The 57,671-nt window shown below is 43.4% G+C and carries 35 protein-coding genes, 2 tRNA genes and 1 pseudogene (1 of these 38 running past the window's edge); 12 read left to right on the top strand and 26 right to left on the bottom strand.

Annotated elements, in window-relative coordinates:
• Nucleotides 1–111: transposase (locus tag VHE99_02140; protein HVV67826.1), on the top strand; the 111-nt coding region annotated here is incomplete at its 5' end.
• 50 nt (nt 112–161) lie between these two features.
• Here VHE99_02140 and VHE99_02145 read toward each other — a convergent pair.
• The 5 genes from VHE99_02145 to VHE99_02165 form a co-directional block, all read right to left on the bottom strand.
• Nucleotides 162–237, bottom strand: a tRNA-Gly gene (locus tag VHE99_02145).
• 62 nt (nt 238–299) lie between these two features.
• Entirely contained in the window at nt 300–863 is a 564-nt protein-coding gene (gene pgsA, locus VHE99_02150; GenBank protein ID HVV67827.1) for a CDP-diacylglycerol--glycerol-3-phosphate 3-phosphatidyltransferase, read from the bottom strand.
• Nucleotides 864–1,003: 140 nt separating this feature from the next.
• Complete coding sequence (gene uvrC, locus VHE99_02155; protein ID HVV67828.1) at nt 1,004–2,830, bottom strand: excinuclease ABC subunit UvrC; 1,827 nt, start codon at nt 2,828–2,830, stop codon at nt 1,004–1,006.
• A 10-nt stretch (nt 2,831–2,840) separates the two neighbouring features.
• Nucleotides 2,841–3,494, bottom strand: coding sequence for a response regulator (locus VHE99_02160; GenBank protein HVV67829.1), 654 nt, complete (start codon nt 3,492–3,494; stop codon nt 2,841–2,843).
• 177 nt (nt 3,495–3,671) lie between these two features.
• Nucleotides 3,672–3,762, bottom strand: a tRNA-Ser gene (locus VHE99_02165).
• A gap of 145 nt (nt 3,763–3,907) precedes the next feature.
• Here VHE99_02165 and VHE99_02170 point away from each other — a divergent pair.
• Nucleotides 3,908–4,582 (top strand): Bax inhibitor-1/YccA family protein, encoded by a 675-nt coding sequence (locus tag VHE99_02170; protein ID HVV67830.1) that lies wholly within the window; start codon nt 3,908–3,910, stop codon nt 4,580–4,582.
• Nucleotides 4,583–4,641: 59 nt separating this feature from the next.
• On the opposite strand, the gene VHE99_02175 is transcribed toward VHE99_02170, so the two are convergent.
• Nucleotides 4,642–5,970, bottom strand: coding sequence for a TraI domain-containing protein (locus tag VHE99_02175; protein ID HVV67831.1), 1,329 nt, complete (start codon nt 5,968–5,970; stop codon nt 4,642–4,644).
• A gap of 178 nt (nt 5,971–6,148) precedes the next feature.
• Between VHE99_02175 and leuS the strand changes: the two genes are divergently transcribed.
• Together leuS and VHE99_02185 are read left to right on the top strand one after the other, a co-directional pair.
• Nucleotides 6,149–8,599, top strand: a complete 2,451-nt coding sequence (leuS, locus tag VHE99_02180) for a leucine--tRNA ligase (GenBank protein HVV67832.1) — start codon at nt 6,149–6,151, stop codon at nt 8,597–8,599.
• 239 nt (nt 8,600–8,838) lie between these two features.
• Nucleotides 8,839–10,350 (top strand): hypothetical protein, encoded by a 1,512-nt coding sequence (locus tag VHE99_02185; GenBank protein ID HVV67833.1) that lies wholly within the window; start codon nt 8,839–8,841, stop codon nt 10,348–10,350.
• Nucleotides 10,351–10,354: 4 nt separating this feature from the next.
• On the opposite strand, the gene VHE99_02190 is transcribed toward VHE99_02185, so the two are convergent.
• The 5 genes from VHE99_02190 to VHE99_02210 form a co-directional block, all read right to left on the bottom strand.
• The gene (locus VHE99_02190) at nt 10,355–11,212 is read right to left on the bottom strand and encodes a HEPN domain-containing protein (protein ID HVV67834.1); all 858 of its coding nucleotides are present in this window, start codon (nt 11,210–11,212) and stop codon (nt 10,355–10,357) included.
• 66 nt (nt 11,213–11,278) lie between these two features.
• Nucleotides 11,279–11,605: a hypothetical protein gene (locus tag VHE99_02195; protein HVV67835.1), complete on the bottom strand. Its 327-nt coding sequence runs from the start codon at nt 11,603–11,605 to the stop codon at nt 11,279–11,281.
• 7 nt (nt 11,606–11,612) lie between these two features.
• Nucleotides 11,613–12,221, bottom strand: a complete 609-nt coding sequence (locus VHE99_02200) for a hypothetical protein (protein HVV67836.1) — start codon at nt 12,219–12,221, stop codon at nt 11,613–11,615.
• On the bottom strand, nt 12,218–13,183 hold the full coding sequence (locus tag VHE99_02205) for a site-specific DNA-methyltransferase (GenBank protein HVV67837.1): 966 nt from the start codon (nt 13,181–13,183) through the stop codon (nt 12,218–12,220). Before VHE99_02205 ends, VHE99_02200 begins: the two co-directional genes overlap by 4 nt.
• Nucleotides 13,184–13,232: 49 nt before the next feature.
• Entirely contained in the window at nt 13,233–14,210 is a 978-nt protein-coding gene (locus VHE99_02210) for a beta-ketoacyl-ACP synthase III (protein ID HVV67838.1), read from the bottom strand.
• A 128-nt stretch (nt 14,211–14,338) separates the two neighbouring features.
• Between VHE99_02210 and VHE99_02215 the strand changes: the two genes are divergently transcribed.
• From VHE99_02215 to VHE99_02235, 5 genes are all read left to right on the top strand, one after another.
• On the top strand, nt 14,339–14,947 hold the full coding sequence (locus VHE99_02215; GenBank protein HVV67839.1) for an OsmC family protein: 609 nt from the start codon (nt 14,339–14,341) through the stop codon (nt 14,945–14,947).
• 35 nt (nt 14,948–14,982) lie between these two features.
• The gene (gene acnA / locus VHE99_02220) at nt 14,983–17,658 is read left to right on the top strand and encodes an aconitate hydratase AcnA (protein ID HVV67840.1); all 2,676 of its coding nucleotides are present in this window, start codon (nt 14,983–14,985) and stop codon (nt 17,656–17,658) included.
• Between the two features lie 121 nt (nt 17,659–17,779).
• Nucleotides 17,780–17,938 (top strand): hypothetical protein, encoded by a 159-nt coding sequence (locus VHE99_02225; protein HVV67841.1) that lies wholly within the window; start codon nt 17,780–17,782, stop codon nt 17,936–17,938.
• Nucleotides 17,939–18,060: 122 nt separating this feature from the next.
• Entirely contained in the window at nt 18,061–19,488 is a 1,428-nt protein-coding gene (locus VHE99_02230) for a bifunctional 2-methylcitrate dehydratase/aconitate hydratase (protein HVV67842.1), read from the top strand.
• A gap of 94 nt (nt 19,489–19,582) precedes the next feature.
• Nucleotides 19,583–20,014 (top strand): hypothetical protein, encoded by a 432-nt coding sequence (locus tag VHE99_02235; protein HVV67843.1) that lies wholly within the window; start codon nt 19,583–19,585, stop codon nt 20,012–20,014.
• Nucleotides 20,015–20,129: 115 nt separating this feature from the next.
• Here the strand turns inward: VHE99_02235 and VHE99_02240 are convergent, their stop codons facing one another.
• The 4 genes from VHE99_02240 to guaB all read right to left on the bottom strand — a co-directional run bounded on the left by VHE99_02240 (nt 20,130) and on the right by guaB (nt 28,288).
• Entirely contained in the window at nt 20,130–21,299 is a 1,170-nt protein-coding gene (locus tag VHE99_02240) for a fatty acid desaturase (protein HVV67844.1), read from the bottom strand.
• Nucleotides 21,300–21,417: 118 nt separating this feature from the next.
• Nucleotides 21,418–22,422, bottom strand: a complete 1,005-nt coding sequence (hemB, locus tag VHE99_02245) for a porphobilinogen synthase (protein ID HVV67845.1) — start codon at nt 22,420–22,422, stop codon at nt 21,418–21,420.
• 224 nt (nt 22,423–22,646) lie between these two features.
• A complete protein-coding gene (purL, locus tag VHE99_02250; GenBank protein ID HVV67846.1) occupies nt 22,647–26,660 on the bottom strand; it encodes a phosphoribosylformylglycinamidine synthase in 4,014 nt (1,337 codons plus the stop codon).
• A gap of 149 nt (nt 26,661–26,809) precedes the next feature.
• A complete protein-coding gene (gene guaB / locus VHE99_02255) occupies nt 26,810–28,288 on the bottom strand; it encodes an IMP dehydrogenase (GenBank protein HVV67847.1) in 1,479 nt (492 codons plus the stop codon).
• A gap of 187 nt (nt 28,289–28,475) precedes the next feature.
• Between guaB and rnr the strand changes: the two genes are divergently transcribed.
• Nucleotides 28,476–30,638 (top strand): ribonuclease R, encoded by a 2,163-nt coding sequence (gene rnr / locus VHE99_02260; GenBank protein HVV67848.1) that lies wholly within the window; start codon nt 28,476–28,478, stop codon nt 30,636–30,638.
• A gap of 57 nt (nt 30,639–30,695) precedes the next feature.
• On the opposite strand, the gene VHE99_02265 is transcribed toward rnr, so the two are convergent.
• Entirely contained in the window at nt 30,696–32,681 is a 1,986-nt protein-coding gene (locus VHE99_02265) for a hypothetical protein (GenBank protein HVV67849.1), read from the bottom strand.
• A 134-nt stretch (nt 32,682–32,815) separates the two neighbouring features.
• Here VHE99_02265 and VHE99_02270 point away from each other — a divergent pair, with 134 nt between their 5' ends.
• Nucleotides 32,816–33,352: a hypothetical protein gene (locus VHE99_02270; GenBank protein HVV67850.1), complete on the top strand. Its 537-nt coding sequence runs from the start codon at nt 32,816–32,818 to the stop codon at nt 33,350–33,352.
• Between the two features lie 127 nt (nt 33,353–33,479).
• Here the strand turns inward: VHE99_02270 and aroD are convergent, their stop codons facing one another.
• From aroD to trpR, 5 genes are all read right to left on the bottom strand, one after another.
• Nucleotides 33,480–34,940, bottom strand: coding sequence for a type I 3-dehydroquinate dehydratase (aroD, locus tag VHE99_02275; GenBank protein HVV67851.1), 1,461 nt, complete (start codon nt 34,938–34,940; stop codon nt 33,480–33,482).
• 158 nt (nt 34,941–35,098) lie between these two features.
• Complete coding sequence (gene aroF, locus VHE99_02280) at nt 35,099–36,124, bottom strand: 3-deoxy-7-phosphoheptulonate synthase (protein ID HVV67852.1); 1,026 nt, start codon at nt 36,122–36,124, stop codon at nt 35,099–35,101.
• A gap of 57 nt (nt 36,125–36,181) precedes the next feature.
• Nucleotides 36,182–36,748 (bottom strand): aminodeoxychorismate/anthranilate synthase component II, encoded by a 567-nt coding sequence (locus VHE99_02285; GenBank protein HVV67853.1) that lies wholly within the window; start codon nt 36,746–36,748, stop codon nt 36,182–36,184.
• Entirely contained in the window at nt 36,745–38,226 is a 1,482-nt protein-coding gene (locus VHE99_02290) for an anthranilate synthase component I family protein (protein ID HVV67854.1), read from the bottom strand. The genes VHE99_02285 and VHE99_02290 overlap by 4 nt, the downstream gene beginning before the upstream one ends.
• Before the next feature lie 21 nt (nt 38,227–38,247).
• Complete coding sequence (trpR, locus tag VHE99_02295) at nt 38,248–38,586, bottom strand: trp operon repressor (protein ID HVV67855.1); 339 nt, start codon at nt 38,584–38,586, stop codon at nt 38,248–38,250.
• Nucleotides 38,587–38,727: 141 nt separating this feature from the next.
• Between trpR and VHE99_02300 the strand changes: the two are divergent.
• A pseudogene (locus VHE99_02300) lies at nt 38,728–39,201 on the top strand (DUF4143 domain-containing protein).
• Nucleotides 39,202–39,393: 192 nt separating this feature from the next.
• Here the strand turns inward: VHE99_02300 and pnp are convergent.
• From pnp to VHE99_02325, 5 genes are all read right to left on the bottom strand, one after another.
• Nucleotides 39,394–41,493, bottom strand: a complete 2,100-nt coding sequence (gene pnp / locus VHE99_02305; GenBank protein HVV67856.1) for a polyribonucleotide nucleotidyltransferase — start codon at nt 41,491–41,493, stop codon at nt 39,394–39,396.
• A 33-nt stretch (nt 41,494–41,526) separates the two neighbouring features.
• Entirely contained in the window at nt 41,527–41,796 is a 270-nt protein-coding gene (gene rpsO, locus VHE99_02310) for a 30S ribosomal protein S15 (GenBank protein ID HVV67857.1), read from the bottom strand.
• A gap of 162 nt (nt 41,797–41,958) precedes the next feature.
• Entirely contained in the window at nt 41,959–44,787 is a 2,829-nt protein-coding gene (locus VHE99_02315) for a hypothetical protein (GenBank protein HVV67858.1), read from the bottom strand.
• A 115-nt stretch (nt 44,788–44,902) separates the two neighbouring features.
• A complete protein-coding gene (locus VHE99_02320) occupies nt 44,903–55,198 on the bottom strand; it encodes a hypothetical protein (protein HVV67859.1) in 10,296 nt (3,431 codons plus the stop codon).
• 377 nt (nt 55,199–55,575) lie between these two features.
• Nucleotides 55,576–57,671, bottom strand: the 3' portion of a protein-coding gene (locus VHE99_02325) for a putative Ig domain-containing protein (GenBank protein HVV67860.1). It continues 10,498 nt past the right edge of the window; only the last 2,096 of its 12,594 coding nucleotides appear in the window; its start codon lies off the right edge, out of view; the stop codon is at nt 55,576–55,578.

Raw genomic sequence — 57,671 nt, forward strand, 5'->3', positions numbered from 1 at the left:
AATGGAATAACAGAAGGGTTCCATCGCAAGATGAAGTTGATTCAAAGACGTGCGTATGGATTTAAAAATTTTGAAAACTACCGATTACGAGTTAGAGTGTTATGTGGTTGATGAAGTGCCCCCTAAATTGGGAAAGACCCAAAGCATTTTGAAAAAGATACTGGAGCGGGAAACGAGACTCGAACTCGCGACCCCAACCTTGGCAAGGTTGTGCTCTACCAACTGAGCTATTCCCGCTTTTAGATTTATAGGTATTGTAGAATCTTTGACTCCAGTCAATCTCATCTGGAGGATGTGTATTATTCTTTATTTGTAGATAAAGTCAAGTCTGTCCATGCAGCTTTTAGATACATTATCATTGACCATAGGGTTAATAGCACTGCTATATATAATAAAACCAAGCCTATAACCTTCACTAACAGCAAACCGCTGGGCTTGTACAACACCAATATAATCAGCGATAACATCTGCACGACTGTTTTGAATTTCCCGATTGAACTGACTTTTACGCTGGTACGTTTACCAATTTCTGCCATCCATTCTCGTAAACCGGAGATAACAATCTCGCGCCCCACGATGATTGCGGCAGGAATAGCGACATAAGCTGATCCCATTTCACCTGCGATCAGCACTAAAGCTACAGCTACTGCCAGTTTATCAGCCACTGGGTCTAAAAAAGTGCCAAAGCGGCTGCCTTGCTTTAAATATCGCGCCAAATAGCCATCCAGCCAGTCTGTGATGGCTGCGATAGCGAATAGAATAGCGGCTACGGTATGCCCCCAAGGAACAGGCAAATAGAAAAATACCACGAAGATGGGAATGATGAGGATACGGATGAATGTGAGGATATTGGGTATAGTCATGGGACTATTCTACCAATGACTTAAGTGGATTTAAAAGCTTTAGATGTAGGCATTTTTGCAATTGATTGGCTAGGAGTTTATGAATAGCTGCTCTTCTTCCCTTAATAAGCATAGAAATCAAGCTAAGCACTATAACCCCCCTACTCCCCATGCAAACTATCATACAACCGCTGGGCTAAATCCAAACTAATACCCGGAACTTTAGCCAATTCCGCAACACTACTGCGCATCACACCCTGCAAACCGCCAAAATGTTTCAATATTTCACGCCGACGAGTGGGACCGATTCCTGGCACAGCTTCCAAGGGTGAAGTGGTACGCGCTTTCGCACGTTGCTGACGGTGGCCCGTAATGGCAAACCGATGCGCTTCATCGCGAATGCGTTGTATCAAATGCAAAACTACAGAATCAGGTTCAAAGTGCCAAGGTTGTGTATGGCCGGATAGAAAAATAGTCTCTAACCCTGGCTTACGCGTAGGTCCTTTGGCGACAGCCAACAGTGTCACTCCAACCACTTGCAGTTCTTCCAATACCTGTTCAGCTACAGATAGCTGGCCTTTACCACCATCAATAATAAGAATATCCGGCACCTCACCCCCCGTCGCTTTTATGCGGGTATAACGCCGCTCCAACGCCTGCTGCATGGCTGCATAATCATCACCTGGCTGAATATCCCGGATATTAAAGCGGCGGTAATCATCTTTAATGGGACCTTCCGTTCCAAAGACCACACAAGAGGCGACGGTAGCCTCTCCCATTGTATGGCTGATATCAAAACATTCTAAACGCTGCGGCAGACCTGGCAATTTGAAGGCTTTTTGTAAAGCTTCCAGCCATTGATAATAATTGAGCTGGCTAGACAGATGATTGACTAAAGAGTGGCGGGCATTCAGCAATGCCATATTGATCCATTGTTTTGGGAATCCGCGTGTTGGCACGGTCATGACTACTTTGCGTTGCCATTGTTCACTCAATGCTTCTATTATCCACTGGCCATCCGCCAAAGGCAGGTTGACATAAATACGATCGGGAAAAGACTCACCGCGTTGTGCGCTTAAGTAATATTGTGGCAGAAAAGAAGTTAGAACTTCTTCCTCTCTTGCTTCTTTCGGAGCCTTAGGAAAAAAAGATTTATTACCCAACAACCGGCCATTGCGAATATAGAGCACTTCTATACAGACCGCCCCTTCACGGCTAGTCACAGCAATCACATCTACATCGCCCTCATCCGTGCTAATCGCCTGCCGCGCTTGCATTTGACGCATGATATTGATCGTATCGCGTAAATGTGCCGCAGCCTCAAATTCTAAACGTGAAGCGGCTTGCTCCATTTTGTTTATCAGCTCTTGCATAACCGCTTCATTTTTGCCCCGCAAAAATAGGCGAGTACGCTGTACATCCTCCTGATAGGCAGCCACATCGACATAACCGACACAAGGCGCAGTACAGCGTTTAATTTGATATTGCAGACAGGGGCGGGTACGACTCTTGAAAAAAGGATCGCTACATTGGCGAATTTTGAACAATTTTTGTAGCACATCTAAAGTTTCATGCACTGCAGCCGCACTGGGATAGGGTCCAAAATACTCACCCTTCTCACGTTCGGGTCCGCGATGGAATGTCAAGCGCGGAAAATCACGATGTGCTGAAAGAAATAAATAGGGATAAGATTTGTCATCACGGAGCAGGATGTTATAACGCGGGCGTAATTTCTTGATGAGATTACTTTCTAACAGTAACGCTTCGTTCTCACTATGCGTTACCGTTACGGTCATATGATCTATTTTCTGTACTAGGGCTATGGTTTTGGTATCCAATGCACCTGCACGAAAATAGCTGCTGACCCTGTCTTTAAGATTTCGTGCCTTGCCTACATATAATACCTGGCCTTGCGCATTCATCATTTGATAAATGCCAGGACGGGTGGGCAGTGTTTCTATAAATGCCTTAGGATCAAAAGCACTCATTTTGCAGGATTTATTGGTTGGAATTTTCTATTAATCCTTGCCGCGCTGCCAGCAAGGTTAACTCAACATCATTTTTAACATTGAGTTTTTGAAAAGATCGGCTGCGGTAACTGTTGATCGTTTTGCGATTGATCCCTAATTTATCAGAAATTTCATGAATAGTCAGACCGTCGACAATCATCAAAACCACCTGCAATTCCCGCTCAGACAATACATCAAAAATAAACAAATCACCTGAATCTAGGCTTTTTAAGCCCAATTGCTGGGTCAAAGCTGGGCTAATATAACGCTGGCCTTCATGTACCACCTTAATGGCTTTTATCATTTCCTCAACGCTGCAATTTTTACTGAAGTAGCCAGCCACACCTTCTTTAAATAATTTAGGCAGTAATAATTCATCAAGACAAACACTGACCATTAATATCTTAAGATTAGGATCTATCGCTAATAGCGCATGCGTCGTTTCCAGCCCATCCATTTTAGGCATTTTAAAATCAAGTAACACCACTTCCGGTTTCAGTTCGGGCGCAACACGCACAGCTTCTTCACCGGAATTAACTTCGCCGACGACTTTAATGTAAGGAACATCCGTTAAAACACGTTTGATTCCAGCACGCACCAGGTCGTGGTCGTCTACTAAAAGGACACGGATATCAGGTTGCAAGTTAGTTTCCTTATCTATAGATAAAACCAAGGTGATAATTGCAATCTTTACAAAACTGCAACGACTCGCCAATTACGCAAAATCATCAAAACATTGCAATTATTTTATATTAATTTACCAAAACACTCAACCAAATCCCGAATTTTTCGCGTTGTTATCCTGGTTCTAATTTTTACTTGGCGGAGAGGCAGGGATTCGAACCCTGGGAGGGGGGTTGCCCCTCAACGGTTTTCAAGACCGCCGCTTTCGACCGCTCAGCCACCTCTCCGACTGGTGGGTAAAGAGTATACAATACATCAGGCACAACGCAACCTCCTTGGCATTTTTACACAGAAATTGGCCAATTCAGTTAACAACCAAAGCTTTATTTATGGTATAATGCAATCTGGTACAACCATTGGAGTTAACGACAAATGCAATCTAAAAATACTGCCGTCACTCGATCGCAGCAATCTATTTTAGCTACCAACTCAGTCTTAAGAAATACTTATTTTCTCCTTAGCTTGACGCTACTCTTTAGTGCAGCCACCGCAGCTTTTGCTATGGCTAGCAACACCAGAGGCCCAGGCTTAATCGTCACATTAGTCGGCATGTTCGGCTTACTCTACTTAGTCACGGCATTACGCAATAGTGTCTGGGGTATCGTCGCCGCTTTTGCTTTCACCGGTTTTATGGGATATACCCTAGGGCCTTTATTAAACAGCTTCTTACATACATTTGCCAACGGCGGCCAAATCATCATGACAGCCCTTGGCGCGACAGGTGTCATATTCCTGGCGCTTTCAGCTTATGTTTTAACTTCGCGCAAAGACTTTAGCTATTTGGGCGGATTTTTATTCGCAGCTATTTTGGTGGCTTTCATAGCAGGTATCGCTGGCGCCATATTCAGCATGCCGATATTGTCATTAGTGGTATCTGCGGCTTTTGCCCTATTGAGTTCTGGCTTGATTTTATTTCATACCAGTCAAATCATGAATGGCGGTGAACAGAACTATATTATGGCAACTATTTCCATCTATATTGCGCTTTTCAACTTATTCACCAGTCTGCTCAACATTCTTGGCGCCTTTTCCGGCAATCGTGATTAATTAAATTTAACCTTCCCTTGTGGCCAGCAAGGGGAGGATTTTTCGCAATCAATCTATATTTATGAAGTCCTACTCTGCGTAAAATTTTTAATCGCATCATGCTGCTGCTGCAACAAAGTCAAATCATGTTGTGCTAATTGCTGATTGGTAATTGATTCAACCGGTTGCAACTCAACCACTTGTTGCAATTCAGCAATATTCCCATAAATTAAACCGGTATTTTCTGGTGGAATAACCAAACCTTCACGAATCATAGGCTGACGGACTTTGGGCTTAGCTGCGATTTGAAATGCCGAACGCTGCTTATTCTGGTTTTGAAAAATATAAGCCATCTGACTCGGCTCAGGAGGTTTTTTGGTATATTTAAAATAAAATTGCGTAAACTGCAAAGTGCCTACTGTTGTGGTAGTCAACCCCAAAGCGATGAACTGTTTACAAGGCACAATCCAATCAATACGTTCACCGTAAGCATCACAAAAATACTTAAAAATTCTAGGGCATTCTAAAAATATCCCACCATTATTCAGTTTATACACACAGGCTTCAGGTGTGTCGACTAATATAGAGCCATTCTGCAAGCCTTGGTTTAACCATCCTAAAAAAGCTTCGCCAATTTCAGTTTCCTGTGGGGTAATGCTATCGACACGCAAGGGCGGCAAATGCTCTTTGGGTGGACGGTTTTGCCAACGTTTATTGACTAATTGCAGCCAATTAAAAATATCACCACCGCCGCTCTTCTCACCATTTAATGCACATAACAGTGACTGCAGCACGCGATTATCCTGTCCCAGCCAAATAAGACCAATCGCTGGAATAATCTGACGCGCCAAAAGTGTCGTCACTTCTTTAGCCAAAGTGACCCATTGATTTTCAAAAAAACGTACTCGGTAAAAATCACCCTTGCCGACGAGAGAACCTTCAAAAGGTGTCCAATAAGCGATGAAATTACCCCCGCGATCAGAAATAATCACTTTCTGGTTACTGGTAATTCGACCTACATCTTGCAACAGCGCAGCAATAATCACGGCATAAGCATGTTTGGCATCAAATTTATTGCCTGCTTCTTCTTTATAGGTTTGTACCATTAATTCCGCTCGTTCCAAACCATAATCCATTAACGTCCCAGGACCGCCGTTAATCTGAAATGGCAAGGCTTGCACTAATTCTAAAAAGTGCAAAATAAGCGGCTCATAGCACATTTGGTAATAACGCAGCTCTAAGCCGCAGTCTTTTTTGATTTTTTCTAAGACTAAACGCCGCTTGGGATGGGCTAGTAAGGCTTCTGCTGTGAGTACTGGATATAGGGTAGCTTTAGATTGTTGAGACATAGGCAGATTAATTTGCTGACCATTTAAGGTATTGGCAAGCTCCATTTTAAGAAAGGACATGGCTCATTCCATTGATTGAGCAAGTTATTGCAGGCGCACGGATTGATATGCTGACAAATTTATCGTTTGGGGAGTATACTATAAAATTGGCTTGCACCATAGTACTGTGCGCCCTCAATAGCACTGTATTGCCCCAATAGGCCTGACTCTTAAAAAAACTAACTCTTAAAGACCCCCCATGGAAAAAACCTACCAACCCAACATAATTGAACAAGCGGCTCAAGATTACTGGGCTAAACATAGCGTCTTTAATGCCAAAGAAGATAAAAATAAAGAAAAATTCTACTGCCTTTCCATGCTACCCTACCCCAGCGGCGAACTGCATATGGGGCATGTGCGCAATTACACCATAGGGGACGCCATTGCCCGCTATCAACGTTTGCGCGGTAAAAATGTGCTGCAACCCATGGGCTGGGATGCATTTGGCTTACCGGCGGAAAATGCCGCTTTAAAGCATAAAGTCGCCCCTTCCCAATGGACTTACCAAAATATCGGTGAAATGCGGGCGCAATTACAACAGTTGGGCTTCGCCATCGATTGGCAACGGGAATTAACGACTGCCAGTCCTGATTATTATCGTTGGGAGCAATGGTTATTTACCCGTTTGTACAAAAAAGGTTTGGCTTATCGCAAACTTTCTGTGGTCAACTGGGATCCGGTGGATAACACCGTGCTAGCCAATGAACAAGTCATCGATGGTCGTGGCTGGCGATCGGGGGCATTGGTAGAGCGACGCGAAATACCGCAGTGGTTCCTCAAAATCACCCATTATGCTGAAGAATTACTTAGCGAATTAAAGCATTTGCCCGGATGGCCTCTGCAAGTACGCACCATGCAGGAGAATTGGATCGGACGCTCTGAAGGTATAGCGATTCGTTTTGATGTTAAGAATTCCGATCAACTGGTACAAGTTTATACCACTCGGCCTGATACTTTGCTCGGCGTGACTTATCTGGCAGTGGCGCCAGAGCATCCCTTAGCGCTGGCAGCTGCTGAAAAAAATCCAGCCATCAAACAATTTTTATCTGAACACCAACATACCAAAACCGCTGAATCCGAACTGGCTACACTACCCAAACAAGGCTTAGATACCCTATTCCGTGCCATTCACCCCATTACCGGTCAGGAAATTCCCATTTGGGTGGCTAACTATGTGCTGATGGAATACGGCACCGGTGCAGTGATGGCCGTGCCAGCGCATGATGAACGCGATTTTGAATTTGCCAAACTTTATGACTTACCTGTTAAGCAGGTGATCAAACCGCAAAATGCTGTCTGGGATTTTACCCAAAGCGCATTCACGCAATCGGGGATTTTATTTAACTCTGGCACATTTGATGGCCTGACGACGGAAGAAGGCTTTAAAGCCATTATTGACCATTTGACGCAGCATGGCCACGGCCAACGCCAAGTGCACTACCGGCTACGTGACTGGGGTATCTCAAGGCAACGTTACTGGGGTACACCTATCCCCATTATTTACTGTCAACACTGCGGTATAGTGCCAGTCCCTGATAAAGATTTACCCGTAGTACTGCCTGATAACATTACCCTGGATGCCCCAGTTTCACCCTTAAAATCGCTGCCGGAATTTTACGAAACAACCTGCCCCCACTGTGGTTCGCACGCCACACGTGAAACCGATACCTTTGATACTTTTATGGAATCTTCCTGGTATTACGCGCGCTATACCTGCCCTGACCAACCCAAAGCCATGCTGGATGAGCGTGCCAACTATTGGTTGCCTGTAGATCAATATATCGGCGGTATTGAACACGCCGTATTACATCTGTTGTATTCGCGGTTTATTTACAAAGTGCTGCGCGATGAAGGCTTGATTAAGGGCAATGAACCGTTTACGCATCTCTTGACCCAAGGTATGGTGCTGAAAAATGGCGCGAAAATGTCTAAGTCTAAAGGTAATACCGTATCACCGCGGGATTTAATAGCGCAATACGGCGCAGATACGGTGCGGTTATTCACTATTTTTGCTTCTCCGCCTGAACAGTCACTTGAATGGTCAGACAGTGGGGTGGAAGGTTCTTATCGCTACTTAAAACGTCTTTGGGCTTATGCACAACAAGTGGGAGAATTTATCCGTTCTCAACCCGCACAGCCACTGTTAGATAAAACGCTCACTGAAGAACACAAAAGCTGGCGCAAGGCTATCCATGCAATCTTGCAACAAGCCAGTCAAGATATGGAGCGTTTACAACTGAATACGGTAGTTTCTGCGGCGATGAAATTACTGAATATATTGACTGATATTCCTGCTAATGTTGAAAACTTCGGCGTGATTCATGAAGGGCTTGGCATTCTGCTTTCTATCCTAGCGCCGATCACACCACATATCAGTCATCATCTGTGGCAAAGTTTAGGTTATGGCGAAGATATTCTGCAATCCAGCTGGCCGGTTGTGGATACTAGCGCCTTACAAACTGACACTATCAATCTGGTGGTGCAAGTGAATGGAAAATTACGTTGTAGTATCAATGTTCCCGCTGCCGCTAATGAAGAGTTGATTCAATCTTTGGCACTGGCAGACCCGCGTATTCAACAGCATCTTGCTGATAAGGTGCCTAAAAGGATTATTGTGGTACCAAAGAAATTGGTGAATATTGTGGTTTAAATAAAAAAACTAATACTTCCCTTCTCCCCTTGTGGGAGAAGGTGCCCGCTAGGGCGGATGAGAGGGTGAGTTTGGATTGGCTTTTAGTAAGAGCTACTGCACGCACACCCCTCATCCGCCCTTCGGGCACCTTCTCCCACAAGGGGAGAAGGATTGAGCCACTAGTTATTTGTGTGCATACCCTAGCCCACAAGGGGAGAAGGAGATGCTAACTAATATCTCTTTAACAGGCCATTTATATGCAGTTATTTTCATGGATGATCGGAAAAAAACTCTCTGCTGCTAAATCCCTACTCTTGTCATTGCTCATTCTGTTAACCTCCTCCGCCATCTTACACGCTAACATCACCCCCAACAAAGTCACCTTAATTTATGCAAATACGCTGTACCAACTATCCGCCGCCATCAATGCCAACCTCTGTCATACTCAGCACTTTATTGATCCGAATATCAGAAAATTGGCAGGAAAACCACTGGATCTCAATATACGACTCTTCGATATACCTAAACTGACTAACCCCGCATTACCTGATTACTGCGGGCATAATATTTTAGATATCGCCTCTGCAGTAAAAACCCTCAACAATCATGAAGTGGAAGAAGGCTTGCCATTATATTGGCTTGACCGCACAGCCATGCTTTTATTTGGCAACATTACACTCAAACAACTGTGGATGTTCTGCGTCGTATTACAAATTGCATTGATTGGGGTATTTAGTTTTTATTTACTCAGCATCGGCATTCGTTGGCCTAGCGTCTGGGTCGTGACGTTTCTAGCCATTCTCATTAACGTCAATACTTTAATGCTGGCAATTGACGTACACGGTTTTGTGCTACCTTGCATACTGGCAATTCTAGCACTTTATGGATTATCAGCACGCTTTGGCTTTTATCAAAAATTTCTTCCCCATATTTTATTCCTAATCGCCGTCACCAGCCTCGAATTCTGGTTATATTACGCCCGCTCGTCAGAATTATTTGCTCTGCTTTTTATCATGATTCTTTACTGCATTTTTTTAATACGCAAAGCGAAATCGAAAAGTGCAATCATCACTTTGCTCGTAGCTAAATGCATCATTATCCTGGTATTTACTTGGCTAACCGCGATTGAATTGGGCCCGCATGCCACGAATAAAACTCACCCCGTCGTGCATATGTTGGTCTTAGGCCTGAATGATCCACCCAACGCTTTTGCCAAACAGCTGGGAATTAGATGGAACGATAAAAATAATCTGAAATTTGCACAAGAAATCAATCCCCAAGTCCATATCCTTTACACCAACGCCTACGACCAAGCGATCTCAAAATATTATTTTCTTTTATGGAAAAACAACACCAAGGAGATGCTGGCTGTTTATCATTTAAAAATTTATACCATCACCAGCGGCATCATTAAAGGTCTAGTCGCGCATTTTCAATCTAACTACGGCATCAATGTGGGCTTTTTATTTTATCCCTTCCTGATAATGAATGGTTATGTTTTTGTAGCCTTGCTGATGTTAGGTATTCTTTTTCTGCTACCTGATGTTTGGCGCGCCTTCTCAAATACCAATTACTTAGTCTTGGCATTAACGATGTTAGCCTTACTGAACTTACTAGAAGGAATATTAATTATTACCGCACTTCGCTACTTAACCACATTTTCATTTTATTTTTTGGTTTTGGTTTATGTGTTTTGGGGTACGGTTGTGTATGCAATATGGACTTGGGGTAAAAAATTGAAAATGCCTAGGAATGATGCCAACGACTAGGTACTCACACAAAACTATCAATTTTTTCTTGGCAAATTAACTCGCCAAGCTTTTTTAATTCTTCAACTTGTTGATACAATTGCACTAACTCTTCATGAGTAATGAGATAATTAGGTTTATAACGTGCTTCTACATACGCTTTTTTAAGTAATTTAAATAGTCTTTTACTTTCTGTATTATCTAATTGAAAAATGTGTGTCAACCGATAATCAACTGAATTAGCTAACTTTCTTAAAATTGCTAAATCATGGGTATTAGGTTTATAACGAGTAAAAACTAACAGAATTCCTGAATATAAACGTTCTACTGCTTGATGCAATTCAAACGCAGCATCCGCATAATATTTTTTAAGCAATTTTATTTGAAAAGTTTCAAGCAGTCTACTTGCACTTGAAAACCAATAATCAAAATCTTCTCGTGCAAATTTTTTTCTTTCACTGGGCGACAACTCCTTGGCTTCCTTCAATTGAAACTGACCAGAATCATATAACAGAACCCCTTCTTTTTTTATATCAGTAAAAAAAAATTGCGCTTTACTTAAACGTCTATTGACAAAGTCAATATCATGCACAATAACAGATACCGGTGTTTTAATATCCTCATTTTTCTCAATTTTATCTTCTATATCACGCTCCAGCTTGGCTTGAGCCGACTCGCTGCGTGTGTTAACAATAACCAAAATATCAAAGTCACTTTGATAGCGATAGTGGTCTTCGTCGTACTTATCTTCTATCCATTTATCCCGCGCGTAACTACCAAACAAAACTATCATCTCCGGTATAAAAATTTCCCTGATAGTTCTCACTATATCCGCAAGTTCTTTTTGCTTATTAGAGGGCAAATAATTTACGTTGGTCTTCATTAAATACCTCTTAAGTTTAACTACCCAGTAAATTCTGAGCGTCAGCAAACAACTATTTTTTATTTTTCAAATACTCGATTTTTCAACTACAATTTCTTTTAATTCTCTTTTGTGCAACAATGACCATAGATCATCATAAAAAAATTTATCTATTGTAGAAATATACTTTGCAAGAAAATGGTCTTCAACCATATTTGGACGAATATCACAGTAATAAACGCCATCTAATGCATTTAATTTTACAGTATAGGCTTTAAAATGACCCGGAAGGAAAGTTGCATTTATTCCATATCTATTAGATTTGTTGGATTTTTTCCTTTGTACATCATTTAAAAAAATAGCGATATGGGGAAGCGCTGTACCAGTTAATTTACTATAGAGAAGTTTGTCCAAAAAGATTTTATCTAGGATCTTTGCTAGATGTTTTGACAGAACCTATTACCTTTAATTTCCCTTCTTTTCTCATTAACAAATCATGTTGATAACTAGTTGGAAACAAAACAACTCCATTATCATCTTTAACCTTAACCTGAAATGTTCCTGATACACAATCAACTTTTAAATAAGTTATTAGCAGACGTATTAACATCTCAAACAAATCACCATTCACTTTGCGTGCTTGATTAGATTTTCCAGATGGCAAAGCATCTAATGTCGCGCCAATTGATTGCAGAATTGTGTAAATAGTGCGTATTAAATGTATGCGAAAATCTTCATTTGCATTTTGTTCTTCTCGCAACTGGTGTAGTGCTTCTAAAGCTTTACTTGAATTTACAAGAAATTCTTCTGCTTTATACATTAAGTTAGAATTAATTGGCCTTGTTATATTATAATTTCCATCTTTCTTGTATTGATAAAAGCAATAGTGGTTTTCATTTTGCGAAATTATTTCTGCTTGAAAGCCATCTTTAATAAAACACAAATATTTGTAATAAAAATCAATATAATCATGAATAGATAGAAAATTTTTCTTATTTATTGCAAATTGTACCAATTCTTCCAATTTCATCGTATTGATTCCCTGCGTTCGGCAGTCTTGCGATCAAACTCTATCCACTCCTCTTTGGTTAGATTCCGACAATTTTTTATTCTCCTGATTGCCCATTTATTATAATCTTCATTAAGGTCACATCCCAGCCAATATCTATTGAGTTGTTCAGAAACAACTAATGTTGTACCAGAACCAGAAAATGGATCAATGACTAGGTCACCTTCATTTGAGGAAGATAAAACAAATTTTCTAATTAATTCTTCTGGCTTCTGAGTAGGATGCGGCGTTTTTTCTTCCATGCCATTGCAGGTTGTTGGTATATCTATTACATCTTTTGGCTTTGCTCCTTTGGGGTTAGGGGACCAAACATTTTGTTTTTTCGTAGCCCCTCCTTTTCCATACATACTGCTTTTTGCTTGAGGATGAGAGGGATATTTAAGAGTATGTGCGCTATAGGGGATTCTTACATCATCAATATTGAGTTTAAATTTTTTTGATTTACGCAAATGAATAATGCTTTCATGTGATCTTCCCCAATCATTACCCAGGTTGGCTTTATTTTTATAATGCCAAATAAGCCAACGACATCCCTCAAAATACTTTGATGCCGGATACTTTAAATCAGCTAATATTTCAGAAAATCCACAAATATATAATGATCCCGTAGATTTTAGCACTCTGGAAGCTTCTCTAATCCACTGGATAGACCAATTTAGATATTCATCTTGACTGTCGAAGCTATCCCAATCTGCTTTTTTAATATTATATGGTGGGTCTGCAAAAACTAAATCAACGCTTTCCGACCGTAAAGATGAGAGCCATTCTATGGAATCACCCAAATATAACTTACCCAAGTTATTTTCATACTGTAATTTAAAATTTCTATGATATAACTCGTTTAAGTCTTTATTTCTTAGCAGATGCTTATCCTGATGTTGAGCATTCCTTGAATTGATTATTTCCACTCTAGGTTGTGCCATTCAAATTCTCCCATGATTCATTTTTAAAGGAATTTCCTTTAAAAAGTTCCTAAACAGAAATCAACGCCGTTCCCCAAGTATAACCTGCGCCAAATCCAACCAATAAAACTAAGTCCCCCGCCGAAATTTTGTTAGATTTAACCGCTGAATCAAACGCCAATGGAATCGAAGCGGCTGAAGTATTACCATGCTGCTGCAAAGTGATGACAAAACGCTCATGAGGAATATTCATGCGCTCTGCAACCGCATGGATAATACGTATGTTCGCCTGATGCGGAATTACCCAAGCTATGTCGTGTTCTTGTAAATTGTTTTCCGCCAAAGTGTCTTTAATCAATGACACAAAATAATTCACTGAATTTTTATAGACTTCGCGGCCATTCATTAACATATGGCGATTGGCCGTTTCCAGCTCGGCATAACCCCGTCCTATGCCCCAAGGTACCTCCAAGTCTTGGCGACCTGCACCATCACAGCTGATGGTGCAGTGCAGTATCCCCTTGCCATCTTCTGCATCATCACGTTCTAATACCAATGCACCAAAACCATCACCAAATAGAACACAAGTGGTTCGATCGCGCCAATCAATGACTTTTGACAGCGCCTCACACCCCATCACCAAAGTACGGCGAATTTTTTTATCCGCCTGCATAAAACACCAGGCATTGTATAAGGCATACATAAAACCACCGCAAGCGGCTTGCAAGTCAAAAGCAATGCACTGCGTAATCCCCAATAATCCTTGCACAATCGCCGCAGTACTCGGCATGATTTGCCAAGGCGTGCTGGTGCTGATGACAATGGCATCTATGTCTTCAGGTGAAAGTTTGGCTTTCTCTATAGCCAATCGCGCAGCTTCCACCGTACAGTCCAAAAACGTCTCATCTTCACTCAAGATATGACGTTGCCTGATCCCCGTCATTTTTTGAATCCATTCATCCGAAGTATCGACTTGTTTAGCTAAATCAAAGTTAGTGACAATCCGCTTGGGAAGCACACTACTGCTGGATAGAATTTTTATAGTCATGAAGTTTCTCGAGCATAGAACACAGGCCACCCTAATCTTGGTGGCTAAATTTTTATATGCTATTCTAGACAATACGTAGTAATAATCTAGTAGTAAGTCGAAGTGCTACCTTATAAGGAAGTAACACCATGAATCACCCCCAAAAACCATCCAGTGACGATTCCGTCTGGCAAAAAAAAGTCGCCTCCACGCAAAAATCCATTGATGAAGCCATTGAAGAATCATTTCCAGCCAGCGATCCGCCCGCCTGGACGACCACCATCAGTCACGCCCATCCCCAAGAAAACTTAACCAAAACCACCCTAGCATGGCAAAGAACGACAACAGATTTCATCTATGAAACCTATAACCGCGATGCCACTTTAACTTTTAGTGGCGGTGAAACCCTCCTAGTTTCCAATCCTTCCCTTTATTATGGCGATTCCCGCTTTACCAATTCAGAAGAGTTATTCGTCGCCGCCCTGTCCTTTTGTTACATGCATACCCTTCTCGCCATTGCCAGCAAACAGCGCTACAAAATCAAAAGTTACACCGACAAAGCCATAGGAAAAATCGGCAATAATGCGCAAGGTGCTATGTGTGTCGTTGAAATCCAATTGCATCCAGAAATCTTATTTGAAGAACAACCCGATAATAACCAAATACAAAAATTGCAAGAAAGCGCTCATAAACATTGTTTTATCGCTAACTCTATTAGCTCAAAAATCAATATCCATATCACCGCACTTACAGCCTGATACTTTCTCGGCATTTAATAAGGAGAACATCTGACATGTCAAAAGATTCTTTTAATACCCGCCGTACCTTGAAAGTAAACGCCACGGAATATGAATACTTTAGCTTAGCCGCTGCGGAAGCCGAAGGCCTCCACGGTGCATCCAGATTACCTTTTACCTTAAAAATTTTACTGGAAAACTTACTGCGTTTTGAAGATGACGAAAGCGTCACCCGCCAGGATATCCATGCCATGGCACAATGGCTCAACGAAAAATATTCCGATCATGAAATCGCCTACCGTCCAACGCGAGTGTTAATGCAAGATTTTACCGGAGTCCCCGCTATTGTCGATCTAGCCGCCATGCGCGATGCGATCAAAAATCTAGGCGGGGACCCAGAACGTATTAATCCTTTATCCCCTGTCGATTTGGTCATCGATCATTCAATACAGGTGGATGCGTTTAACAGCAAAGACGCCATGAAAATAAATGCCGAATTGGAAATGCAACGTAATTTTGAACGTTACGAATTTCTACGCTGGGGACAAAAAGCTTTCAATAATTTCAACGTCGTGCCGCCAGATACCGGCATCTGCCATCAAGTCAATCTGGAATATTTGGCCAAAGGCATCTGGTCAACTCAAAACGCCAACGGCCGATTCCTCGCTTTCCCCGATACTTTAGTCGGCACCGACAGCCATACCACCATGATTAACGGCTTAGGAGTGCTAGGCTGGGGTGTAGGCGGCATTGAAGCAGAAGCTGCCATGCTGGGACAACCCATTTCCATGGTGATCCCGGAAGTCATCGGTGTTAAATTATCTGGCAAACTGCGCGAAGGTATAACCGCCACCGATCTCGTGCTTTATTTAACACAAATGCTGCGTAAACAAGGCGTTGTCGGCAAATTTGTAGAATATTTCGGCCCTGGATTGACTGACCTGCCTCTGGCAGATCGCGCTACGATAGGCAATATGGCGCCTGAATATGGCGCAACCTGCGGCTTTTTTCCCATCGATCGCATTACTATCAACTACATGCGACTCACCGGCCGTGATGAACAAACCCTGGCACTGGTTGAAGCCTATGCCAAAATACAGGGATTATGGCATGATGAAAATGTCCATGATCCTATGTTTACCGAAGTGCTGGAATTGGATTTGGGTAAAGTTATACCCAGTGTGGCCGGTCCAAAACGCCCGCAAGACCGTGTTGCCTTATCTGAAATCAATACAGCTTTCGATAAATTATTAGCAGACGCACAACTTACTTCAGAAAAACAAGATAAATTTTCAACAGGTGCAGGTTTCGATCTCGGCCACGGCGATGTCGTGATTGCCGCCATTACCAGTTGCACCAACACTTCCAACCCCAGCATTTTGATGGCAGCAGGTTTGCTAGCTAAAAAAGCGGTAGAACAGGGCTTAAAAACTAAACCTTGGGTCAAAACTTCACTGGCACCGGGTTCACGAGTCGTCACACGTTATCTAAATGAATCCGGCCTGCAAACCTGGCTGGATCAGCTAGGATTTTCGCTGGTTGCTTATGGTTGTACCACTTGCATTGGCAATTCGGGCCCATTACCAGAACCGGTAGCTGAAACCATCAATGAATTCGATTTAGTCGTCTCCGCTGTATTATCTGGGAATCGTAATTTTGAAGGCCGCATCCATCCGCAGGTAAAAGCCAATTGGCTAGCTTCCCCACCCTTGGTAGTAGCCTTTGCCTTAGCCGGCACCACACGAATCGACCTAACAACTGAGCCGCTAGGCCACAACCCGCAAGGCCAACCGGTATTTCTGAAAGATATCTGGCCAACTAGCAATGAAATCGCCAATGCTGTCAATGTGCTCAATGAAAAAATGTTTCGCGAACAATATGCTGATGTTTTCACGGGTGACAATGCTTGGCAGGCGATTAAAGTATCAGAAAGCCAAACTTTTTCCTGGCGTAACGGTTCAACCTATATTCAACAGCCGACATTTTTTTCTTCCATGACCCGTTACCCCGAAGCCGTGCAAGATATAAAAGGTGCACGCCTACTTGCGTTACTTGGCGATAGCGTGACGACAGACCATATCTCTCCTGCTGGCTCGATAAAACCCGATAGCCCAGCTGGGAAATACTTATTATCCAACGGGGTAACCGTTGCTGATTTCAATTCCTATGGCGCAAGACGTGGTAATCATGAGGTGATGGTCAGAGGTACCTTTGCCAATATCCGCATCCGCAATGAAATAATTCCTGGTATCGAAGGTGGATTTACCAGACATTTTGGAAGCGGAGAAATTCTGCCTATCTATGATGCGGCCATGCGCTATCAGGAAGAGCATACCCCCTTAATCGTGGTCGCCGGTGCTGAATACGGCACAGGTTCCTCACGCGACTGGGCAGCCAAGGGCTCTAAACTGTTAGGTGTCGTTGCAATTATCGCGGAAAGTTTTGAACGTATTCACCGCTCCAATTTGATTGGCATGGGGGTACTGCCTTTAGAATTTGCGCATGGCACCAACCGCCATACTTTGGGCTTAACCGGTGCAGAAGTCATTGATATCAGCGGCCTAAGCGAAAGCCTTAAACCCAATATGAAAGTTAAAGCAGTTATTCACTATCCGTCTGGAGAAACTATCGAAACCAGTCTAGTTTGCTGCTTGAGCACTTTGAATGAGGTGGCGTATTATAAACACGGGGGTATATTACAGTATGTGATGCGGGCAATGTTGTCGCATTAAAATCCGAAAGAAGCTGATTAATATCCTTCTCCCCTTGTGGGCTAGGGTATGCACACATGTTTCCTTAGCTTAGAAGCTAAAGAAACATGTGTGCATACCCTACCCTTGTGGGAGAAGGAGTGTGCATATGGTTTATTTGACTCAGGATATCTGTAATGCGTATAAAGATTCAGGGCAAAGAATTGATCTCAGCAAAGAAGCTGGACAATGTGCACGTTTATTTAAGAGTATTTCTAATTCTTATAATAAAATAGCTGATGGTTTAATAAAGTTGTTGTAGCTCTAGCTGTCATTCATACCATAGTGACGGCCTATCATCCTTCGCTTCGCTCCATAAGCGAAGGATGACAGACCAGACACCCCCAATACAGGAAACCCTCCGTGACCCATTTCACCCCCGACATGAACTTACGCCCTGATTTCGATCAGGAAATCCAAGCGATTGCACATTATGTTAGCGATTACTCAATCAATAGCCAAGAGGCCTACCGCACCGCGAAATTCTGTCTGATGGACAGTCTGGGTTGCGCTTTATTGGCGCTGCGTTATCCAGAATGTACTAAATTGTTAGGACCTATAGTCCCGGGTGCGACTCTAGCCAATGGCGCAAGGGTTCCAGGCACGCAATTTGAACTAGATCCAGTCCAAGCTGCATTTAATATCGGCACCCTCATTCGCTGGCTGGATTACAATGACACTTGGTTGGCTAAAGAATGGGCGCATCCTTCAGATAATTTAGGTGGCATATTAGCCGTTGCTGATTACTTGAACCGACAAGCTTTACTCACTCAGCATAAGTTGCTGACCCTGCACGATGTGCTAACAGCCATGATTAAAGCCCATGAAATCCAAGGCATACTGGCCTTGGAAAATAGCTTTAACCAAGTTGGATTAGATCATGTGGTTTATGTCAAAGTTGCAACCACAGCCGTGGTGACCCAATGGTTGGGCGGCCAACATCAAGAGCTATGTGCTGCCATATCACAAGCTTTTATAGACGGCCAGAGCCTGCGTACTTATCGCCATGCACCGAATACTGGTTCGCGTAAATCTTGGGCGGCAGGTGATGCAACTTCCCGCGGCGTGCGCTTAGCACTCATGACCTTGCGTGGCGAGGCCGGTTATCCAAGCGCGTTATCCGCCAAACGTTGGGGATTATATGATGTCTACTTCCAAGGCAAACCTTTTCAGTTTCAGCGCCCCTTTGGCAGTTATGTGATGGAAAATGTATTATTCAAAATCTCTTACCCTGCAGAATTCCATTCACAAACTGCAGTAGAAGCAGCCATTCAACTGCATCCAAAAGTCAAAGACCGCTTGCCAGATATTCAGCGCATTACTATCCGCACCCAAGAAGCCGCTATGCGCATTCTGAACAAAAAAGGACCGCTATATAATCCTGCAGATCGTGACCATAGCCTGCAATATATCACGGCAATTGGGTTGATTTTTGGCACTTTAACGGCCGATGATTATGAAGATAAAGTAGCCGCTGATGCTCGCATTGACGAGCTGCGCGATAAAATGGAGTTAACTGAAGATGCAAATTTCTCGCGTGATTACCTTGACCCAGACAAACGCTCGATTGGTAATGCCATTCAAATATTTTTTAAAGATGGCACAGCGACGGATGAAATTGCTGTCGAATATCCTGTAGGTCATCAAAGACGCCGCGAAGAGGGCATTCCATTATTAGTAGAAAAATTTCAGCAAAATCTATTGACGCGATTTCCTAAAGGACGGGCTGAAAAAATATTGCACTTATTTGATAATCAAGAAAAATTAGAAAATATGCCGGTGCAGGAATTTATGGCATTGTGGGTTATTTGACCTCACTTCTGTTTTAAACATCTGTTTATTGGACTTGTTTAAACTCTTTTGAGGATTCATTCTTAATCTTCTACACTAAAGGAGAAAATTATTCATGAGTGATTTTAAAGAAGAAGCAAAAAAAGGCACTGCTACGGTGGCTGATGATACTGAAATATTAGCAATTCTAATTGCTACAGCTAAAGCCAGCAAAAATCATCCCAATGATTTATACAATTTGGCAAAGCATTATGATGATGCCGGAAATTTACCAGTAGCAATAAGATATTATAAACAAGCTGCTAATCTTGGACATGCATTTTCAAGAGTGCGTTTACAGGAAATACAGACAAATAATCAAACGACTGGAGTGAAATTTTGGCCTGAAATGACACACTATCAACAAAAAGCAGAAGAGAAAAAGGCTAATCAACCATCAACACCAGTCTCCACCGTTTCAACAACAGTGGGAGGAACCACACAAAATACAACGACCACAACTGCTGATATGGAAGGAAGCTCTTCTCCATCTTATAGAAGCAGTTGAGTTCAATCAAATTTTAGATTTCAGGAGCAGGAGTCAAACTTGAGTCCTGCTCATTTTTTGAGTCTTAACTGGAACCTATTGCTTAACTGCTTCAGCATTAGATTCTCATAGTTTACTACCTCCCACTCTCTACCACCAAACCTAACTGGTTTTGATGCCGAACTATATTACTCCAAACTGTCAAAGTACTTTTAAGTTCGCGCCGGGCTTTTTTCAAATGTTCGCGCTGCGCATAGAGGTGGGTGCGGTATTCTGACATCTTACCTTTCAAATATTGAATCTTCTCTTTTTTAAGTCTCTGGTAATCCTGCTCCAGCTGCTCAATTTGCAAGGCCACTTCTAAAATGCGTTCACGTAAGCGCTGAATATAAGCAGAAAACGATCGTGCATATTCGGAAATAACGTGTGAATGGGTTAAATTGGGATTTTCATGCGAGCGTAATTGATAACGGATAATCTGCTCTTTTCTGACTTGCTTTAAGTCTGTTGCCCAACCGAAAAAAGCTAAAGTGCGGATTAACCATTTAGCCGGATCATAGTCATAAAAACGAATGCCATTACGGTAATCCACTGCAAACTGGTGATGGAAGTTATGATAACCTTCACCATAAGTGAATAATGCGGTTATCCAATTATCACGTGCACTTTGCTGATTTGAATAAGTACGCTTGCCAAATACATGGCACACTGAATTAATGCAGAATGTCATCTGCTGGTTAAACACAATGCGTAACGCACCGGCAATGATTAATCCGCCCCAAGCATCTCCCCACAGCGCGCCTAACGCCATAGGAAAAACAAAACCCATAAAAATAGCAATCGGCACAAAGAAACGATGCTGCAACATGACCAGGCGATCAGCCGCCAGGTCTTCCACATTGGAAAAATCCCGCTTAGAAGTATCTAACACAAACAACCAGCCGATATGTGCGTACCAAAAGCCTTTTTTGATGTTATAAGGGTCTTTGTCCGTATCGGTATAACGATGATGATTACGATGGTCTGTACTCCACTCCATGACACTGCCTTCAAAGGTGGCTGCACCGAACAGCAAAAGTAATAAACGCACAGGCCAAATGGTTTTATAAGTGCGGTGGGAAAATAAGCGATGATAGCCCGCAGTAATCGATAAACCGGTCAATCCCGTCATCACGAATGCCAATAGCACTGTCGCCCAATGCAGGTTGCCATTTTTGACGATAAAAAATGTGGCAATAATTGCAACGACAGGGGTGATTGTTAAAAACAGGGTATTAGTCCAGTTGATACGCTTCAAGATACTCATTTATAAATCATCTCCAATAAAAAATAGACCCTGGGAAGGGGGATGTTTTGGTTTTTTTTAACATAGTTATTATAATACTAAAATCTTAGGGTTTTATGAAATGGAGGCTATGCCAATTCTACTCACCCCCAAGCCACTGTGCCACCTGTTTTGCAAAATAGCTCAAAATAAATCTAGCTCCGGCGCGCTTGATCGCTATCAGCGACTCTAGAGCGGCTTGTTGTTCATCGACCCAACCATTGGCCGCTGCCGCCTTAATCATAGCAAACTCGCCACTGACCTGATATGCCCCCAAAGGTACTCCAGGAAAGGCTTGGCTGACCCGATAGATGATATCCAGATAAGCACCGGCCGGTTTAACCATCACTAGATCGGCGCCTTCGGTTAAATCCAGCGCGACTTCACGCAATGCCTGACCCCCATTGGCGGGATCCATTTGATAGCTGCGGCGGTTACCCGACTGAGGTGCACTTTCTGCAGCCGCACGAAAGGGTCCATAAAATGCCGAACAATACTTGGCAGAATAACTTAAAATCGGCAATTCTGGGTACCCTTCAGTATCTAAACCCTGGCGTATGGCTGCCACCATGCCATCCATCATGCCGCTTGGCGCAATAATATCTGCACCGGCTCTGGCATGGCTGACCGCTTGCGCTGCCAATAATTCCAAAGTCGCATCATTATCGACATCCCATAGGCCACTGTGCTGCTTCATTACTCCGCAATGACCATGATCGGTGTATTCACAAAAGCATAAATCCGTGATGACTAACAAATCAGGTGCACAATCTTTGATGATTTTAATGGCTTGCTGGATCACCCCATCGGCTTGATTGGCACTGCTGCCGGTTGCATCTTTAAATGCGGGAATACCAAATAGAATAACGCCAGGAATACCTAAGGCTTTTATCGTCTTAATCTCATCTACGAGTAAATCGCAACTTAACTGAAAATGCCCGGGCATAGAAGCAATCGGTTGCCTAATACCACTGCCTGCTTTGACAAATAACGGTAAAATAATATCGTTTACAGATAGGTGGGTTTCACGAACAAGGTCGCGAAGTTTTGCAGAATAACGTAGACGCCGTAATCGGGTGGTGGGAAATCTAGATGAAGTATGCATGGTAACCCTTATCTTTCATTTGTTAGTCGTAGCACGAAACATAAAAATAGCGTCATTCCCGCGCGCAGGCGCACTAGTGTCCGGTAAAACTCTGTACCCCCTCTCCCCTTGTGGGAGAGGGTTGGGGGGAGGGGATATAGAGTTTTACCGGACACCAGTGCGCCTGCGCGGGAATGACAGACTTGAATTTCGCGCCAGCGACTAATTAACAATAGTTTCCTAGTCTAACCTACCCAAACTCGGGCATTTCTAAACATACGCAATGTAGGTCCATCCTCACCCCATGCTTCGGGATGCCAAGAATTCTGCACCGTGCGAAATACCCGCTCTGGATGCGGCATCAAAATGGTGACTCGCCCGTCCGTGGTAGTTAAAGACGCTATACCCAGCGGACTGCCATTAGGATTCATTGGATACTGTTCCGTCGCGACGCCGTAATGATCGACATAACATACAGGAACTAAATTCTGTGATAACACCTGCGCTGCTTGATTAGCATCAGCAAACTGTGCATAACCTTCACCATGTGAGCTCGCCATACACAGGCGCGATCCTGCCATGCCTTGGAAAAAAATCGAAGGTGTCGTTTTGATTTCTACCAAGCTTAAGCGTGCTTCAAATTGTTCCGAGCGGTTACGTATAAATGCTGGCCAATGGTTACTGCCTGGAATAATGTCTTTTAGCTGCGATAACATCTGACAACCATTACAAGCACCCAGGGTAAAAGTATCAGAGCGGGCAAAAAAAGCGGCGAATTCATCCCTAGCCCGAGGTTGATATAAAATAGTTTTCGCCCAACCTTGTCCTGCGCCTAATACGTCACCATAGGAAAAACCGCCCCCGGCAGCCAAACCTACAAATTCCCGCAAACTCACTCGCCCCTGCATAATATCGGTCATATGCACATCAACCGCTGTGAATCCTGCCCTATCAAATGCTGCTGCCATTTCATACTGACTATTTACACCTTGTTCACGCAAAATTGCAACCTTAGGTCGCGCAGACTTAGCAATAAAGGGCGCGACAATATTCTCGTTTAAGTCAAATGTCAGATGTACATTTAACCCTGGATCTTTCGTATCTAAAATCCGTGCGTAAGCTGCTTCTGCACACGCAGGATTATCACGCAGGGCTTGCATCCGATAACTGGTTTCTGACCATAAACGCTGAAAATACACTCTGGACTCAGCCAATACCCGCTGTCCCTGCCAATAAAATTCTAGCGTATCGCTGCTATTTACAGTGCCGATCACCCGACTATGCTTAGCTAAGTGTGTACACGTGTTTAAGTAGGCCAAAACTGCCTCAGTATTTTGCCGACGCACTTGAATGACTGCGCCTAATTCTTCTGTGAATAATGCTTGTAGGGGCTGCTCAGCTGCACCATCGAGATTGACCGTGATGCCGGTATGTCCGGCAAAAGCCATTTCACACAATGTCACAAATAGCCCGCCATCAGAACGATCATGATAGGCTAATAACCTGTTTTCACTATTCAATTTCTGTATGGCATTAAAAAACTGTTTTAACGCTTCAGGATCATCGACATCCGGTGGCACCGAACCCTGCTGCTCATAAACTTGCGCCAAAGCTGATCCCCCCAGCGCATTACACCCTGCCCCCAAATCAATCAGAATTAAATCCGTGTCACCCAAGTCAGTACGTAGCTGCGGAGTCAAGACTTTTCTGATATCTGTCACCGGAGCAAACGCAGAAACAATTAAAGATAAGGGAGAAATCACGCTTTGTTGTTCACCGCCTTCTTCTTCCCAAACCGTACGCATAGACAAAGAATCTTTGCCGACAGGAATACTGATGCCCAAAGCGGGGCATAATTCCAACGCTACGGCCTGCACGGCAGCATACAAACCTGCATCTTCACCTGGATAACCGCTTGCTGCCATCCAATTGGCAGATAATTTAATATGAGAAATATCCGCAATAGGTGCGGCAGCGATATTGGTAATCGCTTCACCTACCGCCATCAATGCCGAGGCCGCATGATGAATCAAGGCAATCGGCGCACGTTCACCTATCGCCATGGCTTCACCGGTGTAACCGGTATAACTACTGGCAGTGACCGCCACATCCGCAACGGGAATCTGCCAAGGTCCTACCATTTGATCTCGCGCAGTTAAGCCGCCGACGGTGCGATCACCAATGGTAATCAAAAAAGATTTATCCGCAACACAAGGCAGCTGCAGAACACGCTTAGCCGCCTCTAGCAAATCAATTTCCTGCGTGTGAAATTTAGCCGGTTCAATGGCATCGTGCTTAACCTCGCGGGTTAGTTTAGGCGTATTGCCAAATAACACAGCTAAAGGTAAATCTACCGGTTGGTTGTTAAAACGTGAATCTTCAACAATTAAGTCGGTTTTTTTAGTGGCCTCACCCACTACCGCATAAGGGCAACGTTCACGCTGTGCTAATGCATCAAACTGTGCTAAATCCTTTTCTAAAATGGCCAGTACATAACGTTCTTGCGCTTCGTTGCACCAAATTTCTAATGGCGACAAGGAAGACTCAGCGCTGGGTATGGCACGCAAATCTACAACCCCGCCACAGTCACTACCATGCAAGATTTCTGGGATAGCATTAGATAAACCCCCTGCCCCCACATCATGGATAGATAAAATAGGGTTATGCTCGCCCAAAGCCCAGCAAGCATCGATTACTTCCTGGCAGCGGCGCTGCATTTCCGGATTGCTGCGCTGTACTGAAGCAAAATCTAATTCCGCCTGACGCGTACCGGCTATAGCTGATGAAGCAGCTCCCCCACCAATGCCAATCAATAGTGCTGGACCGCCGATCACAATCAATTTAGTACCGGGTGTGAATGTCTGTTTAGCCACATCGGGGATACGAATATTACCCAAGCCACCTGCAATCATGATGGGTTTATGATAACCACGCACCGCGCCGTGGGCGTTTTTCATATGCACTTCAAACGTGCGGAAATAACCGCATAACCCAGGGCGGCCAAATTCATTATTAAATGATGCCGCGCCAATGGGTGCTTCTAACATAATCTCTAATGCTGAAGCTTGATTGGGGGCTTTGCCATAAGCAAATTCCCAGGGTTGAGAAAAACCTGGAATGTGTAAATTGGATACGGAAAATCCTGTTAATCCGGCTTTAGGTTTAGCCCCGCGACCTACTGCGCCTTCATCACGAATCTCACCACCTGCACCGGTGGCAGCTCCCGGGAAAGGAGAGATGGCGGTGGGATGGTTATGCGTTTCTACTTTGATGACAATGGCAATTTCTTCGGGGTGATATTGATAAGTACGTCGCACCGGATCAGCGAAAAAACGTTCACCCTGGCTGCCGGTTAAAACGGCACCATTATCTTGATAAGCGGAAAGTACGCCTTCTGGATGTTGTTTATAGGTATGGCGGATCATGGCAAACAAGGAATGTTCTTCGGGTCGATCATCAATCACCCAGGCTGCGTTAAATATTTTATGGCGACAATGCTCAGAATTGGCCTGAGCGAACATCATCAATTCAGCATCGGTGGGGTTGCGTTTGAGTTTTTGAAAGCTGGTGAATAGGTAATCGATTTCTGCTTCGCTTAACGCTAAACCTAAAATTGAGTTGGCATGGGTTAATGCACTTTTACCCTGGTTTAAAATATCGATCTCGCGTAAAGGTGCGGGTGATTGATGGTCAAATAAGCTGCTGGTTGCTGCTAGGTTGAAAAATACTGATTCTGTCATGGGATCGTGCAGCAGCGCTGCGAGCTGCCGACGTTGTACTTCATGATACTGACTGAAGCCAGGGTGAATGTGGTAGGCAATACCACGTTCAACGCGTTTTACCTGGGACATGCCACAATTTTGGATGATGTCGCTGGCTTTGGAAGACCAGGGGGAAATAGTACCTAGTCTTGGAAAGACTAAGCAGGAAACTTCTTGAGTATTTAGTAACTGGGCTTCCAGGCTATCTGGAGAAGGGGGCGGTTGATGATCTATGCTAACGCCGGTTTCATCCATCCCGCCTGCCGCTACTAACACTTGCGTATTCTGTGCTTCCAATCTTCCCAGGCAAAATGCCTGGAGCAGGGCTGCCAATTTGTTGTTTTCTGCTGCATTTAATTCGTTGGTCGTTTCTACCAGATAAACTGTATGGGTATCAATTTGCTGTATTTCGGATTGGAAACTTTGCAGCTGTTGCAATATTTTTTGGATGCGAAAACTGGAGAGTGCTGCGGCGCTGGTGTAGCAATAGATACCCATATTGTCCTCTGTAGTTTAATTTGGCAGGTTCCTTCTCCCTTGTGGAACATCGGCGTCAAGCTAAGCACTGTATTCCCTCTCCCCTTGTGGGAGAGGGTTAGGGAGAGGGGATACAGTGCTGGAACAAAGCTAAGGATGATAATAATCGCTCAATCCTCTCGCTCCACCCGATAATTCGGTGCCTCACGCGTAATCATAACATCATGTACATGACTCTCGCGCATCCCTGCGTTAGAAATGCGAATAAATTGTGACTCAGTGCGCAGGGTCTCAATGTCGGCGCAGCCGGTATAGCCCATAGATGCACGCAATCCGCCCAGTAACTGATGTACCACCACCGCCAAGCTGCCTTTATACGGTACTCGGCCTTCAATGCCTTCCGGCACCAATTTTTCTGACTCGACAATATTATCTTGAAAATAACGGTCACTAGAACCTTCCGTTTGCGACATCGCCCCCACCGAACCCATGCCGCGATAAGACTTATAAGAACGGCCTTTATATAATTCAATCTCACCTGGCGCTTCTTCGGTGCCGGCAAATAAACCGCCAATCATCACTGACCAAGCACCTGCAGCAATGGCTTTGCACATATCGCCAGAAAAACGAATACCGCCATCAGCAATTAAAGGAATTCCAGTACCCTTGAGCGCTTCTGCAACCTGCAAAATGGCAGAAATCTGCGGCACACCAATCCCGGCAATGACCCGAGTGGTGCAGATAGAACCAGGCCCCATGCCGACTTTAACGCCATCAGCGCCCACTGCCATAAGGGCTAACGCGGCTTCAGCAGTTGCAATATTGCCACCAATCACCTGAACCTCAGGAAAATGTTGTTTAACCCATTGAATCCGCTCCAACACCCCTTTGGAATGGCCATGTGCAGTATCAACGACAATCACATCAACCCCAGCCCGCACCAAGGCCTCAACCCGCGCTGATGTATCAGGGCTTGTACCCACCGCTGCACCCACCCGTAACCGTCCTTGCGAGTCTTTACACGCATTCGGTTTTTCTTTGGCTTTCAGAATATCTTTAACGGTAATCATGCCACGCAGTTGGAAATGATTATTGATAATCAACACTTTTTCGATACGGTGTTTCTGCAAAAGACTGATGGCTTCTTCGCGGCTGGCGCCTTCCTGCACCGTGACTAAACGTTCTTTAGGCGTCATTAGGTTCGCCACCGGCTGATCTAGCTGGGTTTCAAAACGCACGTCACGGTTAGTGATGATACCGACTAGCTGTTCTCCCTCCACGACCGGCATCCCAGAGATATGGTGCGCTCGGGTCAAGGCCTGCAGTTCACGGATAGAGGTAGAGGGAGTCACGGTAATAGGATCTTTAACGACGCCACTTTCAAATTTTTTCACCGCTCTGACTTGCATGGCTTGCTTTTCCACACTCATGCTTTTATGCAAAATGCCAATCCCACCCTCTTGCGCCAAGGTAATGGCCAGTCGCGCTTCGGTTACAGTATCCATTGCTGCAGATATCAATGGTACATTGAGGGAAATTTCACGGGTTAATTGTGTTCGCAGGGAAACATCTTTAGGTAGCACCTGAGAAAAGCCAGGGAGGAGTAATACATCATCGAAAGTGAGCGCTTCTTCTGGGATAATTCGCATATTGTTATTCCGTCATAGGATCGAGCTGTCAATTGGAAGACTCATTTTAAATGAACTCTGCTAGGCTTTACCACCTCTTTTCAACTAAGAAAATGCTTTCTCCTTGATTCGAATAAAATTTTCGATGACGATTTGAAAACCCATCAGTATAATGCCCATAAATTATTCTTAGGAAAAACCCTCCATCGTGTATAAAAACTACCTAAAAACTGACCCCTACGCCGCACGGGAAGCGGAAAAATATTCAGATCCACTGCCCAGCCGCGAATATATCCTCCAATGCCTAGACCAATTGGGCGAACCGCTTTATGCTGAAAAAATCATTGAGCAATTTGGCCTAACTGACGAAGCTAAACAAGAAGCATTCCGATTTCGCTTAAAGGCAATGGAACGCGACGGACAGCTGATCCGCAATCGTCGTGGCAAATATGCCATCGTCGCACAAATGGACTTGATCCGCGGGCGGGTCACCGGACACAAAGACGGCTTTGGTTTTTTAATCCCGGATGATGGCAGTCCCGATTTGTTTTTAACTCCCTATCAAATGCGTTCACTGTTTCCCGGCGATGTCGTCCTTGCCCGCAGCGCCGAACACGGCACGCGCGGCAAACGCGAAGGCGTCGTGGTGGAAATACTGGAGCGCAACACCCAACAATTGGTCGGACGTTATTACAAAGAAAGAAATATCGCTTTTGTACAACCTGACCATAAAGATATCACCCAAGATATTGTGATCCCACCAGGCGAACAGGGTAAAGCCAAACACGGTCAATATGTGGTCATTGAAATCATTCAACAACCAACCCCACGCCGCCAGGCTGCCGGTCGTGTGATAGAAATTCTCGGCGAGCATTTATCCGCGGGAATGGAAATAGAAGTCGCCATACGTGCCAACGGCCTGCCGCTGCAATGGCCACCTGAGGTCAAGCAAGAATTATCTGCCTGGGATGTTGAAATCCCTAAAGACAGCCTAGCTGGCAGAAAAGACCTGCGTGATTTAGCATTGGTCACCATAGACGGCGCCGATGCTAAAGATTTTGACGATGCAGTTTACTGCGAAGCCAAACCCCGCGGCGGCTGGCGACTCGTAGTAGCCATCGCCGATGTCAGCCATTATGTGCGACTGCATAGTGCACTAGATAAAGAAGCGGTTAAGCGTGGCAATTCGGTGTATTTCCCCGGCCGGGTTATCCCGATGTTGCCTGAAGTGTTATCGAATGAATTGTGCTCATTAAAACCCCAAGTCGATCGCTTATGCATGGTCTGTGATATGAGCATTGATAAAGACGGCAAGCTCATCCGTTATAAACACTATGATGCCGTCATGCGTTCACGAGCGCGTTTAACTTATGATGAAGTGAGTAGCATGCTGGAAGGTAAAAAGAAATCCCAGCCCGCTCTATTACCTTATTTACAATCCCTAGACAGCTTGTATAAAAAGTTGCATAGCCTGCGTGCAGAACGCGGCGCTCTGGATTTTGATACCACCGAAACGCGCATTATTTTCGGCAAGCATAAAAAGATCAAAGAAATTGTGCCCGTTGTGCGCACTGAAGCCCATAAAATTATTGAAGAATGTATGTTGATCGCCAATGTCGCCACGGCGCGCTTTTTAGAAAAGCATAAAATTCCTACGCTATACCGTATTCATCCAGGTCCCAATCCCGATAAGCTACCAACCCTGCAGGAATTTTTAAAAAGCGTAGGCTTACGCCTATCTGGCAGCAATAAACCCACGCCACTGGATTATTGCAAAGTACTGGAAAAGATTACCGGTCGACCTGATGCTCACCTGATCCAAACCGTGCTGCTGCGCTCCTTGATGCAAGCGGTGTATTCCCCCATCAATTCCGGCCATTTTGGCTTGGCTTATGAAGTCTATACGCATTTCACTTCGCCGATACGGCGCTACCCCGATCTTTTGGTACACCGCGCTATTCGTTTTATTCTGCAAAATAAGGGCAAGAAAAAAGCCTTTCCTTACGATCAAGCCATGATGATGCAATTAGGAGAACACTGCTCCCACACCGAACGCCGCGCTGATGAAGCGACCCGCGATGCGGTTGACTGGCTCAAATGTCATTACATGCAGGATAAGTTGGGTAAAGAATATGATGGTATTATCAGCGGTGTGACCGGTTTTGGGGTGTTTGTGGAATTAAGCGGTATTTACGTGGAAGGGCTGCTGCATATTACGTCCCTGAAAGATGATTATTATCACTTCGATCCAGCCAAGCATGCTTTGAAAGGCAAACGCACTGGCACTACTTATCGCCTGGGTGACCGTATTCGAGTGCTAGTGGCGCGAGTTAATCTGGACGATAAACAGATTGATTTTGAGTTGGGGTAAAGCTATATGCCTACACTTTGCAGTTTACACCCCCTTTGAAAAAGGGGGAGAAAAATCTTACAGCAACATACTAAGACTTCCTACCCGTGTTAAGGCAGGTTGGGTAATGCTTTGCTCTTCTTCCTGCTCATTTTGCACTTCTGGCACTTGGGGTAGCTTTGGACTAGGCGTGCGTGGATGTGCATGAAAAGAATGCAGTGAGTTTGCGAATGAAATTCTTTCACCCCGGTGGCTAGAAGGACTTTGAGCATCTTCTACCCTCAAAGCTCCCTTGGATTGAGAAAGATCCAAACTGATTTGACTGCCACTCGCCCCCCCATCCCTCCCTGAAAAATCAAGATTAGAAGAGTTGGAAGTACTCAAAGGTGATAATGGTTCAGATGCCAGAGGCACTGATTTTTTTATAGAAGACAACTCAAGTGGGCCAGCTGTTTTTCTTTTGTCGTCACTTTTATCAGCAATGCCGGGTTGCATTTGTTGCTTGGCATAGTCTAAAAATCCATATTTTTCGTCAAATTTGGCGCCAGTTTTTTTAGTCTTCTCAGAAGAAAATTGGGCTTTCTCCGCTAATTTTACATAAGTGACCAATAGCTCCTGCACAACTTTATTATTATCCTGATCCTTAGCCAATTCGGCAAAAACCCCCGCATTTTTTAACTTCCACAAGCCTTGAGACAATGGCTTCATCAATGATTGCGTCTTGATCGTAGGATGACGCAATATCTGTGTCATGACCCGATTTAATGTTCTTAATGTATCAGCTAGGCGCGTAACAATAATACCGCGATCTTCCATTAACGCTGAACCCCCCGTTTTTTTTAGTTGCATGTGTTTTACAAACAATTCCGCCAAAGCCGTTAAAAAATTGCCACCATCACTCAATTCAAGATTTGGCGCTGCCTTAAAAAGAATGCGCTTATAATCTTTTTCAGTTAATTTATTACGTGTTGTTTCGGTTTCACTAGGAAGCAAGGCTTTAGACTCAAGTCTTTTGCAAAACAGTCGGCAAAGTAGTTCAATATTTTTACTCAGCGGGTCTAATGCATACGCAGTAATATTAAAATGACTAAAAAGTTCGTCTGCTTTTATTTTTTTTGCTGGAAATACTTTATTGAAAAAAGATTTGCGCTCTGCGAGTTCTCTCGATGTTTCTTGTTGAATTTGTAGGATCTCTTGCCTCGTCAGATCATTTGCAGTTTCCATATAATCCCTAGCACGATTTAGTAACCCATAAACAGCCGGTGAATTTTCATCCAATTCACTCTGACGTAAACTGGCAATAGTCTCTTGAATTTCCCTAACAACAGCTCTTAATTCTTGCAGTTTCACAAAAGCTACCGCTTCGGATTTTTTTACCAACTCCGCACTTTCCTGCCAGCTGAGTTTTTTCTTTTTATCCAGTTCCTTCTCTTTCCTTAATATTTCTTCTTCACCCAGCGCTTTTGTTACCGCTCTATCTAAACCCATGAATTCTTTCCAAATGGGTCTAGCAATATCAACTTCTTTTTTTAATTTCTCCAACAAAATTATTTGTTCAGAAGTTAAGGGCTTTTCTGTTTTAGTCAATTTTTTTTCTTCCTGCCTATCTGCAAGAGTTGGACTATGACTTTGATCAGAACTCGAAGCAGAGCTAGAGCTAGAGCTAGAACCGGAATGTGGAGAACTCTTAACATCAAGTTCAAAATCAACTTGAGTAGATGAGAAATTTTTTAAATCTGCAGGTTTTGGCGATGCAACAGCTGATAAAAATTGTTCAATCTGCTGAATACGAGTCTGAATGTTTTTTGGCAACTGCACTTCAGGTTCAGCATAAAAAGCTGCCTTGACAAGAGAAAAACTGTTTTGGCATTCTATTAGGCTTGCGTTTAACGCTTTAGAATAAGCATCATCTATTGCTAAACTGCCAGTACTATCAGCTTCTTTCTTTGCAGTGTCGAAAGTATCTTTGTAAGTCTCTATATGCTCTTCGGCGACCTTTAATTGTTCGTCTATATCTTGTATATACGTACTGAATGCATCTCGTTCATTTAATTGCGTCGACATGGTTAACCCTTAAGTTGATAAGTTATTATTTTTCTAAATATTCATGTAAATTAAACTTGCAAATCTAGTTAAATAAATTATAAAATAGCAATATTAAGAGTATATTAACGCTGACCGTGCTTCCTGGAACTTTAATGCCAAATTCTATTGATCTCTCCTCCTTTGAAAACTTTCTATCATTAATAAACCCCTTAATAAATCCCGACCCCCCAAAAAGGATTCCCACCCCGGCAGAGAGAAAAGCTGCCCTACCTAAAGAAGAGGAATACGAAATTTACGGTTTTTTTCAAAGCAAAAATAAGGAATTAAGCTTTACCAATCGTCGCACAGGCGAGAAAATGACGGTCACCGCGGATAATTATCAAGACATATACCAAACCATGACGAAGCACCATGTTTATCTGGAATTGCGAAATCCCTCCTTCAAATATCTATCGTCCAAAAAATTGATGGCAGAAGCCATAAAAAACACTAGTCAATTAATTACAGACAACTCAACCCTACTACAAGATTTAGCTGATATCAGTGCTGAGTACTCACTGACTGGAACTGATATACATCATGCACTGACTCAACTCGGGGTTTTTAAAGCTGAAACAAAACCCATAGCAGAATCAAAAACACCACCGATTGCAACTACAGATTCTCTTTTTTCTAAACAATCTAATTAGTCGCTAACACGAAACTCAAAAAATGCATGTCGTCTCGGCACGGATGCTAGAAGGAAGTACAGCATGACGCGAAACTCTCACATCCTTGTGAGCTGGATCCCGGCATCCATGCCGGGACGACGCATTATCAGACAAACCAAATCTGCAACTGCTGCAGCGCTTGCTCATTAAAAAATTTATCTCCAGAAATACATTCCCATCCAGCATGATCCGCCATTTCTAAAAATGGCGTAATCGAGGCCTGGTTCAAATCCTTGGAGAAACTGTAGACAATATCCATAGCTACATGGAGTTGGGAATTTTGAGGTTTGGGGATGACCCAGTTCTCACATTGCTCTGCATAAGCAGCGCCGGGCAAGGTATTGATGACGGCGGTGAAAGGAAACTCAGTTAAGGTAAATAAGGCGGCAAAAGATAGGCAATCTCCCCCATGCTCACGATTGAAATCCTGAGCACGCTGTAATGTGCGATTACATAAGGTCACCTGCGCCCCTTCAGACAACAAAGCAAAGGCTATGGCTTTGGCTGAACCACCAGCACCGAGGATTAATATATTTTGACCATGCAAGCGACCTAGTTTAGCGTGCAAAAGCACTGCACCCGCTCGGCTATCGGTATTAAAAGCGTAATATAAATTTCCTTGTCTTTTAATGGTATTGATGATGCCAATTGCTTTAGCATCATCTGCTAGCCTATCGACAAAAGGCACAATGGTTTCTTTATGCGGCATGGTGATGCTGAAACCTGCAAATGGCAATTGTCGTAATAACTGCATAGCCTGATGCAGCACAGCCGCATCGACTCTTAATTTGACATACACTGCATTTTGTTCTAAGCGTGGAAACGCTGCATTATGAAATATATGACCGCGGCTGTGCACTACCGGATCACCCAATAAAGCATAAATAGCTGTATCGCGATTCAGTGTTTGCACGCGGTAAATTGTGGTTAACTCTTCCAAAGTTAATTGCCCGGGAGCAGCCGTGTTTTCGGTATCAATACTACCATAACTAAACTCACTACCAACGACAGGCGCCAATATGCGGCTAACCTGGCCATATTCTCCCATGGCCATGCCGATAACACGGTGTTTTTGGGCTTTGGTGCGCAAAAAGATCAAAAAACGTAGGGTGTCGCAGATGTTATTGGCGTACACCGCCATTTTATATAACGAAAATGCTGGGTGATAAACCCGCTCGAACAAGGGCTCTAAATCCTCTGGCGTTTCTTTAAAATCATGATAAGAGCGTATTAATTGGATGCTGGGATATTGAGCATGTAAGGTCAAAGCCCAATCGAGATCGACATCGAATTCTAAATCTAAATATTCTGGTGACAGTGTGGCTAATTGGTTGATGAGAGATAACCGTTCTTCTTCGCTGCCCTTGAAATGACCACCCTGGGAGGGTTTACGCAAGGTGAAAATGATTGGCACAGTGACTTCATGGCGCAGTTGTGCCACTTCCTGCAAGTTGAGGGTCTGCCAATAATCAAGGCGTAGCTCAATGATATCGGCAACGGGTGCGGCTATTTTGATTTGCTTTTGTGCTGAGGATAAATCTTCAGCGATGATACTGGCGACTCGCATGTGTGGTTTCCTGGGTTTTGTGTGCTCTGCTTTTTCCCTTGCCCATCTGTGATCGAAGGGAATCCCCTCTCTGGCGGGGTGGGGGAAAGCACCTTGACTTTACCCCTTCTCCCCTTGTGGGAGAAGGGAAAAAGTCAAGGCTGTAAGAGGAAAAACACTTACTTCACAATCTGCTTATCCACTGCCTGCGCCACCTTACGCAATGTCTGCATCATCTCAGTAAACTGCGGCAAAGTCAGCGATTGCGGACCATCAGAGAGGGCTTTATCCGGGTCAGGATGAATTTCTATAATAACGCCATCAGCACCTGCTGCAACAGCAGCTCGCGCTAATGCTGGCACAAACTGGCGTATACCCACACCATGACTAGGATCAATAATCACCGGCAAATGACTGAGCGCCTGTAATACCGGAACAGCGGCTATATCTAGCGTATTGCGAGTATAATTTTCAAAGGTGCGAATTCCCCGCTCGCATAACATCACTTGCGCATTGCCGGCGCTTAAAATATATTCTGCCGCCAGCAAAAATTCATTATAAGTGGCTGCCTGACCGCGTTTTAACAAGACTGGCTTACCGGCTTTTGCAACGGCTTTGAGTAAGTTAAAATTCTGCATATTGCGAGCACCAATCTGCAGGATATCAATGTAGGATGCGACCAAGTCAATTTGTTCTAGACTCATGACTTCGGTAATGGTTAATAAGTTATGTTTTCGCGCTGCGGCTTGCATATATTGCAATCCTTGTTCACCTAAACCTTGAAATTCATAAGGTGACGTGCGAGGTTTAAATGCACCACCACGCAACACGGCGCCACCTGCACGCGCAACTTCAGCCGCTGTGGTTTCGATTTGTTCGAAAGACTCTATGGAACAAGGACCCGCCATAACGGTTACTTGATTTTCGGCGCCAATGATTTTATCGCCAATACGAATCAATGTGCGCTGTTTTTTTGCCGTGCTGCTCACCAGTTTGTATTTTTGCGCAAATGGCAAAACAGCTTCTATGCCTGGTAAACTTTTGAATTGTTCCGCGCGTACCTGGTTATTCTCACCATGGACCACTGCGAGCGCATAGCGTCCTTCATCATGAGAGGGTACAGCCTGCAAACCCATCCAGGCGAGCCTGCGTGTCAGGTGTTCGATTTCTACGGGGGTGATGTCGGGTTTGAGTAGTAGTAACATAAAATCTTCTCGTGGGTTGTTAGTCACTGTCATCCTTCGCTGCGCTCAGGATGACGACTACGTCGTCAACTTCACAAATTCCTGCAGCAACACATTCCCCTCTGGCGTTAAAACCGATTCAGGATGGAACTGCACTCCGAAAGTTGGGTGATAAGCATGACGCATTCCCATAATCAACCCGTCTGCAGTTTCTGCTTCTACCAGTAATTCTGCTGGCAGATTCTCACGTGACACGACTAAGGAATGATAACGTGCCGCCATAAACGGCAACGGCATTTGTTGATAAAGATGCTGACGATAATGAAACACCGCCGCCGCTTTGCCATGCACGATTTCCTCAGCACCAATTACTTGACCACCCAAAGCAATGGCCAAGGCCTGATGCCCCAAGCAAACACCTAAAATAGGTATCTGGCCGCTGAATCTCTGAATCAATGCCACACAAATACCGGCATCTTCTGGGCGACCAGGTCCAGGTGACAGCACAATGCCTGTCGGCTGCATCAAAGTAATTTCTTCAAGCGTAATCTTATCATTGCGAAACACTGAAACTTTTTCAAAAGATGCCAGCGCTTGATACAAATTTTGCGTAAAGCTATCGTAATTATCTATTAATAAAATCATGATAATACGCCTCCTTCCGCTAATGCCACTGCGCGCATCACGCCCCTAGCTTTGTGTCTTGTTTCTTCTGCTTCTTTAATCGGATCTGAGTCATAGACCAATCCCGCTCCGGCACGCACGGTAATGACACCCTCTTTAATCACACCACTACGTATCATAATGCAACTATCCATATTGCCAAGTGCATCGAATTTGCAGACGGCGCCACCATAGAAATGACGTTTAGAGGCTTCCAATTCATCGATAATTTCCATGGCTCGGATTTTCGGCGCACCGCTTAAAGTACCGGCTGGAAAAGCGGCTTTTAAGACATCGAATGCATCAAAGTCTTGCGCCAGCTGTCCTCTGACATAACTGACCAAGTGCACCACATGCGTTAAACGCAATGCGGTCATTAAATCACTCACTTTGACCGTACCTGGGATGCAAACACCGCCAATATCATTTCTACCCAGATCTACGAGCATCATGTGTTCAGCACACTCTTTATCATCATCACGCAGACGTTGGGCGATGATTTCAGTGGCTTCCTCCGTTACACTCGCAGTTCCCGCAATGGGCGCAATGGTGACCTTTCCGTCTTGCACACTGACTAATTTTTCCGGCGACGCACCAAACACCGTAAAATGTGGAGCGGTAAAATAAAACATATAAGAGGTAGGATTACTATGACGCAAGATGCGGTAAATATTCATGGGTGGGGTTTTCAGCGGCTTGCTAAAGCTGCGAGATAACACAATTTGAAACGCATCGCCGGCGCGGATATATTTTTTGGCAGCCATAACCTGGTGTTCATAGGCAGCATCATCGCAGTCAGTCGTAAATAATCTTTCTTCCGCTCGAATATCCAAGGAATGTGTAGTCAAAGACACCGAAGGCGAGGATTGCTTGAGTTGCATAATAATATTCTCAAGCTCTGCATTTGCTTGATCGTAGGCTGCCTCTGGTGTCGAATCAACTTGCGCAATAATAGCTATCAGCAATTTATTGGAATCATGATCGAACACAAAATTAATTCGGTAAAAATGAAATAGAATATCGGGTAGGTTCTCATCATCTGCATGACAATCAGGGATATTTTCAAAATAGCGCACGGCATCATAGGCAAAAAAACCCATCATATGGCCTGCGAGTTTGGCTTTGGTATCACTGACACAATGAAAACGTTGTTGAAATTCACGTAATAATTCGAGAGGTGCATGTTGATGGGATTCTATTTGCTTGCCAAAAGTAATTTGGGTCGTGCCGTTTTTAGTGGCAAATGTGGCGTAAGGATGGTAGCCGATAAAAGAAAATGAACCGCTTTCACGAAACTTTAAACCTGACTCTAATAGCATAGCGTGAGAGTTTTCTGGCACCAAAGATTCAAATACGGCGATTGGGGTGAAGGTATCAGCTAATACTTCGCGATGTACGGCGATATATTTTTTTTGCTGTGCCAGTTGTAAAAATTGAGATTTGGTTAGGGAGTAGAACATGGTAGCTCTTGATTTAGTTATTTATTTTACTGTCATCCTTCGCTTGCGCTCAGGATGACAGGTATTGTGATGATAGCCATTAAGATTATCTCGCAAATATTCTAATAATTTTGCTGGCATGCGCTTTAATTCATTTGAACCACGGGTAATTTTAGCAATACTGACTTGCAGATTTTCCGCTATCTCACGTTGTGTATGTCGCTTTTGTAATAATGCCTGAACTATTAAACACCGCATCGCCAGATTGTCTTTTTCTTCAGGAGTTAACAATAGATCAAGTAACGAAGAAAGTTCTTTTGGATTTTCCAAACCCAAGCATAAATCCAAAAATGTTTGCCAACCTGCTTTTGGTTTAATCATATCCCGCCTCGCTGCATTCTTGTAATGTTACATAAGTACAATATGATTGTCAAAAATTTTTAGGCAGAGAAAAGTCAAACAGGTCAATTAGTCAATTATACCAATTTAGCAAATAAGGCGCAGGTATCAGTAGATACTGTCAAACGTTGGATTAATACTTTAACTTCTTTTTATTACTGCTTTGTCATTAAGCCCTGGTCAACAAATGTGACACGTTCTTTGATTAAAGAACCTAAAATTTATCTTTGGGATTGGTCTGATGTACTAGACAAAGGGCAACGTAATGAAAATTTTGTTGCAGCACATTTATTAAAAGCTATTCATTTATGGACTGATCTTGGTCTGGATATTTATGGTCTGTATTTTTTAAGAGATAAGGAAAAAAATGAGGTCGATTTTTTAGTAACTAGGGATGAAAAACCTTGGTTCTTGGTGGAAGTGAAAAGCAATGATGGGGCGCACCTTAATCCTAGTTTAGCTAAATTTCAGACCCAGATCGGTGCCACCCATGCATTTCAAGTCAGCATAGAAATGGATTACATCGAAACTGACTGTTTTTCTTATCATCATCCCATTATTGTTCCGGCTAGGACTTTATTATCGCAATTAGTTTAGGAGCTAAAATAACCGGCAACTTATGTAATGAGGCTTAAACTAAAAAGTAATTATTCACATTCCTTACGAAAGACTCCTTCTCCCTTTGTGGGGCAAGGGTATGCACACATCTTTCATAAGCTTCCAAGCTAAGGATTAGTGCATACCCTAGATTTGTGGGGGGGGTAACCCCTACAAAGAAAAAAGGAAATATTACACTTCAATCAGAGTATCCACCTCTTTCATACTTAAGCGGATGCGGCCTTGCTTGTCGATTTCCAGTACTTTTACTCGCACGACCTGACCTTCTTGCAGTTTATCCTGCACATTGGCCACACGCTCATGGCAGATTTGGGAAATATGCACTAGACCTTGTTTATTAGAAGTAATTGCAACAAACGCGCCAAAATCCATGATTTTGACTACGGTTCCATCATAGATAGAGCCTATTTCCACTTCAGCAACAATATCATTCACACGACGGCGGGCTTCTTCAGCGGCATTGCTGTCTACGGCAGCAATTTTAACTACGCCGTCATCGGTGATATCGATGGTGGTGCCGGTGGATTCGGTAATATCACGGATAGTTGCACCGCCTTTGCCGATAACCTCCCGTATCTTATCGGGATTAATCTTAAAGGTCGTGATGCGCGGAGCAAAGCTTGAAATTTGCTCACGTGGCGTATTAATGGACTGATTCATGATACTTAGAATATGTAAGCGGCCATCACGCGCTTGGATTAAAGCCTGACGCATAATTTCAGTGGTAATGCCTTCAATCTTAATATCCATTTGTAAGGCGGTGATCCCAGCCTCAGTGCCGGCGACTTTAAAATCCATATCTCCCAGGTGATCTTCATCACCTAAAATGTCGCTGATGACAGCAAAAGCATCACCTTCCTTGATTAAACCCATAGCGATACCTGCAACCGGTGCTTTGATGGGTATGCCAGCGTCCATTAACGCCAAGCTACCACCGCAGACACTCGCCATAGAACTTGAACCATTCGATTCAGTGATTTCAGAGACGATGCGGATCACATAAGGGAACTCTTCCATCGTCGGCATCACGGCTTGCAGGGCACGTTTAGCTAAGCGGCCATGGCCAATTTCACGGCGCTTGGGTGAACCCATCATGCCGGTTTCGCCTACTGAATAAGGCGGGAAATTGTAGTGCAGCATAAACGGTTCTTTACGCTCACCGCCCAGTTCATCAACAATCTGCACATCGCGTCCAGTGCCTAAAGTGGCAACGACAATCGCCTGGGTTTCGCCGCGGGTAAATAGCGCTGAACCATGGGTGCGTGGTAATACGCCGGTGGCTACTTGAATGGGGCGTATAGTTTTGGTATCACGACCATCAATGCGGGGTTTGTGCTGCAAAATATTGTGGCGCACCACTTGTTCTTTCAGGTGCTCTAGGATTTTTTTCACTTCGTCGCTGCTGGGAGCTGACTCTTCGCCGGTGCATAAAGTGCTGACTACCTGAGCACTAATTTCACTTAAGCGGTTACGGCGGGTGGGTTTTTCGCGGATTTGGTAGGCTTCGCGAATTTGGGCTTCAGCCAATTGCGTGATTTGTTGTTCTAAATTCACATTATTGGCAGGAGGATTCCAAGGCCAAGGGGTTTTATTGCCGCCCTCTTTCACCATTTCTTTGATGGCTGCAATCGCTGCCTGCATTTGCTGATGACCGAAGACAACAGCACCGAGCATGACTTCTTCCGATAATTCTTTGGCTTCAGACTCTACCATGAGCACGGCGTGTTCAGTGCCTGAGACAACTAAATCTAGACTAGAAGTTGGCATCTGTTTAGGGCTAGGATTGAGGAGATAATTGCCATCTTTATAACCTACTCGCGCGGCACCAATGGGGCCATTAAATGGAATGCCGGATAGGGCTATGGCTGCCGATGCGCCGATGATAGCAGGAATATCGGTATCCACTTCAGGGTCTAACGACATCACTGTGGCGGTGATCTGCACTTCGTCAGTAAAATCCGCTGGGAATAAGGGACGTAACGGCCGATCGATGAGGCGTGAAATTAGGGTTTCTTTTTCGGTCGGGCGGCCTTCACGTTTAAAATATCCACCCGGGATTTTTCCGGCGGCGTAGGTACGTTCTTGATAATTAACGGTTAAGGGAAAAAAATCACGTGCTTCGCCTTCGGAAGGGACACCGACTACCGTGACTAATATGACAGTGTCACCCATGGTGACCATGACGGCGCTGGAAGCTTGACGAGCGACAACGCCCGTCTCTAAAGTGACCTGACGGTCACCGAATTGAAAGGTTTTTTTGACTGATGTCACAAATAAATCCTATGGTTTATAAAGAAATAATTATTAATAGCGAATGTTTAGCTGGCCAATCAAACTACGGTAGCGCTCAAGATCCTCACGCTTAAGATAATCCAGCAGTTTACGGCGCAGGCTGACCATGCGTAGCAAGCCACGGCGGGAATGATGGTCTTTTTTATGGTCTTTGAAATGACCGGTGAGTTTGTTGATGCGGTGAGTCAAAAGCGCAGTTTGTACTTCTGGGGAACCGGTGTCTCCGGCAAAACGCTGGTATTGTTCGATGATTTTAGCTTTTTCTTCAGGGGTCAATGACATGTTAATCTCCGCTTAGGGTTGATTTATAAATCCCAGCACCGCTGTCATGTGCAGAAACCGGGTCAGAAATATCCGAGAAGACATAGAGTACAATGCTATAAGGGAAATAGCAAAAGTAAAAGCATTACCTCGCAACTTACACGCATAATTTCTCCTGTAGTGCTAGCTCTCCCTTGAGGAAGAAGAAGACAGCGACATCCCTGTGTAAGCAGAACGACCATCATTCTCTTTATCACTCTTAGAATTTTTACTCATGGAAGTGGAGGCAGATGAACTCGAAATCACAGACGTAGAACGACTAGCCTGTGCTGGACTAATGGCTTTGGGGTCCCGTAGCGCAGGAGATGGTGATGCGCCAACGAAAAATTTGTTATCTGATGATGAATTAGATGTTTTTGATTGCGCCGTGCTGGACACCAAAGCAGAAGCCTGAGGCGGGAAAACTAATCCTTTCTCATTCCCTGTCTTTTTTAATACAGAAGACCGCGCCATCGATGAGGTTAGGCTCCTTGATGATGAGGGTACCACAGATGATGAAAGTGATGTTACCAAGGCAGCCGTGGACGATGAGCTTGAATTGTCTAGTGCCTTTGAAGATGACCCTTCATCATCTGGAAAACGAAATGATACCTGTTTTTTCTTTTTTTCATCACCTGAAGGCCAAAAAGCCCGCGCCAATTCTCCTCCAGTATCAAAGGAATAATCCTCTGGTATTTTTATCTGTTTTTTACGTTTTTTTGGCTCTTCTGAAGACTCAGCATCTTCTAGACCTCTTTTTGATTCTTTTGTAGGCACATCATCTTCGCTTGATTTTGATGGAAAGCTCAAGCTTTCTGAATAGCTCAGATCACTAGCTAATTGCACTAACGGAATGTCTTCTGGGTCGTACTCTTGGTTTTTAGCAATATTCCATCCTCTTGTTCCTTGCAAATTTTCAATTCCTCCCTGGTATCTGCTTCGTGGCGGTGGCTCCATCGGAATAAGCGAAGAATTTTGCGCGGGAAGCCTTAGGCTTGCTGGCACTGGCAATTGACCAGGCTGCTGCATAAATTCATTGATTCCCAGACGTTTATATTCAACTGAGGAACGCAGCCCGGGCTTACCGACGTAACACCTTCTTCTTAAGATATCAACTGCTTCGATTATAATCTTGGGAGCAAAATAACCTAATTCAGTGAGTGCCACCTGAACACGATCTACATATTGGGGATTCCAGATAATCAATGCGCCCCCAGATAAAGCAACTGCCGCATCTACCACCCATCTTACCTGGAGATCATCCGGCAAAAATCCCAATGCACCCAAAGGAACAGCAAAAATCCTTCGCAATTTGTCTTTCAACCACTCTGTCGTTCCACTTTTATGATCCGCTGCCACTGCATATCTATGACCATACATTATTTGCCGTTCCGGTGGCTGGAATCTGGAGTTTAATCGGGTCAATTGCAATTCATGGTCATAGATCGGCTGCATTGTTCCTGGAGCATGTATTTTATCCATATCATGATCTGTCAATTTAGCCATATGCTGATAGCTTCTAATATGATCCGCTGTCCTGGCGCGGCGTTGCAGCCATAAAGAGGCCATTGAAATAATAGGTGGTATAAGCCAAATTAAAGCGGCTATCAATTTATTTAAGCTTTGCTGACGATCTGTATCATCCTTCGCGGTATCTAAAATGGCAGTATCTAACCCCAATAGATTGGCTGCAAAACCAGCCTCGAACATCATCCCCACACCACTCCATACGAAATAAACTGCATTACGGAGTAGTGGGCATTGCGATAACCCACTGGGGCTGGTCGCGGGAAGATTCAGGTAATCTACTCCAAGCACCATAGCCTCGATGATTAATGATATATGGGTTACCTTTTGCTGGGTAATAGGTTGTCCGCCGATGATTTCATGTAAGGTCGCACCTATATCATCACGGACATTGTCTCCCGTAGTAATTCCCTCCGCATCCGCTAAACGTTCCCAGTCAAAGCTAGCTCCAACTTCGGAGTTTGGATTAATGACATCAAACATTAACTGAGCAAATTCGCGTAAATATTTCTGTCGTTGCTCAAATTCCTGTTTTACTTGAGGATGACATGTTTCATGGGGAATAACATGTATAGGTAAATCAGGATCATTAAGAATTGGTCTCACCTCTGCAAACTCTAGAAATAAACGCACTATGGGTGGCGTAGGCTCATCTAGGCTGAAAATCAGTGAATGCAGAAATGCACAGCCTGCAGAAAAAGCATGCTGCCTTAAAGGACTTGCCAACAATTGTAGCTGAGGCACAAAAAATCGTTGTGGACTGGCGAGTACTGCGGCATAACCTACGCCCAAAGATCCTGCAGCCGCAAGGAGGTAAGAAAGAAATGCACTGGTGGTCTTTGCGCAATTCTCCTCTGTTTTGGATACAGGCGGCCATTTAAAGCGTGGCTCAGTTGTTGAAGATGAAGTAGTTTTGGGTTTACTTTTATCCTCAGCGAAAATACCTATTTCATGCTCCAGCAGACCAGTGGTCAGTGAATTGCTATCATCTTCTGAATAATAAATTTCTTGTAAAAGTGCGTTAAATTCTTCAGCTACACTATTGCTTTTTTTCTCCTCTTTCTCCTTTTTTGGTTTCTTTTTGGTGTTTTTTCTTGGGGTATAATCTGCGCCTAGATTACCCTCAGAAGTGCCATAACCGATAGATTCCGCTTGATTTATTATAGGATCTTCCTCGGGGAGGGAGGGTCTTTGGGGCGCTACGGGTATTTTCTTAAATCTTCTTGTTAAGTTTTGAATCGGCGCCATCACATATGAGAGAAGGGAGCTTCTCTTAGTAGTTTTTTCATCTCCAGCAGGGGTACTTTCCTCCTGGGACTTCTTTGTTTTTCTAGGAGCAGCAGGTAGTGTACTCTCTTCTTGCTTTTTTTCTTTACGAGGCGTCGTAAAGTCTTCAGGATCTTTATCACGGCTGTTAGCATCTTTGTTTATATCATTTTCTTTCATAAGGATACTCCACTGCGCTTAATTTTTTTTCATATTGACTGATACTGAGTCGTTGGCAAAAAAATCAAAAACGCGTCAACGACTAACTAAACAATACTGGAAGCACTGCCAGATTTTAAAACTCTTTACCCGAGTTCAAACTATTTTCTTTATCATCTTCTACCAAAGGATTTGGTCTAGAGCTACTAGAACTCTGTGCAACCCCATCAGTCAATGCCGCTGCAGAAGGGTGAGCAAAAAAACTCCTCGCTGGAGGTATTGCTAACGAACTGCTTGATATGTTTGAACTTTCAGTACCTGGTATTTTAGAGGGACTCTTCGGTGGGGGGGGTGGCAAAGGATCACCCTGAGGAGACAGCTTCGTTATCAATTGTCCGGTTGAGGAAGAAGATGATGATGAAGAGAGAATTGCAGGTGCGCTCCCTGTCCCTTGTACTATTAGTTTTGCTTCTGGCGGCTCTGGATCAGCTATGTCAGGGAGCTGTTGTAGAACCCCATCTCCACCTACTTGCTGAGCACCTTGTGGTTGTGGATTCAAATCATTTAGCTCTACAGGCTCAGGTGAAATCCGCTTACGTTTAGATTCAGCTGAAGAACGTGGACCCGGCTCATCAGAATGGTACCATGCTCTAACAATGCCGATCGCATCTTGGATAACCCGGGGTGCGAAATAACCAAGGATGGTTAATTCCACCTGTAAAATATCTATATTTTCAGGACGCGAAAAAAATAATGCGGCTCCCTCTAAGGCGACTGTCGCATCAACAATCCACCTGACCTGAAGATCATGCGGCAAACATGCTAAAGTGCCTAAAGGAAAGGCAAAAGTTCTGCGCAGCCAATCTCCCCAACTTCCAGCCCCCTGCCATTCCGGTCGCTGAAATCTTGAGTTCAATCTGTTCATCTGTCCAGGTTTTTTGTCATCATCGATCGCTTGCTTACTTCCCGGGTGCAATGCTCTGTCTCTATCATGATCCCGTGAGCGCGCCATATGCTTATAATCAGTAAAATTATCGGGTGGCTCGGCTAATAGACGTTGTAACCGTAATGAAGCCATGCCTACAAGCGGCGGTATAATCCAAATTAAACCTGCCAGCAGATTATTTAACGATTTTTGCCAATCGGTATCCTCTTCTGCGGTATTTAGGATAGCAGTGTTCCAGCCAAATATATTACCTGTATAAGTAGCAGCTAACAGGGATATGGCACTATCCAATGTGAAAGTTGCAACATTTCGAAATAGAGGAGAAATTTTCGTTACCCAACTAGGTCTAGGTGCAGGAACATCTAGATAAAATTCATTCTCTTTAAGGTCATCGATTAAATCGATAAGTCGCTTGCGCCTTTCTGAAGTAATATCTTGTTTACTGATAATAGCCTGCAATGTTGCGCCTATTTGTTCTCGAGATGCCCCCGTCAGTTGCTCCCACCGAAAACGCGCACCGGTTCCTGAGTATGGATTAATGACATCCAACATTAATTTTGCAAATGCACGTAGAAATTTTTTATCCTTTTCGGTTAAATCACCCTCTTTTGCTAATATAAATCGTGCATCAGCCAATTGTAAAAATAACTCTACTATGGGTGGGGGAGTTCTATCTCTACTGAAAACCCAAGAATATAAAAATGCACCCACTCCCGAAGCGGACTGTGGATGATCCGCCAAAATTTGCAGTACGGGCACATAAGAATTCTGCCAACCGGAACGTACTGCCGGATAACCCACACCTAAAAAAGAGGCAGCGAGCGCTACGAGATAATGCAGGTAGGACCAGTCTGTCTCCGCCTTGGCTGCCGGAGGCCAAACAAAGTTTAAACCATCATCATCTTCCTCCTCCTCTGGAGCAACCTGTTCTACATTAACAAGCAGAGGTTGTTTAAGATCATGTTCACGTTGGTTTCTCTGGTTGACTGAATCCAATACATCTTCTAAGTCGAATCCCGGAAGTTCCTCCGCATCATTGGAATCCCCTATCGAGAGTTCTTCATCTGATTTTACCGACAGGTTATCATTCGCATGCTTACGCTTCTTCTCTTCCTCAGCCTCTTGCCTCTCCAACTCATCATCCACACCTTTCTCCAAACGCGCTAGCGAATCTTGAGAGGAGTGCCCTATTGAAGATCCTGGAGTGGGAGGCTTATCGGGCAAAAACCATCCAAAAATATTTTTGATTGACTTTACAACTGTTGGTCTTTCTTGCGGTTTTTTTTCAGGATCCTGCTTCCAAAGGCTTGCCAAAATATCATCCATCTCCGAATCAGGAACCACACTTTTCTTTGGTGGTTTCTTTTTTGGTGTTTTTTTCTGACGGCCAACTGGATTTTCTAACTCTTCATCCCCTTTAGAAGAACCATACGGGGTTCGCTCTTTTTCATCCAATAGTCGTTCTTTAACCCCTGTTGGTGGTCCCATGATCTTGTTTTTTACAGCACTCAACCAACTACTGAAGAAGGGCTGACTTTTTTTCTTCTCAAAATCATCAACAAACGAAGGTTGAACTTGAATTACACTATCACTGGTCTTGAATGAAATTGAATTTCGAGGGTTGGATGAGACCGAAGGTCGAGCTGATGGAAACGATTGAGAATAAGCCAAACCAGATGAACTAGAAGTAAGTTGAGCTTGAGGCGATGACTGAGACGAAGATGATGGAATTCCCGAAGGACTAGATAGCATTGATGAACTGGTTTGAATTTGAGTAGGATTTGCTTTAGGCGGAAAAAGAGTATCAAATGAAGCCAAAGAGGATGAGGAAGGTTGGACTTTTGTACTAGATGATGTCTGAGATAAGAATGGAATAGCTGAAGGGCTAGATGGCATTGATGAACTGGTTAGAATTTGAGTAGGCTGTGCTTTTGCTTCAAGAGGAAAAAAAGTATCAAACGAATCCCAAGAAGAAGATTGAGCTTGTGCACCTGATGCCTGAGATACAGGTGGGATACCCGAAGAACTAGTTGAAATTTGATTAGGCGTTGCTATTTCCTCTTTTTGCGAATCAAATGAAGCTTGAATGGCTTTGCTTAAATCAGTTTCAAAGCTTGCAGAAGAGCCTCCAATAAGTTGACTCTGATCGCCTGAATTCAGTTGTGCTTGTCTGATTTCTTGTGTTGTAAGCACCGTTGCGACAGTCACCGATTGTAATTCCCTAAAAGATTCCGATCCCATTGAATAGGCTGACGATTGACCGGCCACTGATATTTCTGCCGCTTGTAAATCAAAAATCTCCTCATTCGTGTTAGATTCATTGGGCACAGGTGTTTTGTCAGGCGTAGTTTTTTCGTCATCAATATCTCTACCTTTGAGAGACGATAACATAGCAGAAGCGAGCGCGAATTCACTAATTTTTGAATCGGAAGGTTGGGAAAAGTTTGTAAACGATAACGGTGAACTACTTGAAGACATAACTGTAGTTGTAGACGCAGAAAAACTCGCTGGTTCATTCTCTTCATCTGAGGGGGGGGGTGGCGGAGTTAGTAGTTGTGAATCCAGTGAAGCTATGGATCGAACATGTAGAGTAGAAATGGGCTCAGAACTATTTGAGCCAGATTTTTTCTCGTACAATTTCTCCTCCCCAGACAACTGCGCTACACTTTTTCGTAGTCCATTAAATGTAGTTTCCAACGAATTAAGTAGGGAACTCTGTTGTTTTGTCAGTAGCAGAAGAGGTTCCCTAAGGTGTGCTATCATTGTGGGGACAGCTGGCGATAGGTTGGTTAATAAATTTATTCTGAACTCCTCTTGATTTTCAGTACCTGCTGATTGCAATTTCAATGTTAAAAATTTATCTGCGGCTTGTAGTGCCAAAAAATAAACGGTTGATGAAAAATGTCCGTCTTCTAACTTGCCGGTTCTTTGCAGCTCTTCAAGCTTAGAGATTTCATCGCGTAGTTTAGCCTCTGCATCATATGTATCGCCAGCATAGGAATGTCCATTAAACACCGCAATACTGTTTAATACATTGGTCAAAGCGGTTATGGCCTGTTGACTTGAAGGTAGTTCAGGTGGTGGTGGCGGTGGTTCAATCGGTGGTTTCGTAAGATTGGGCGTAGATAATTGTGCAGAGTCCTCAAAATTCTCCTCAGGGATATCCAGAATAATAGGCTCATCAATTTTAGTCTGAAAATTTAAATAGCCGCTTTCTGTTTGCAAAACGGGATGTACAACTAAACCCCCCTTCAAGCAAGACAGATCATCTTCCAGTTCAGCAAGTTTTTCCAAAAGGGTTTCTTGCTGTTTACTCAGAGTTGCTCCAAGTTTTTCTAAATCTGAGTACGCTGATTTCACAGATTGGTTCAACTTCTTAGCTAAACCCTCTAAAACAGTGACTGGCATTATCTGTTCTTGACTCAGAGCAAGATCGTTTCTGTTCAGTTCTTGTCTGTATGCATCTAGCACACCTGCTATTTTTGTTAGAGCAACGATATAGTTTTTATCACCAAGGGTTGCATCCAATGCCATAGTGCCACACTTTTGGGCGCGCGTTAATTTAGCAACCTCTTTAATTGCCAATCTGGATACTTTAAGTAATTTTTTTGTGCTGTCCTTACCAATATCGATGCGATTATCCCCAGAGACTTTTTCTGCTTTTTCATCTTTAAGATATTTTTTATGACAGCTGTTGATTTCACTTAAGGTATCTTTTAAGAATTGCAGTGGCTCTTGTGGCGCGCGTTGTTTTATTTTTTGTTCTCTGCCTAAATCCACTTCAGAGGGCTGTTTGTCGGATTTCTTTTCATTCGGCTTGCCCGGGATATCCATTAACTCCGTTTCTGCGGTTAGTATGGTCTTTTCTTGTGTCTGCTGTTTGGAGTCGGTCAATTCCAAAGAAAAAACCACTGACTCATCGGCAGAAAATTTACGGGTAAATTTGAATTCTTTGGATAAGATTTTTTCCAGATCTGATTCCTGCTCAGAAAGCACATGGGGTTTTCCTGCAGGAGGAATGTTTTTGCGTGTCTCATCATCTTTGGAAATCGGAGTGCCTAAAAAAAATCCCAACAAGGTATGCTTGAGTTGCGTAGGGCAATGATTTCCACATTTTTCCAGCGCCTGTTTAAGAGTAAGAGGTCCATTATAGGTTAGGACAGAATGCGTCAAGTCGAACAAAAGTTCATTCAAAACTTCCAAAGCTTTTATTTCTTGCTTACGATCTGCCGAACTCATGCAACCTCCAACGGTCACACCTAGTCTTTTGGCGAGCATCGCGGTTGCTACTGCTTCATGGGTTTTTTTCCGTGGTTTATGGCCTTTAGGATGTTTGTAGATAGCCCAATCTCTTCCAAGATGAACAGTGGCAAGTTCGGCAGCTGCTTGCGTGAGTATTGCTAACTCGCGTTTAGCGGACTTGTTCATGACAACGTCATCCGGCCGTCTGAGTTCGTTAGCTGCTGAACATAAATAAGCTGTCAGTTTTTGCAGTGCATCTCCAACGTTGCTGTTATTTTTATTTCGGATAACCGGTTTTGCATCGCCTTTTAAGAAATCAGTTATCGTTTGCAGACTAGATTGGATTTCTTTTGGAACTTGCATTTCAAATTTTTTCAGAAGATCAGCAGCCATATTCAATAAATCACGCGTATCTGCAACCTCAGCTGAATTTTTACCATAGCCTTTAATATCACCCCACATATTGACATGGTCATTAACCTCCTTTACACGGACATCAATACATTGCGCTTTATCATCCTCAGGTTTTACACCAGGTGCATAAAACTCTACGTTACCATCCGACAGCAACCAAGGTATATTCATCTTTAAAAAATCTTTAAATGCCTGATTGGCAGCTTTTTTACTTGCGGATTTTTTGAAGCTTTTTCCTGAATCAGACTTGGGTGCACCTACCAAGGTGTGGTGGGTAACCGGCACAATTAAATGACCGCGACGATCCTGAAGTAATGGCAGTTGCCTATTCTCAAAGAATGTACGTAAATAAGCTTTCAATCTATTACCTTGCTCTCCTATGACCATTGCCAGATAATTGGATTTGTTAATTTCATTACGTTCTTTTTCATCTTCGATTTTATACGGTTCAGGAAATGCTGATACCATGTCCCGGGACAGCGCAGAAACTATTTGTTTTTCTCCATTGACGGTGAATGCTGTGTTATCCAGCGCAGTCGCGGGATTTGGTAGAAAACGTAGTGCTGCGTCAGTCGGTGTTGTTCGCAAAGTTTCGAGATTTTCACTAGCGTAACGTGCAAACCAGGGACCTATTTTTTTGACTGCATCTTTATACCATTGAGATTTTTCATAGTTGTCCCAGGGATCTTTAACACCACCAGGAATATTGGGAACTCCTACCCGAACTTGTTTATAAAATTCTACCCGAAAACCCGCCTTATCTGCTGTCATTTCCTTACTATCTGCAGGTTGTGGTATCAGCACACAAAATGCCACTTTGCCGGTATATTTTAATAACTCCATCTTCCACATGGCTTGGATGGCAGATTTTGCTTGCTCGTGGTCTTTGCAAAGTTTATTGGCTCGCAATACGGCAGTCAAAGCACCGCCTAATTGACGCAGCGCTTGTTTCATGATTTTCCTATCATCAGGATTAGACATACTACGTAGGTGAATTGTGTCATGAAAAAGTTGCAGTTTTTGTTTTATAAAAGCCAAATTTTGTCTTTCAAAATGTTGTGGGGCATATTTTAAAATTTCCAATGCTGCTCGTGTGTACTCCATTCCCTGGTCTAAAATATCGTCTCTTTCAAAGCGAATATTCATGGATTTTTTAGGGGGAAATACGCGTACAGCTCCTAATCCAGAAACTTGCAGTTCATAAGAATCTCGATCAGCTAACGCTGAATGTTTGACCTGTAGAAAAAGACGTAATTCATCTAAAGAACCAGTATCAGTTAGATCATCAGAAAAACTGGTTGCATGCCTCTGTTTCCATTCGCTATCCCAATCTGGATTAGCACAATTAATTTCTTTGGGTAAAACTTCTGACTTTTCAGCTGAATCAATCGCCTTAACTAGATTTTCTGCTAAAGCGTGGCTTAATGGTCCTTGGAAATTAAAGGTTTTTCTTTGTTTTATTTCAGTGGCTGGCGTTGTTAAAAGTGCAGATGCCGTATCAGCTGTTGACGCAGGTATGACACTACGTGATAACGGCAGTGACTCTGGGGAGATTTTACTTTTACGTTTGGGTTGTGGCGGAGGAGGTAGAAGCGCACTGTTAAAAGCCCTCACTCCCATTATAGCATTTTGTGGCAAAGCTTTTTCTCGTACATAATTTTGGCTATCTATGACTGTGCTTGATAAATATTGTTTTTTACGTGTTTTTTCCTCTTCAGTGCTACTTATTTGTCTTTCTTCCGTTGCAACCTTTTTAGCTAATGCTTCATATTCTGATCTTAACTTCCTCAAGGAAGAAGGAAAGATGGAAGGATGATCTGTAGACATTGAACTCGCATCATCGCTCATGAGCTTTAAGACTTCTTCGAGGGTATTAGGTACTTGCAATGTTGAATCAGGCTGACCATAAAATGCTTGTACTTGTTCCAGTAATTGTTTGGCTTTTTTCTCCATCTCAGTCTTGTGCTGACTGTATTCTTGATTCAGTTCTGAAAATTTTACTTCTGCTTGCTGTAGATCATATTCTTGCTCTTGAATACTTTTGAAATCTTTTACTAATTTTTCGCGCTGCAGTTCCAGTTCTGCTATGTCGCTACGTCTTTGTTGCTCCAGTCCTGCAAATGGCTGTTTTTGTTTTTTATCATGGCTGTGTTGCACTCTTGACAAAACTTCGTCTGCCAATAATTTGTAAGTAATTTGCGCATTTTGCTCGGCAACATTAGCTAGCTCTAATCCAGGCTCAACATAAATCTGCGCAGATGAAGAAACTCTTGGTAATAACTGGTCTATCATGCTTTCTTTAGGTAGACCTACTTCCGATGGGCTTCTTAACTTAAAATCAGAGAGGTGATCTGCATCCGTGTTTTTCTGTCGTTCTGCTCGATTTGCTACACTTTCTTCCCAATTCTTTTTGGCGGTATCTAGATGATTTAGTAAATCTCTTAGTTCTTCATTCTCTACTCTAGTCCGAGCATCGACGGTCTCAATACGGGGTAAGGCAGTGATAAGTGATCGAGCTGCCGATGATGTGCTCTCTTCGATTCCTTTACCATGTGCTTCATTCATGGCTAAAACTAGAGCGTGATATAAAACTTGGTTCCCTCTTTCCATTAATCCAAGTCTTTGTGTGAGTAGATTTTGTCGGGCACGGGCTATCGTCAACTCACGATTGCTAGTTATTTCTTGCCCACGGTTATGCTTTTTTTGTGCTTTCTCCAGTGATTTAAAGAGTTTCGCTTCAACCTTATCAAAATTCTTTGGTCTTGGATCTTTCGTCTTAAGTTTTTTCAATTGTTTTTGACGCATTTTAACTTCACGACCTGCCTCTTCTCCCGCGGCAAGTTCAGCACGCAATTGCTTTATCATTGCATCATTGGCTGTTAATTCTTTCTTTAGAGCAGAGATTGAACCTTCACCTCGTGAACACAACTTGTCAAACCCAGCACGCGCCTGCTGCAACTCTTGCAAATAGTCTGCTATTTTTTGGAGATTGGGCTGTGGTTTACCACCGAGACTTTTAGGCCGCAATGCTTCTGCGCGCTTACTAAATAAATCCAGCTCAACCTGCGCAATTTCTTTATCTAAAAATTTGAGTGTTTTTTGTACGCAGTCGATAGTCTGATCAGAATCTACAACCAGTGAAACCGTAACCTTGTTTTGTTTTTTAACTTTTAATTTCGCTTCCCGCGCATCTGTTTCTGCATTAACTAAGTCATAAACTCTCTGGATTTTTACTTTAAAATCTGGGTTATTTTCATTATAAAAATTTTTATTTTTTTTCTTTAGTCCATTGGCTTTAAAATCCGCCAGTTGCATAAATAAGCTTCTGGGGTCTTCCAAAGCCAATACTTTTATATCTTTTTTTCTCTTTTTTTCGGGCACTTTCTTTTCAGATACTACCTCCTCTGCTGGAGAGGACTCTGCTTCTACCTGCTTTAGCTTTTTCTCTTCAGATACTGACTCCTCTGCTAGAGAGGACTCTGTTTCTTTCTGCTTTAGTTTTTGCTCTTCGGATACCACCTCCTCTGCTGGAGAGGATTCTGTTTCCTTCTGCTTTGGCTTTTTCTTTTCAGGTGCTACCTCCTCTACCGGAGAAGATTCTGTTTTCACTTGCTTTATATCTACATCTTTATTGTCATCTAACGTTTTTTCTTTATGTAGCGGTTGTGACAAATCACTGCGTAATTTTGTTTGCTGTTTTATTACTTTACATAAATAGGCTACTCTTGCTACCTTAACATCCAGCAGCGGTTTAACTTCCTTAATTTGCGGAGGCTGGATTAAATGCACTTGTACCAAGTACAGAAGTTGAGTAGCTAACTCTGCATTTTTTATTTTCCCTGCTATTTTAATAATCTTGTTTCCCCAGTCACGCCAATTTTCTCCTAACCTCTCCCAGTCTTCATCAAGAGAAGTTGTTGTACTTATTTTTTGAGCTGAAAAATGTTTTTGTAACCGAGACAAAGCGCGTTTTTTATCCAATATATATTTTCTTGAATAACGTATCCCCACTTCTTTTACTTTTTCATCTTTCTCTTCATCTTTTTCTTCCTTAGCCTCATTTTCTTCATCGAGCTTACTCTTAGGGTTAAGAATTCTCATCACTGATTCTTCAAGCCACAATGCTTCCTCTAACAATTTAGTGCGTTTTTTCTTTTGAGTATTAGTTTCTGAGTTACGCTCAGGTTGTAACTCCTGATGATAAAAAACAAAAGAATATTGTAAGGTTTTTAACCAATTTCCCACGAGTGTCCGATGTTTTTCGAAATAATCTCTATAAGGACTTTTTAGATTTTTTAACACGTTTAAATATAAGGCGTAGAAATCACAAATTTTGTCTAAGTCTTGGTCAAATGTGTTAAGTAATTTTCCCATGAGTTTTAATTCTTGCTGATACAAGCTATCTGCGCGTTTTTCTAATTCGCTAGCCTTAGCTATCAGATCACTTTCTGCTGTTAGTTTTTCAATTTCCGAATCTTCCTCATCATCTGAATCGTCGATTGTTGGAATTGTTGATGAAGTTAAAGGAGTCGAATGTGGGTTTGGCGATGTGGTGGAACCAACCAATATAGATTCAGTTGATGCTGATTCTGATCGCACAGAGGTAAGTACGTCAGTTAACCCTGATCCTGACCCCGATGTTGGGGTGAGCACCTCAACTTCTGGCACTACGCGCAACTGTGTTGGCGAAGTGGGTTTAATAGGTTCTGATTCCGGCACTCTTGGAGTCGGCAGGTCGGTCAGATCTGATAAACTACCAGGCGCTGATGATGATTCAATGGACTTTTTGTCTAAATCTGTAGTGGACTCTTCTTTTTTTGGGTGTTCCATATACGGCCTATAAAAAATAATAAAAATTAACAAGCAGCATCGCGTTTGCTGCTACATTTTATAAAAACTAGAAGTCCCCCATAAGTTACAGGGTGAACTTCAGCTCCGTGCTATGGTGATTTTTAAGCGCCCAGATCCTGGGGGGCAGATAGGGGAGATAATGAGTTTTTGATTTCGCGCTAACAACTCATTATTCCCTATTCGAGAACTTTCGCTTGATTAAGATGCATTCAAGGTGATTAAACATGAGCAGACAATACCATAGTCTGTGAAAATTTTGTAATTATCCCGTTTACAGATAGGGAATAACTGCTAAAAATTGAATTTTCGTAATTGCTCCTCCTATGAAAAGGGGGTGAGATGAGATTTACGAATTCTTACTTTAACTGCAAAACAACATTTTGTTCAGTTGAAAAAGGATTGCTTGCGTCTGTTTCAAATTTTGGATAGCGGTTTTGACTGCCATCATTATTAATAGAACCAACTATTAACGTCACGATACCGGTACTATCTGTCGTAAATTCATCACCACCGGGTTTCAAATGACCGAGTACCGCACTGTAATCACCACAAACGTTGGCGTTCTTTGTCTGAGTTTGTTTACCATTGCAAATCTGGTTGGTGATACCCGCCCCAGCGGTTGCAGTATAGGCAGCCTGTAATAATTTATATTTTGTATTTGGCTTTAATTGTACCCATAGATAAGTCCAATAATTCTGCGATAATCCACCACTATAATGATCTGTACCCATAGTCATAATACCACTGACAATGCCACTGTACGGCGGAGTCGGCGCAACAGGTGGCGCAAGTGTCACTGTATCGACTGAAAAGGCCGGCATAGCCATAGAGACTGATTTATTGCCATTTGCCATAGTGCTGACATTAACATTCCAAGCGATGTTAGTCTCTCCAAGATCGCTGTATGTAGGATAACCAATATTAATTTTAGGCGCAGTCTTAGGATTAAAATCGATAAAACTTGGCTGACCGCCCGGATTGGAATAGGTAAAGCCGCCATCGTGTATGACCAAATACTGTGTGCCTTTAGAGTCGGTCACACTACCTTGTACTGTAGTGCCGTCAAGCAAGACCCAGGTCTGGAAAGTGCTGCTCGAGGCACTATCCGGCTCTAGTGCACGCAAGTTAGTGTCCAATCCAGTACCTGTGTAAGTGTATTTCAGATCAGGATCTGGCAATAGCGTGAAAGGATAAGTCGCGGTATCACTTAATGTTGACGTATTGTTAGTCACCTGCAATTTCATGCTGACTTTACCCTCATTACTTACCAGATCAGCGGCATCTATCTGAGTGTTTACTGCTTTTCTACGCAGATATTGGACATTATTGTCAGTAGCTAATCCCCAATTGGCAGCTATATAGTTTGGATTGCTACCACCGCCACTGCTTAAGGTAATTGTGGCACCACTACGGCCAGAAACCAGTAAGTCATTGATCTTGATACCTGAGCCAGTATCTATTTGATCAAATTTGATGCTGGTTAAGGTGGGGATATCCGCGTCAGTTGCCGATTTTAGCACGGGAGCGACATCAACCGTAAACAGACCGGCACCTGAACTGGGAGTATCTGTCCATTGACCGGTCTTTTGGCTTTGGCACTGTATGGAAACGCTTGGCCTATTATCAATGGGGGGCACAACTGTATTATTACTGGACAGTTGTTGATTGTTGGTTATTTTCATCCAGGAGGGTGTCGCAGGATTATCATTTAATTTGCAGGTAAATGCGGTATTGCCGTTATCGTTCAGATACGTTCCCAAATCGATGGTGGAGCTGCCAGGTTTTGGATAAGTAAAAGTGCCATATATCGGTGGCAGGGTTTTGCTATTCCAGGTGGGTTTATCCCCTGGTCGTGGCTGGACTTGAACTGGAATACATTGTTCGGTACCAGTTCCATCAGGTGAAGTAGTATTGGTTGCCAATACTGGAATTCTGACAATAGTTGATGAATTAGTACCATCATAGATGTCACTGAGATCGTTGGTGGTGCGCAATATGGTCGCCGTTCCAGTTGCCAACTTCCAATTGGCAGGCTTAAAGTTGGTCGCGCAATGCGTTGGATCGCTAGTGTCTATTTGAAACTGTATACCTTTGTTGGAATCGGTAGTAATCCAGCTGGCCAGGTTCGTAGCTGTTGTTGGCACGGTGGTAGACAGGTCGTCAAAATACATTGTGGATTGAGTCACGTTTTGCCATTTAGGCAAGGTCGGTTGCACACCCACATTGAAAAGTATTTTTGCCGTGTTGCCGGTGGCTTTACTTGTCGCAATCACACCTACAGCAAAAGCAGTAGCCGAGGTTGGCACATCACCATCACTGACTAATAGGGAAGGTTGAGTTTTATCGAAACTCAACCAATCAGGGGGCAGTGCACTCGGATCCCAATCAAAAGTATAGGTATCATTAGCAATTCCTGGCGTGGTAATTCTGCTGGGATCAGCCAAGTCAACGG

This window comes from Gammaproteobacteria bacterium (genome assembly GCA_035546635.1).
GTDB lineage: Bacteria > Pseudomonadota > Gammaproteobacteria > JAURND01 > JAURND01 > DASZWJ01.

What these genes read in the sequence shown, in the direction of transcription:
- aroF (HVV67852.1), bottom strand. Translation starts at nt 36,124, where the DNA reads ATGTTACTACTACTCAAACCCGACATCACCCCCGTAGAAATCGAACAC.
- VHE99_02240 (HVV67844.1), bottom strand. Translation starts at nt 21,299, where the DNA reads ATGAGTATCTTGAAGCGTATCAACTGGACTAATACCCTGTTTTTAACA.
- VHE99_02175 (HVV67831.1), bottom strand. Translation starts at nt 5,970, where the DNA reads ATGTCCTTTCTTAAAATGGAGCTTGCCAATACCTTAAATGGTCAGCAA.
- VHE99_02205 (HVV67837.1), bottom strand. Translation starts at nt 13,183, where the DNA reads ATGGCACAACCTAGAGTGGAAATAATCAATTCAAGGAATGCTCAACAT.
- VHE99_02315 (HVV67858.1), bottom strand. Translation starts at nt 44,787, where the DNA reads ATGAAAGAAAATGATATAAACAAAGATGCTAACAGCCGTGATAAAGAT.
- VHE99_02235 (HVV67843.1), top strand. Translation starts at nt 19,583, where the DNA reads ATGAGTGATTTTAAAGAAGAAGCAAAAAAAGGCACTGCTACGGTGGCT.
- guaB (HVV67847.1), bottom strand. Translation starts at nt 28,288, where the DNA reads ATGCGAATTATCCCAGAAGAAGCGCTCACTTTCGATGATGTATTACTC.
- VHE99_02210 (HVV67838.1), bottom strand. Translation starts at nt 14,210, where the DNA reads ATGACTATAAAAATTCTATCCAGCAGTAGTGTGCTTCCCAAGCGGATT.
- leuS (HVV67832.1), top strand. Translation starts at nt 6,149, where the DNA reads ATGGAAAAAACCTACCAACCCAACATAATTGAACAAGCGGCTCAAGAT.
- VHE99_02170 (HVV67830.1), top strand. Translation starts at nt 3,908, where the DNA reads ATGCAATCTAAAAATACTGCCGTCACTCGATCGCAGCAATCTATTTTA.
- aroD (HVV67851.1), bottom strand. Translation starts at nt 34,940, where the DNA reads ATGCGAGTCGCCAGTATCATCGCTGAAGATTTATCCTCAGCACAAAAG.
- VHE99_02285 (HVV67853.1), bottom strand. Translation starts at nt 36,748, where the DNA reads ATGATTTTATTAATAGATAATTACGATAGCTTTACGCAAAATTTGTAT.
- VHE99_02320 (HVV67859.1), bottom strand. Translation starts at nt 55,198, where the DNA reads ATGGAACACCCAAAAAAAGAAGAGTCCACTACAGATTTAGACAAAAAG.
- uvrC (HVV67828.1), bottom strand. Translation starts at nt 2,830, where the DNA reads ATGAGTGCTTTTGATCCTAAGGCATTTATAGAAACACTGCCCACCCGT.
- VHE99_02190 (HVV67834.1), bottom strand. Translation starts at nt 11,212, where the DNA reads ATGAAGACCAACGTAAATTATTTGCCCTCTAATAAGCAAAAAGAACTT.
- VHE99_02200 (HVV67836.1), bottom strand. Translation starts at nt 12,221, where the DNA reads ATGAAATTGGAAGAATTGGTACAATTTGCAATAAATAAGAAAAATTTT.
- acnA (HVV67840.1), top strand. Translation starts at nt 14,983, where the DNA reads ATGTCAAAAGATTCTTTTAATACCCGCCGTACCTTGAAAGTAAACGCC.
- VHE99_02290 (HVV67854.1), bottom strand. Translation starts at nt 38,226, where the DNA reads ATGTTCTACTCCCTAACCAAATCTCAATTTTTACAACTGGCACAGCAA.
- VHE99_02185 (HVV67833.1), top strand. Translation starts at nt 8,839, where the DNA reads ATGCAGTTATTTTCATGGATGATCGGAAAAAAACTCTCTGCTGCTAAA.
- VHE99_02215 (HVV67839.1), top strand. Translation starts at nt 14,339, where the DNA reads ATGAATCACCCCCAAAAACCATCCAGTGACGATTCCGTCTGGCAAAAA.
- rpsO (HVV67857.1), bottom strand. Translation starts at nt 41,796, where the DNA reads ATGTCATTGACCCCTGAAGAAAAAGCTAAAATCATCGAACAATACCAG.
- trpR (HVV67855.1), bottom strand. Translation starts at nt 38,586, where the DNA reads ATGATTAAACCAAAAGCAGGTTGGCAAACATTTTTGGATTTATGCTTG.
- VHE99_02265 (HVV67849.1), bottom strand. Translation starts at nt 32,681, where the DNA reads ATGTCGACGCAATTAAATGAACGAGATGCATTCAGTACGTATATACAA.
- VHE99_02230 (HVV67842.1), top strand. Translation starts at nt 18,061, where the DNA reads ATGAACTTACGCCCTGATTTCGATCAGGAAATCCAAGCGATTGCACAT.
- VHE99_02270 (HVV67850.1), top strand. Translation starts at nt 32,816, where the DNA reads ATGCCAAATTCTATTGATCTCTCCTCCTTTGAAAACTTTCTATCATTA.
- pgsA (HVV67827.1), bottom strand. Translation starts at nt 863, where the DNA reads ATGACTATACCCAATATCCTCACATTCATCCGTATCCTCATCATTCCC.
- hemB (HVV67845.1), bottom strand. Translation starts at nt 22,422, where the DNA reads ATGCATACTTCATCTAGATTTCCCACCACCCGATTACGGCGTCTACGT.
- purL (HVV67846.1), bottom strand. Translation starts at nt 26,660, where the DNA reads ATGGGTATCTATTGCTACACCAGCGCCGCAGCACTCTCCAGTTTTCGC.